We start from the raw sequence: 57,671 nt of genomic DNA on the forward strand, positions 1-57,671 counted from the left end.
ATATTAGTTGCGACCATACGATAGCCGCGCTTGGGCAAAGTTTCGATGATTTTCGGTGCTTTAGGATCATCATTTAGTACTTTTCTTACTCTTGAAATACATCTTGTAAGTGAGTCTTCACTTACTATTTGGCCAGTCCATATAGTTTCCAGTAGTTGTTCTTTGTCGATTACTTGCGGAGCGTTCTTAGCGAGTAACTTAAGCAAATAAACGCCCTTTAGTTCAATCTGCTCAATTGGAGCAAACTGCATACTCTTTTCGAGATCGTCGGTAAACAGCCAAACCTCGCCAGAGGACATATCAATCAACCACTGATTTAATTGTAATTTACGACTGGGCATGGCGCGTGCGTTTGTAATATTTGTTGGGACAGTGTTTTATCAGAAGAATATCAGGGTTTTGTCAGGACATCATGTTTTACCTGAGCGAAGGTTTAAGCTCTCGCTAAAAAGGAAATAATAATGTTTTACAAACTCGTACTCATCTCACTAGCCTGGGCACTATTTGGGCTAAATACTTTAGCCTTTGGGCAAGGCCATTCTACAGATGGAAAGTTTTCAGTAGAGCAGTTGCACGCCGATTTTCATCAACTGTATCAAACTCTACAAACAGCACATATAGACCTTTACGCCAACATAACTAATCGGGAGTATGATCTCGCATTCGCAAACTACTTAGCACAGATAAACTCACCGATGAGCGCGATGCAGGCGCGCTTGCATTTTCAACGCTTTGTGGCGCTGGGCAAAGTAGCGCACGCAAAATTAGATTTACCCATAGCAGAATTTCGCGAGTATCGAGCCCGCGGCGGGGTTATGTTGCCACTATTTGTGAAAATCGATGGAGAAACTGTGTATGTCGATGAAGTAGTTGCACAACAAACAGGTGCCTTCGCTGGCTACAGGTTGACACACCTGAATGGTCAACCCATTGACTTTTGGATATCAGCAATGCGCGCCATGATTTCTGCAGACAATCAGCAGATTGCGAATACCCTGCTTGAAATGCAGTTTCCGTTTTTGCTGTGGTTATTGGATGGTGAACAAAACAACTATACCGTAACGTTGGTTAACGGCAGCGAATCAACCGTCCTTACAATTGCGACGCTGTCACGCAGCCAGCAAGATAGAATCATGGCAGAGCGCGATGTAACTACTACCAATACTTTGCCACGAGAAGCAAAATTGTTGACTGAGAAAATAGCTTATTTAAAGCCAGGTCCCTTTTATAACATTGATGATGCCAGCAGTGATGTTTGGGATAACCGGCCTTTCATCAGTTTCGTCGATAATGCGTTTCAAGAGTTTATCAAGCAGGATGTCAAGGCATTACTAATTGACCTTAGAGATAACCCCGGTGGCACAAATTCCTTCAGCGACCCCATGCTGTCGTGGTTTGCCCATGAGCCTTTTCGTTTTGCATCCGATTTTATTGTTAAAGTTAGTCCACAAGCTATTGCCGCTAATCAAGCCCGTTTGGTCGATACTCAAGGCGATAAATCAACCTCTGAAGAGTTGGCCGAATTTTACCAGAGGCACGCGGTGGGGGATTCCTTTTCACTTGAGTTGCCCCTCGCAACACCGCGCGAAAGAGAACAATTTACAGGGCTTGTTTTTGTGCTAGTCGATCGCTACACCTACTCCAATGCAGTGTCGGTCGCTGCGATTGCGCAAGACTACAGTTTTGCCACAGTGCTTGGCGAAAAAACGGCTGACCTTGCTACTACTTTCGGAGCGATGGAGCACTTCACTCTTGATCATTCTGGTTTTGAAGTTGCTTTTCCTAAAGCACTAATTGTGCGTCCTAACGGAGATAAGCGCCCTGACGGAGTGACTCCTGATATCGAGTTGAGCGCAGTTCTTGAACGTCGTGATCAGGATGTTCTTGCTGAAGCTGTTGAACACATTCAAATGCAGGTGGATAAGTAAAAAGGAAAAGACGCTTTTTGCCGCCAAATAGGTATACTTTACATATAGCTCTATTACAGCGGAACACCATGAACAAAGCGTTTATTCTATTGGCCTTATTGATAACGTTTACAGCAGTCGCCGAAGAGGAGGCTCCACCACCACCTCTTGATCCAAAGTACGAGGGTGATCATCACTTTGTATTGATGTCCAGCGAGTCTGATTTATTCGCTGCGTATATGCCCTCGTACGATGACCCTAGGGACCAACAGTTGGTCTACCTGATAGATGCGAAAGGACCGAATTTGTTTTACCTCGTGCGCGATGCTGATCTGATAACGGCTAAAACCAGTGCGTTTAATTTAGAGCGGCTGATCCGCGGTGAAAGTGTGAAACTCACTTTAAATGCATTTATGGGGGATTTTCGCTTGGGTGCAAGCCAAGTATACAGTGACGTAGAAGTTAATTTTAGTCGTCAGCTCTACTATCGTTCATTGGAAAATATAGAGCCTTCAGGCCTCAGACAGACCTACGACGTGGTTGAGTTTCGTAAGGGCGACCGTTTGATGATCCACAAAGTCAAACATGCGCCTAGTTATCAGCACATAGTGCTGGTTGAAGAGGCGAAGAATTGTGTTACTCAGTTTTTTCTGGATGACCCAGTACCGTCAGAGAATGCACTTTTGATGAAGTTATTGTTCTGTGGATCACTAAAACCCTTGTACTACAACGCGATGGATTTTCAGTAGCAAACCGAACGGCTGAACCTCACAGATTAGCCGATATTCAACGTTTGGCTTTCGCTAGAAATATGACATACTTGCGCGGCAAAATATAAATGGAACTCTAATTCGCGCATTTTGGACAGGTAAATGAGCCGCAGGATAATAACAATAATAAGCCTGACTCTAGGTCTATCAATAGGCTCCGTGCAAGCACAACAAGCTAAACCGAGTGAGCCAGCAAATTCCCCACTTACAATTCCTTATGTCGAAGGTGCGGCAAAATTAGATGGTGTGCTTGACGAGCCGCAGTGGCAACACGCAGCAAAGCAAACACTCGACTATGTTACCGAACCTTTTGAAAGCAATTTACCAGCACCGGTAAAAACCGAGGTTTTTATCTACGAAGACGGCAATTCTTTGTACGTTGCCTTCATCGCCCATGATCCAGACCCTGAAGCCATTCGAGCTTTCTATCGAGACCGAGATTTCATCTTTGGTGGAGATATGGTCGGAGTAAAATTGGATACATTCAATGATAGTCGGCTTGCCTACCAATTCTTTGTTAATCCCTTTGGTGTACAAGCAGATGTTATTGAAAATGAGATGACCAAAATAGAGAGCGAAGCGTGGAATGCCATTTGGGAGTCTGCTGGTCAAATTACTGAGCAAGGGTATGTTGTTGAGATGGCGTTACCTCTGCGCACTATGAATTTTAACGAGGGTGAGCGCACCAAGGTATGGGGTGCAGAATTCTTACGTTTTTACCCTCGAGAAGACTATTTGCGTATTTCCAACATTCCGCGCGATCGCAATAATTCCTGTTTGCTTTGTCAGTTAGAAGACATCCAAGGTTTTGAAACGGCGACTCAAGGTAAAAATTTAGCAGTTATTCCCACCTTTGTTGCGGGCCGCGGACGCACTCGAGATATCTACAGCACGCGCGAGTGGGAATATCAACAGAATCAAGAAGTTGGTCTTGACGTTAACTGGGGAATTACACCAGAAATCACCTTGCAAGCTACCCTCAATCCAGACTTTTCCCAAGTTGAAGCTGATGTCGCGCAACTTAGCATTAACAATACATTCGCGTTGTTCTTCGATGAGCAACGCCCATTTTTTACCGAGAATGCGGATTACTTTTCATCAAATTTAAACCTCGTATACACCCGTAATGTCGGGGCGCCCGACTATGGTGCAAAGATAACCGGAAGAGTCGGCGATCACTCGCTGGGGGTATTTGTTGCGAATGATGACTCAACCACTTTTTTAGTGCCAGGGAACTTGGGTTCTTCGGTTGCAGAGCTTGCTGAGTCATCAAACAATGCAGCAATTCGCTACCGTTTTGATGTTAGTGACAAGCTTTCCATCGGTTATGTCAGTACATTGCGTAAATCCGATAGTTACCATAACTATGTGAATGGGATTGATGTACGTTATCTGATCACCGACAAAGATACGTTGCGAGCTCAATGGGTGGTCTCGGATACGCAATACCCTGATCAATTGTTTCGCGACTTTTGCAGTGAAGACTGTTCTGGCTCCAGCAACTTAAGTGAGGAAGCGCTGCGTTTGCGTCAAACAGACAGCTTCACAGGTCGAGCGTTTAGGGTGAATTATCGTCACGAGGCCAGTGATTGGTATGTATATGCGGATCATTACGCTAACGGTGCAGACTTTCGCGCTGACCTAGGTTTTGTCTCCACGATCGATGACAATAAATCGGTGCTTGGCGGTGGCTATTACTGGTGGAATGATGATAGTTGGTGGAATCGAATTCGCATCAGTGGTGATTGGGACATCACCCATAACGACAACGGTGAGCTGTTAGAGCGAGAAATTGAGGCAAATTTTAGTATTCGTGGCGACTATCAAACTTATTTTGAAATCGGTGCTTTATCGCGGGACCGATCAGGATTACGTTGGGATAATGCAAGCCTTGCGATAGATAACAACACCAATCGTTTTGATGAGCGCCAATGGCATGTATTTGTTGAAACTCAGCCAAATGAAATTCTATACATGAATGCCTACTACAATAGTGGCGATCAAATTGACTTTGCCAACAATCGTCTTGGTGAGCGCGACTTGATAGAGGGTGAAGTGGAGTTGAATATTGGGCAACATCTTTATGTTGGCGCATATTTTTTATATAACGACTTCGAAGCCGACAATAAGCCTTTATTTACCGCTAAAATCTACGATGCACGATTAACTTATCAATTCGATACGCGTCAATTTTTACGCTTGATTTTGGCCTACGCAGATATTCACAGGAACCCTGACAACTATTTACAACCGGTTGATGCAGAATATCAAGATTTAAGCTGGCAATTGCTTTACAGCTACAAAATTAACCCGCTCACCAAGTTCTTTGTGGGTGTATCCGACGCATCATTTAACGACGATAGCCTGTCGCGTTTAACCAGTGCTGAGCAGTCTGTTTTTATGAAATTTAGTTACGCGTGGTTACCCTAACCGGTTGATAACCAAAACGCTCTGCATGAAAAGCCTTGCAATGATAGCTTACGTAGAGGATATTCTTTTTATACGTGCAGGTATCTTGCGGCTAGGTAACAGATGAAGTCCATCAAAGTTATTTCATATCTTCTTATTTCTATCTACCTTGTGCCATCTTCTATTTATGCTGATGAGCTTCGCGTTAGCATTCAACTACAACCTAAACAACGTGACAAGTTTGAACTTTTTCTTCATCGATTCTTTCTGGAGACAGGCATAAAAGTTAAATCAATGGTTGATTCAGATATGGGGTACAAACTTAAAGTGCCGGTTTGGTTGGAAGAGGGAAAAGACACACCAGATGTCATGTTTTGGAGTGCTTCGCAGCGTCTTTATCGGTATGCCGAAATGGGGTTGCTTATGCCCATCACAGACCTTTGGGACGAAGAACAATATGATGAGCAGTTTAAATTAATGAAGCATGGTGTCTCTTATCAAGGAGAAGTTTATGCAGTTCCATTCGCTCATTATCATTGGGGGCTTTATTATCGAAAATCCATGGTTAAGAATTTTGGTGGTTTACCTGAGGATTGGGAGTCTTTTCTCGCGCTATTGGCTCGAATGAAAGAAGCTGGTATTACGCCCCTTGGCATTGGGACAAAGCAAAATTGGCCGGCAGCCGCTTGGTTTGACTATATTGATTTGCGTACTAATGGATTGCAGTTTCATTTGGATTTACTCGGTGGGAAAATCTCCTTTCACCATCCCAGAGTGCAGAGTGTATTGAGTGACTGGAAAAGGTTGATAGACAACAAATATTATAATCGTGATCATATGTCGCACCGCTGGGATGGTTTGCTACCACTGTTTTATCGGAACCAGATTGGTTTTCTATTATTAGGGAGCTTCGTTGCTTCAAGATGGCCTGACAATCAGGAGTTGTACGATGATATTGGATTTTTACCCTTTCCCAAAATGCAAGATGATTTTCCCTACTTTGAGAATGCCCCAACAGATATTTTCGTGATCCCTAAAAATACTAAGCAAGAAAAAGAAGCTAAAGCTTTCATAAAATTTATTGCAAGGCCAGATGTTCAGACTGCACTGAATCATGATCTTGGGTACCTACCTCCCAACTCCAAAAGCACAGTTGGAAACGATAGGTTTGTGCAAGCAGGCTCACAAATGTTTCAACGTGCTGAGGGATTGGCGCAGTTTTTTGACCGAGATGCTCCCCCTGACTTTGAAAAGTTAGCAACGCCTTTGCTCGCGGATTTTATCACCACTGGTGACATACAGTCCCTGACAATAGAGTTAGAAAAGGCTAGATTAGAAGTGTTCGGGCCTCTGCAATAAGGACTTAATGTTTCGTGCAGCTAATTTAGGCTAAAGCTTTTTTGGTTCATGAGCAAAAACCTTTAGCGAACCTTATTCTCAATACTGGGGAATGGTAAGGTACCGTTACAATAACTTATGGAGAATTAAGAAACGTTTGTATCTTGTCATAATATCTTTCAGGCTGCTCCCACCAGATGATATGTCCGGACTTTTCGATAAAATGATACTCAGCGCCAAACAGTTCCGCAAATTCAATCGCTACACCGTATGGGATTGAGTCACATTGACCGTGCAGAATAATTGATGGAACAGGTTGCAATAAGGGGCGTACATCAAGCGCTTTAGGATTGTAATTAGTGGACATATAAGCATAAGCTCCAGAACCGCCTTCTTCGGGTTTTACCGCCGCAGGGTCACACACCATGCCAGCTGTAACTTGGCTGATAAGATTATTGAAAAGCGTATCCATTTCTTCGTCAGAAATCAGCTTGATATCAAACAAAAGCGCTCCGGCTAAAGCAAGCATCGGTTTAGGTTTGAAGACTGCACTGTCGGACGACTCATGGTAGCTCCATGGTTCGATAAAGGTATATTCCTCCGGCACCTCTACTCCATAGCGAATGGGGTTTCCATCTTTGTCATAAGACTCAGGAGTAATACCTCCAGGTGAAGAAAAAACGATTTTGTGGATTAGATGTGGGTGCTTTGCAACAAAATGGGCGGCAATGTCAGCGCCGAAAGAGTGCGCAATTAACGTTACCTGCTTTGCTTTCAAATGCTGAGTGATAATTTCGTGTAGGTCAGCAACATGATTTTGCAGAGTAACATCAGAAAACTTAGCTGGGCGGTCAGAGCGTCCAGAACCAAGTTGATCATAAAAATACAGTTCAAACCCATCATTACTGAGGGGGTATAGAGTTTCAATAATGCTTGAATGAATGTAGCCGCCGGGGCCACCGTGTAAAAAAATGATCGGTGTTTTACTTCTTGAAGCGCGACCATAGTGGCTGAAAGCGATTTTATATCCTCTATTTAACTCCCAATAGCGAGTATCGGCATCTGCCTGGATTAACGAAACCGTCCTAGGTTCAGGTAGATAGGCGAAAATGAAGAAAATCAGGAGTAAAAAGATAAACAAGAGGCAAAAACTTTTAACGAGTATTTTACGCATAGCAGTGTTGTGTGACGATGATGTATAAAATTTACTTGTATTCGAACTTTACACTCGTTGGCAGTCAATGCTTAAATCGTAATCAGATGTGTATAGCGCTAGTTCAATTCTAAATGTATTCTGCACACGCAAAAAGCATCAAAATCAAAAACATAGAAGATTGATTTCCATGAAAATTAATGGAGCAGTTGATTAAGCAATATCACAGCTTCGCAGGGGACAAATGCGCATATTAATTTTAGCCAATAAAGATTTGGCGAGCTTATTGGCGATTAACTTGTTACTTAAATCTGCTGAGCAGCATATATTCTCGATTTTATTGTCTGAAAAAGTGGGGCAGCCTGACTCATCAAGCTCTCCGCTTACGGAACTCAGCTTTTTCGAGCAAACGCTTTTTAACGATATTGTACTGCCACTGAGCGATAAAGCCGGAGAAAATCGAGATCGCTATTTAGATAGCTTTGAGACCATAAAGCGCAACGGAGTTGATTTAGCTGATATTGTTAACATAAACAGTACGGATGGTCTAAACATTGTTTCTGGTATAGCTCCAGACTTAATAGTATCGATTAGATTCGGTCAAATACTGCAACAACCTATCATTGATATACCTGAGCTGGGAGTCATTAACTTACATTCCGGTATACTTCCGAATTATCGCGGTGTTATGGCCACATTTTGGTCAATGCTGCATGGAGAAAGGGAAATTGGAACAACCTTACACTTTATTGATTCCAACAAAATAGATGCGGGTTCCATCATTGCAATTGCAAGATCTGAGATCGATTACGATAAGTCGTATCTGCATAATGTGTTATCGCTTTATCCTCAAGGAGTCAGGCTAATCGTTAGGGCTATCGAGCGACTAGCTCAAGACGAGCGTTTAGCAGCGAAGCCGTTGGATATAAGTTTGGGACGTTATTTCGGTTTACCGGATCGACAAGCATTGAACACATTTGCAGAACAAGGACATCAGTTAATTGATTACTCAGAAATCGTGGGTTTTTCACAATGGTTTTATCAACCCGAGAAAGCATTGAAACCAAGTGGTAAAGCGTAACGACAATGTCAATCGCCTAGTTAAATAAATCGTAGCCATTCCCGCCGGTGTTGCTTTACCCACGCTGCGTCAGTGTTTGACATAAACTCAAAGTCGGCAAAATCAAATCCAGGTGCAACGCTACAGCCTACCAGTGAATAATCGCCCGTACTCTCTGCCGCCTGCCATTGGCCTCCTTCGATCACATGAGCAAAGCGGTTTGCGCTGCCAATAATGACTGACTCACTGGTCGTTTGAGCCTCAGCTGACTGCGATTGGTGATTATGAATGTGCAGCAAACGCAAGGGGGCACCGGCGTAGAAGTTCCAGATTTCATCATGCACGACGCGATGAAAGCGGCTAACCTGCCCAGCCAATAATAGAAAGTATATGTGGGTTAATGCAGGGCGGGGGTGAGAATGAATGGGCGAGTCGATCGTTTGTGCTGAACGGTAGACTTCACTGTAAAAACCGCCTTCGGGATGAGGTTTTAATTTTAAAGCGTCAATCAATTGCTGCATTTTTCTGCTATTCAGGTAATCTATTTGTTGCCAGTTTGCAACATAAGCAAACATAAAGACAATAAAAGGCATTTTGGGGAGTGCAACTGTGTTAGGGGTAACTGAAGATCTGTTAATGATATTCGCCCTGATTGGCATCGCGAGTATCGGTATTGAGTGGCTTGTGTACCGCTTTAATTCTTTGATCTGTTTTTCTATCGGGCTAGGGTTCTTATTCGCTTCAGCATTGTCATCGTTACAGGTTATCGGTAACGACTGGCTGAGTTTATTTGGCTGTCTGCTGATAACGACAGTGTTTTTTCTTGTGGCATTCCGTCCATCGTTTAAGAATATTCGCTCAAACCTCGATGGAACAAGGGCTGCAAGAGATTTGGTCGGCTATCGTTTTTTGCTGGTTAACGACCTTAATGGCGCCCAAAAGTGTGTGCACCACTATTCTGGCCGAGCATGGCGATTGCGTAGCAAAGATGTAATAAAAGCAGGCACTTGGGTCGAAGTTACGCGCGCTGACTTAGGTGAATTCACCATTCGTCCACGTTACGAACCATAGCCTGTCGCCGAACACGGACAGTGCAATCTAAAAATAGCGGCGTAAATGTTGTTGTCGGAGCCGCTCATGACGCTTGCGCTTGTTTGCTTTGCTGATCCGAGTGGTAACATAAATCCCGTACACTACAGCCGCTAAGAAAATGATTTCATTAGAAATTGTACCGTAATGATAAATGCTATAAACGGTAATTGGGGTTCCTACGAACATTAAAAAAAGAACTAAAACGCTGACAATACTCATACTACTCTGCTCGTCATGGGGTAATTTTCATTTGGACCTTTTATAAAGCGAATTCTGTACCAAGTGTTTTGAACTATCAGTAGTGTTAGCGAAATTATAACGAGAATATTTTATGACTGGAGAAATTGCTGCGTTGACTACGGCCTGCTGCTGGGCGGTAGCTGCGCGGATGTTTCAATTACTGGGTGGTTATTTTAATCCCTTAGCGCTGAATTTGTGGAAAGGTGCCCTCGCCGCCATAGTGTTATTGGTGGTAACACTGATCTTTCCATTGCAAGTTGCTTTGAGTAACACCGCTATATTTTGGCTGGTGTTAAGCGGCATCATTGGGATTGGGTTAGGTGATACATTTTTCTTTCGTGCGCTCAACCTGATTGGTGATAGCCAATCAATTTTAGTCGCCGAAACTCTCGCACCAATCTTAACGGCTCTATTTGCAATGGCGTGGATCAACGAATGGCTGACCTGGCAACAATGGCTTGGTATTGCTGTTGTTATTCTGTCGGTCGACGTGATCATAAAAATTCAAAAACGCGACACCACTCGATTGTTTTCACTCACGGGTTATGTTTTCGCAGCTCTAGCTGCAGTCTGTCAGGCTGTAGGAGCAGTTATCAGTCGTGATATTTTGACCAGTACTGGCGTGGATGCAGCAAATGCATCGCTGTTTCGTTTGCTCGGCGGGCTTGCGGCGATTGTGGTGTTGATGCTGCTGATGCGTCGGTCATTTAAGCCCGCCAAACCTTTAGGCAAGCAAGGGCTTAAGTTATTGCTCTGGGCAACTATGCTAGGAACCTTTGCTGCCTTGTTCCTACAAATGATCGCATTCACGCATACCAAGGCTGCTATTGTGCAAACCTTGTTCGCGACGAGCGTAGTACTCTCGTTACTTGTGGCTAAATATTTAGGTGAGCATGTGGATAAACGTACGTTTATTTGGTCGTTGTTTGCTTTGCTGGGCGTTAGTGTGTTGATTTTGTCATAACACCTCTGTATACTCCGCGCCCTTACAGCCAACCAACCCGTTCCTTGTCTCCATGCAGAAGGCTGTACTGCCCGAGACTACAACCGTAAGGAGCAGACATGCGTCATTACGAAATCGTTTTTATGGTTCACCCTGATCAGAGTGAACAGGTCCCTGCGATGATCGAGAAATACTCGACTATCCTTAAGCAGGATGGCGGTCAGATCCACCGTTTAGAAGACTGGGGTCGTCGTCAATTAGCTTATCCAATCGAAAAGCTACACAAAGCACATTACGTGCTAATCAATGCTGAAGCGACTGCCGAAGCAGTTGAAGAACTTGAAACTGCATTCCGTTTCAACGACATCGTGCTACGTAACCTAGTGATGCGTACTAAATCTGCGGTAACCGAAGCGTCACCAATGATGAAAGAAGAGCGTCGTGAGCGTCGCGAAGATGCTCCAGCAAAACCTGCTGCTAGCGCAGACTCAGAATAAGGAGAATTACCATGGCTCGTTTTTTTAGACGTCGTAAATTCTGCCGTTTTTCAGCTGAAGGCGTAGCAGAGATTGATTATAAAGATATCGCTACATTGAAAAACTACATCACTGAAAGCGGTAAAATCGTACCTAGCCGTATCACTGGCACAAGTGCGAAATATCAGCGTCAGTTATCAACTGCTATCAAGCGTGCGCGCTTCCTAGCGTTGTTGCCTTACACTGATTCACATAAGTAATTGGCGAACTAATAGGGGTATTGTAGATGGACATTATTCTACTAGATAAAATCGCCAACTTAGGCGGATTGGGCGACAAAGTGACTGTTAAGTCTGGTTACGCACGTAACTTTTTGTTCCCGCAAGGTAAAGCTGTTCCAGCAACTAAAGCTAACCTAGAAAAGTTTGAACAGCGTCGTGCTGAGCTTGAAGCGAAAATCGCTGATGAGCTAGCTGCTGCACAAGCGCGTGCTGAGAAAGTACAAGCACTAGCTGAAGTAACTATTGCTGCTCCAGCTGGTGACGAAGGTAAACTTTTCGGTTCTGTTGGTACACGTGATATCGCTGAAGCAATTACTGCTGCTGGCGTTGATGTTGCTAAAGCTGAAGTTAAATTGCCTACAGGTACTTTACGTGAAACAGGTGAATTTGAAATTGATTTACAACTTCACTCAGATGTTATGACTTCTATCAAGTTGATCATTATCGCTGAAGCGTAAGACATACTGTCAATTCTAAAAGCCGCCTCGGTGTAATCCGCAGGCGGTTTTTTTATGCGTACAGAAAAGTGCTAGGTCGTTGGGCCGCGCCAATGCGACTGGAGTTTGGATAAGATCTGAGTGAAAGGTGCTGTATCGATGTCTTCTAACTTAGCTAATGCATGGGCGACGGCTTCTAGAGTACTCAAACTGTCTTCACGCGGCGCTTTGCGGATCTTATATTGACTGGGGTGAGCTGGCGTAATAGCGACACATGGGAGTTCATGCAGCCAAGGATTGCTCAACCATAGTTTACGCGCTTTGCGCCATGTGCCATCCAAAACAATGATATGTTGCGGCGTGTCATTGGTTTCTGCCCAAGATTCCAAGGCTTGCGCATGCTCTGTTGGATACAGCACAATGGTGTTTTTTACCCGTCCTGTGTGCGCTTGGACAGCGCTAAAGTCTGTGGGTATCTCACCTACCGTTAGTTCCGCTTTGGGTAGCAACAAAGGTAGTAAGCGAGCGGTATTTTTAGCATGCTTTTGTTCGCTGGGGTGCTGCAAAATGCTGATACGTACCGCAGAATCAAGCAACTGAATGGCGTCACATACGCAAGTGCTAATTGGGTATCGGCAGCTAGAGCATACTGCGCGACTCGTTGCCGTCACAACTTATCCTATAATAGCGCAGCGCGCTTTTGCAGTCGCAGCTGCCACTCAGGATCTAAACCGTCCAGTGCTGCGGCACGTTCGATAGTAGCTTTGCTTGCCGTAGGGTCATTCACGCACTGCATAAATTCACGAATTGACATGCTGCCCGCGTTTCGGTTTTTGATTGAAACGGGGTCTCCAACGGACATGATGCCGGTTTCAAGCACGCGGTAATACCAACCACAAATGTTATGGGTGTTCACAAAGCGATCAAGATTCTTGATCCCAAACCGGTGTGATATTTTATTGCACGGCACGCGTGGCGAGCCTACTTGTAGTACGACCTTTCCCATCTGCACAACATCACCAATCAGGGTATTATCGTCATCCATCCCTTCGATCGATATATTCTCGCCAATACTGCCGGGTACAAACTTTACAGTATGTTCTGGAAAATGCTGCTGAAACAACTTGTAATTAGCGGGTGCGTACTGATGCAGTACCTTTTCTTTACCACCGTGCAGTTTCTTATTGCCTTGCTCATCTTCTTGCGTGCCATCAAATGCGACAGTTAATTGCTGAACGGCACTTTTTATAATGCTACTGGGTGCGCCTCGTGGCCCAAAAGCAACAGGTTTTGCGGCAAATAGTTGATTGATAAACATTATCTTTGATTTTTCGATACTATTGTTAAAGACCAGTGTAAACCATGTGCACACTGAGCAAAAAAAAATTATTCACGGTTTAAACCTTTGCTAGCTGCACAGCGACAAAGCTAGTAACTCTAACCGGTAACACTTGGTGACAGACATGCTTGAACTGGCACCCAAACGGAAACCAAGCAACATGGCAGAACCTCAGGGTAGCGTTGTAGACGCACAAACCACATTTGCCGAGAAGGCAGAGCGCGATGTGATCAGTGCAGCGCAGCAAGGTAGCAAAGAGGCGTATAGGAAGCTGTATGACGCCTATGTCGGGCGCGTCTATGCATTATGCTTGCGCCTAACCGGCGAACGCACAATGGCGGAAGATGCCACGCAAGAAGTGTTCATCCAGTTATGGCGTAAGTTGGAGAACTTTAACGGTCAGAGTAAGTTTTCTACTTGGTTACACAGTGTCACTTCGAATATCACAATTTCGTATATTCGTAAGCAAAAAGGCTGGTGGCAGAGAACCTTCAATATCGAAAGTTCCCCTGTGATGGAAAGCCAAGCAGAGCAATCAGTCGATGAAGTATCGTTAGATAAGTACATTGTTCGATTGCCTGAACGCGCTAGACATGTATTTGTCTTGCATGCACTCGAAGGCTATCGACATGAAGAGATTGCCGACATGTTGGACATGGCGGTGGGCTCAAGCAAAGCGCAGTTTCATCGAGCAAAGCAATTATTAACGGAGTGGATGGGTGATGAATAAGCAACAACATCAACTGCAGCAGGCTATCAATGACCTTCCGCGCGAGAAAATGCCAGAGCGTGATCTGTGGCAAGGAATAGAACTTGGCATAGAACGTCAAGAAGCAGCCACTGAGACTCCAAAAAAGTCGCAGTGGCAGTACTCGGTAGCCGCAAGCGTAGCATTTGTAGCGGTACTTGGGTGGCTTGCATTCGCTCAACTTAAGGTCACCGAAGTGCAAGAAAGTACTCAGCCGACCGCGGCAGAATTAGCAGGCATGCTGGCAACACAGCACAATGCTCAAAAAGAGGCGCTTTTGGTCAGTTTACAGGATCAACCTGCGTTGACTGAGAACTGGCAAGAACAGTTAGACGAATTAGATGCTGCAGCGAATGCAATCAAGGCAGCGTTAAAGCAAGACCCGAATAACACAGCATTACTTAAAATGCTCCAGAATGTGTATCAACAACAGATTGGGCTGATTGAACGAGTCCATGCGCCCAAATGGCGCCAGATTTAACCAGAGGTATTGGATCATGAATATTAATGTAAAAGCGACACGCAACTTATCGAGATTCACGCTGTCTCTGGGCACCTGCTTAATGCTCGCGTCGGCAAGCGCATGGGCTGGGCAGAAAGTTGACGAAAGAATGAGTGTAGACAGCGACAGCTATATCGATATCGAACATATGAATGGTAAAGCGGTTGTTAAAGGCTGGGACAAAGATGAAGTTCATGTACAAGGTGAACTCAGTGAGCGCGCTGAAGAGTTTGTTTTTAAGAAGCGCGGCAACCGCATCGAAATTGAAGTGGAAATGAAGCACTCTTCGCACCGCGAAGGCGGCTGGAAGTATTGGAATAATGACGGCGGAGATGATTTAACCATCTATGTGCCCATGCACAGTCGCGTGCAATATGAGTCAGTAAATGCGAGCTTTGACGCTGAGAATTTACATGGTGGCTTGTCTGTAGAAGTGGTGAATGGACATGTTGATGTGAATGACCTTACTGGCCGCATTCGCTTAGAGTCTGTCAATGGTGATATTAGGGCTCAGAAACTGTCGGGTGACGTACACATTGAAACGGTTAACGGATCGATTGAAGGTAAGCATAGTGGCGAGGGCGACATTACTTTTACCTCGGTCAACGGAAATATTTATATCGCTTCGGATAGCCGTGAAATTTCTACCGAAACGGTTAATGGCGATGTGCAGTTAGAACTGCAAGAAGTTGAAGAACTGGATTTAAGCACCGTCAACGGTAGTGTTGAAGTTTCCATGCACTTGCTCGACAACGGTGATGTGCGGGTCTCAAGTGTTGGTGGCTCAGTAGAGCTGACCTTCCAAGAGAATGTCTCAGCGCGTTTTGATATCGAAGGGCATGCGGGTGGTCGATTTGTTAATCGCTTAACCGACGATAAAATGCAAAAAGATAAGTATGGTCCGCGTCGTTGGTTAGAGTTTAGTACGGGCAGTGGTGAGGCAAAAGTAGAAGTCTCTACAGTGAATGGACGAGTAGAATTATCTCGCCGTTAATCCCGAGCTTTACTTGAAGTATCAAGCGGTTGCTGAAAAGTGACCGCTTTTTTTGTATGTGAAGATAGTGCTAGTGGGCATTTTACTGCATAATAGCTAGCCGTTTTTGAGTCAGTGAATTCGTCAGTGGAAGTCGTTAAGTCGTCAAAAAAAGATAGTACCGTTGAAAAGCTCAAAGTGCCGCCGCACTCGATTGAGGCAGAGCAGTCAGTGCTCGGCAGTATGCTTATCGCGCCAGAATCGTGGGATACGGTTACTGAGATAATCGGCACAGACGACTTCTATAATCGTGCTCACCAAACTATATTCAGTGCGATATTAAATCTTCTCAAGCAAAATCACCCTATTGATCTCATCACAGTGTCAGAGTTTCTCGAGAAGAACGATACATTGGAAGAGAGCGGTGGCTTTGCGTATCTAGCCGAGTTGGCTAAGAATACGCCTAGCGCGGCTAACGTAGCAGCCTATGCCAGTATTATTAAAGAGCGCGCGATTACGCGTGAATTGATTGGGGTTGCCCACCATATTGCTGAAGTCGGCTTCAACCCTGAAGGTCGCAGCAGTATGGAAATTCTCGATCTGGCAGAATCTAAAGTCTTTGAGATTGCGGAAAAACGCACCGGCGAGAATGAAGGCCCGCGAGATGTTGAGAAGGTTCTTGGGAAAACTGTCGACCGTTTAGAAGCTTTGGTTAAATCGGGTAAGGAAGTTACCGGTGTGACTACAGGCTTTCATGATCTGGATAAGAAAACCAGTGGCTTGCAACCCTCAGATTTGATCATTGTCGCAGCACGTCCGTCGATGGGTAAAACCACGTTTGCCATGAACCTTTGTGAGAACGCCATGATGGCGGAAGACAAGCCGGTTTTGGTATTCAGCTTGGAGATGCCTTCTGAACAGTTGATGATGCGTATGCTGGCATCATTAAGCCGAGTTGATCAAACCAAAATTCGTACCGCACAATTGGATGATACGGACTGGTCACGAATTTCTCGCACCATGTCGATGCTAAAAGAAAAAAATAATCTGTTTATCGACGATTCCTCGGGTTTAACGCCGATGGATGTGCGCACTCGGGCACGTAAGATTGCACGTGACAACGGGGGGATCAGCTTGATCATGGTGGATTACCTGCAATTGATGCGCGTTCCCAGCCTGGCCGACAACCGAACCTTGGAAATTGCCGAAATTTCACGCTCGTTGAAAGCGTTGGCCAAGGAGCTTGAGGTGCCAGTGGTTGCCTTGTCACAGCTCAATCGTGGCTTAGAGCAACGAGCTGATAAGCGTCCGGTCAATTCAGACCTGCGTGAATCGGGTTCTATCGAGCAAGACGCCGACTTGATCATGTTTATCTATCGTGATGAGGTGTATCACGAAAACAGCGAATACAAAGGGGTTGCAGAAATCATTATCGGCAAGCAGCGGAACGGTCCTATAGGGACGTCAAGGCTGACTTTCCAAGGCCAGTTCTCCCGCTTTGATAATTACGCAGGCCCAGCAGTCGCTGATGAGTATTAAGCGACCGATATTTTGCTTCACTGCTGACTATTAGCATTTCAATTTTATCCATACGCGAATAGTAAGTGAGTGTACACTCTTCAAAAATGTACTCCCTCGAGCTAGCTTTCGGTGACCTTGTCACCTGTAAGGAGTTAACTGACTTTTTGATTGTTCGAGGATGTTATCCAATCTACATCGATCCTGATTGTCGTTGCTCACGTAAATGAGAGCTCATAATTGGAGATGTTTATGCGGAATTTATTAGTCGGACTTTGCGCACTATTAATAGCAGGCTGTGCCCAATACGATTATTCAAGTAGCGTGGAACTGGGGCAGCCACTGTTAAATTTTGCTGGTGAAAGCTTAGCCGGTGAGCCGGTAACCTTACCGGGTGACTTGCGCGGCCAACCCGCCATACTGCTGTTTGGTTATGTGCACAAATCGCAGTTCGATATCGATCGTTGGCTAATTGGTTTGGATATGCGCGCAAATAAGTTAGCGATTCTTGAAATACCGGCAATAAAAAATCCTTTTGTGCGCTGGTTTAGCTCGCGTATAGACGAGTCTATGCGTGAAGGCATCCCGCGCGAACTATGGAGCAGTGTAGTTACCGTGTACGCGGATGGCGATGCAGTACAACAGTTCACCGGTAATCAAGCGCCAAAAAATGCTCGAGTTATGGTCATTGACCGGGCGGGAAACGTGCAATATTTTTATGACCGAGGTTTTTCGGTCGAGGCCCTAAATCAACTGTTGTCTGTTAGTCAGCGACTATAACTCTGACTATCGAGGTTTTCTTCAACGCACGAGCAGTGTAGCAGTTCGTTTATGCGTAAGTGGGGCCATTTTAGACCTCTAATAAGGTAAAGGTTGAATTTGGTGCGCCTTGCACGAGTACTCGGCATTGCCCCCAAGAGTCAGGGATATCCCATATATGCTCCTCGGCAACGGTGAAAATTTCCCGTCGGGTCTCGCAACGCACTTCAACATGGTTTAGTTCACCTTCGATACTGCTAAAGCTAAACTGGTCACGCACCAACTCATGGAAAACATTACCGTCATCTTCAATGGCTAGTTGAATACCAATAACCTCGTTTGACGCCACATAATCTTTGACTAGTTGCACTGAATCAGCGATTTGCGCATAGCGTTTTTCGCCGCCGGGGTAATTTGCTAGATCGTTGGCCACTGATAACGCATCGGCCAGAAAGTTACGATTGGCATTGAGAATAAATAGGCGCTGATACACATACGCAATATATTCACTACCAAAGGTTGCATAATCTGCACTGTGCGAGTTACTGCTTCTCAAAGTGCGATAAAGACTTTTACGCTCACGCTCAGTATCTTGTAGTTTTGCCGCAAGTTGCGCGTCCATGCCCCATAAAAAAGCATTCTCGTAGCGATTCAAAGAGGATAGATTGCGGAGTTCATTGAGTTTTTGCTCAGCCGTCGCAAAGTCACCTTGATTGACCAGCTCTTCAACTTCTCGGTATTCACGTATAAAGCGGCGAGTCGCTCCTCTTGGCCCTTCAATATTAAAATCATACTGCACCGCTTGGTGACATTGCTGGGTTGGCTTGCCATCTTTCATCGCTGGTTCAAATTGCCAACGAGATATTGCGCGTTTAGCCGCACGCCGAAACTCTTTGCCACCAAAATCATCTTCGATGACGATATCCTGAACATTGCCCTCAGTATCAATCACATAACTCATTTGAACCCAACCTTCACGGCCAGATCGAGCGGCTTCCTTGGGGTAATTGGCGGGCGGGCGATCAATGATTTTTGCTGGAGTAAATGCGGATAACTTTTGTACCGCATCTTCGCTAGCGGCTTCGCCTGCTTGTTGGATTTGATCATCGCAGGGCAAGGTAAACTCTTGGGCATACGCGGAAACACTGAATAAAGTGCTTAGCACGACTGGGGTAATGTATTTGAAGTTCATGAGAAGTCCATTGTCTCGTTGGCAGAACGTAACTCTCTCTGCTATTTGATAACTTGTCAATATGCGGGAAAGGCAAATAAAAAGCCCCACATGAGTGGGGCTTGCTGATAATGTTGCTCGCAGCTAGTTTACTTGCTCAAGCGCTCTTTTACAGTCGCAGAAACCTTTGCTTCAATACGACGGTTGATACGGTGCGCATCAGCAGTGTTGGCTTCATCGAGTAAACGTGTTTCACCGTAACCTTTGGCACTCAAGCGGTTAGCATCGATGCCGTATTGGCTGACTAAAAGATCTTTTACTGCATTCGCTCGACGCTCAGACAACGACATATTGTAGTCAGCTGCGCCTACTGCTGAAGTATGTCCTTCGATGACCGCCGAAGTATTAACATAACGATTTAAGAAGTCTGCAAAGGCTTGGATTTCAGCATCGTTAGGATTTCTGACTTCAGCACTGTTGTTGGCAAACAATACGCGCAGTGCAATCGACAGCTCTTTTTCTTCAAAGATTACACAACCTTCGCTGTCGACTTTATCGCCCGGTAGTGAGTCAGGACATTTATCGTCAGCATCGGCCACGCCGTCGTTATCGCTATCTTTACCTAATGGGCAACCTACCGCATTAACCGCAGTGCCCTTTGGAGTATCAGGACACTGGTCAAGCGAATTGACGACACCATCACCATCAAGATCGTTATTACAGCCGGTGGCATCAACTGCTTGACCTGGAGGTGTCATCGGGCATAAATCACGGCTGTCCATTACGCCATCGCCATCACTATCTTTATCGGCTTTGCGCGTTGGAGTTACATCACCGAACGCATAGGCCAACCCTATTTTGACGGCATGGTCGTTAAAGCCTTCACCAAACTCACGAAAAGCCATGGCTTCAGTGATCACCATAAAACGGTCGCTGATCGACCAGTGTTTACCGATCCCAGCTGCCGCCATACGATAGTTTTGATCAAGGTTTTGTTGACGTAGACCGCCAAATAAATAGGCGACATCATTTTCAAGGAAATACATAACGTCGACGCCAAGGCTCTTACCTTCTTGCTCAACTCCGAATGGACGGTTTGGATCAACGTCGATTTCTTGATGAGCTGCTTCAAAGCGCGCTGCCCACGATTGATCAAAACGAAAACCAATTTCAAAACCCAAGCCATGACCTTCGTCTAGGTATCCATTGGGCTCCGGCTTTTCGCTGTCAGCGTTGTAGTATTGTACAAAGCCGCCAAGCCAACCTTCATAGGGTGGTGTGTCGTCAGCAAACGCAACCGAAGAAATTGCGGTTGCTAAGATAGCTGAACTTAATAGAGTACGTTTCAACATAGTTTATCCCTTTAGTACGTCCAAGTGAGTTGTGTTTATTGTTATGTAATTGTAGACCCCAAAACTATAGGCATTCGAGTTTCAATTACGCATTTTTTCCCATAATAGTCAGATGAATTGAGCGGCGTCCACCATGGTCGCGATGCTCGCCTAAATAAATTCCCTGCCATGTGCCCAAAACTAACTTTCCTAGCTCGATGGAAAGCGTTAACTGCGAGCCAAGAAGTGATGACTTTACGTGAGCGGGCATATCATCTTCACCTTCATAGGTGTGGGTAAAGTAAGTAGTGCCGTCGGGTACAATATGATCAAAAAAAGCATCCATATCTTTACGAACCGAGGGGTCAGCATTTTCGTTGATGGTTAGACTGGCACTAGTATGCAACAGGCTCAGCTGTATTATCCCATGAGTTAATTCGCGAATTTCTGGCACTGCATCTTGGATTTTATCCGTGATCAAATGAAAACCTCTGGGGTATGCCGGCAGTGAGATGCGCTTACTGAACCATTCCAAAGGTGATTACTCCTGTTGACATTCAGTGCATAACCCATGGGCTTCGATGGTTTGCTTGGATATCAGAAACCCACGCGCTTTGGCTTGATCATTTAACTTGTCTTCAATACCTTCAGACTGGATCTCAGCAACATCGCCGCAACTATCACAAATCAAAAACTGCACAGGGTGACTGCAGCCAAAATGATGGCAGGCGACAAAGCTATTGGTAGATTCTAATTTATGGATCAAATCGAAATCGAGTAGGAAGTCGAGCGCGCGGTAAACCGTTGCTGGTTTTGCGCTATCCTCTGTTTCTCGCAATGTGTCGAGCAATTCGTAGGCGCCCATCGGACGACTTTTCAGCAGCAAGATTTGATAGACTTTTTCCCGCAGAGGAGTAAATCGAGCCCCTTTTTGTTCACAAAAAGCGCGCGCTTGCGAGACCAGTGTTGCAGTGTTCTTCATGTGTAATACGATACATATGCTTAGCGGCTAATGCCCAAGATCGTTGTATACCTGTTGTGCATTTACCGACATTAATTTATGAGTTTGAGAATAACATATTTTTAACTCAGTGAATCAACTTCTATGGGCATAAATCGTTCAGCGAGATGCTGAATAATCCGGTCTTCAAGTTCAAACCGAACCGCAAGCGTTTCACCAAGTCTTGCGACAGCGCGTTCGAACATTGCGGGATTAATGATTTCCTCTACTCCGCCATAAGCGTCGTTGAATTCAAGAGCCTGATCAGTCGTTTTTAATAGTTGTGGGTAAAGTGATTCTCGCAACGCTTCACCATTTGGGTCCTCGCTGGCCAAGATATCAAAAATTTCGAAATGACCGGCAGACACGTAATCCATCATGAGCTCGCAAAAGCTGGCTAGCTGACGATTACTCGGTAACGGGCTAGATTCTGACGACTTATTTGCGGTAAGTCCGGCTATACTGCAATAATCTACCCATAATTGCTGGCGCTCATTTAACCAATTATTGAGCACAACACTCACTTCGTAACCTCGACTGGTTTTATGTTCGGTAGTACTCAACATGTGTTACCGTATCCATTAAAGTGGTGGATCAGACCACCAGTATAGCACTGTGCAAAATGTGAACAACTTTATTGGTTTTAGGTAGGTATTTGGCTCATGATAATCGATGTGACTCCCTCAACTCAGGCGTATTGGCTAATCGTGAGTCACGATCGATTTGTGCGTGATGATAGTGATAAAATTCTGGTTTTTGATAGTTGGTCAGCACTTACATACCTTCATCATTACAAGGATAGTGCGATTCAGATTGGAGAGTACAATGAGCATCCGGTTGTTCTCATCGATCTCCAACGCGAAACACTAGACACAGAATTAGCCACATCAAGCCTACGCAGCGCACTTATGTATGCTGACAATGAGCAATTTGGTCTGATTGCCAAAGCTTGGCAATATGCGGTGTTTTTGCGCACACACAGATACTGCGGACAATGCGGAAATACTATGCAGCAGGTCAATTGGGAAATGGCAATGCATTGCTACCAATGTCAGCATCGCAGTTACCCACGGATCTCCCCTTGTATTATTGTTGCTATTTACCGTGATGATGAATTGCTCCTCGCCATGGGGTCGCGGCACAAGGATACCGGTATGTATTCTACGCTTGCCGGTTTTGTGGAGAGTGGAGAAAGTTTAGAACAAGCTTTGCACCGTGAAGTTATGGAAGAAGTTGGTGTGCAGGTTAAGAATGTTGAGTACTTTGGTAGTCAACCATGGCCATTTCCACACTCGCTGATGGTCGGCTATATCGCAGAGTACGCAGAGGGTGACATTACCATTGATGACGACGAAATATGTGCCGCAGATTGGTTTAGCATTGATAACTTACCGAAAGTGCCACCTAAACTGTCAATCGCTGGACAGCTTATAGAAACCACTGTGCAACGGATCCGGCAGCAACAAAAAAGCCCGACCAAAGGTTCGGGCTGAATCTACTAGCGCGGTCTCGTTAACGAGCTTCTCTTTATTTTATGACTTATACGTATAGCAAACGCTTACTTATTGCGCAAGTTTTAAGCAATCAAAGTTGCTTTTATTGGGTTTGGTAGACAACAAACGCTGAAAAGGGATTAAATTATTGCTATATTGCGCCCGCTTATTTACCGCCACAGCTTAAGAGACAGAACCACATGGCCTTAAAAAACGATCGTTATTTACGCGCATTATTGAAACAACCGGTTGATATGACTCCTGTTTGGATGATGCGCCAAGCCGGTCGTTATTTGCCAGAATACAAGGCTACGCGGGCCCAAGCCGGTGATTTTATGGCGTTGTGCAAGAATGCAGAATTGGCTTGTGAAGTCACTCTACAACCATTGCGACGTTTTGATCTTGATGCAGCCATATTGTTTTCGGATATCTTGACAATCCCTGATGCTATGGGGCTCGGTTTATATTTCGAAACCGGTGAAGGGCCTAAGTTTGAACGTGTCATAGACAGTGCGGCGATGGTTGAAAAGCTACCCATACCAGATCCTGAAGATGAACTCGGCTATGTCATGAATGCTGTGCGCACTATACGCAAGGCGTTAAACGGTGATGTACCATTAATTGGCTTTTCAGGCAGCCCTTGGACACTAGCGACCTATATGGTAGAGGGCGGCTCCAGCAAAGCATTTACTAAAATCAAAAAAATGATGTATGCCGAGCCGCAGACCCTACATGCGTTACTCGACAAGCTGGCGGATTCGGTCATTCTATATTTGAATGCTCAAATTAAAGCAGGCGCACAGTCGGTGATGGTATTTGATACGTGGGGCGGCGTGCTCACGCCACGCGATTACAAAGATTTCTCACTCCAATACATGCATAAAATTGTTGACGGCTTGATCCGCGAAAATGATGGACGTCGAGTACCAGTCACCTTGTTTACTAAAAATGGTGGCATGTGGTTAGAGTCTATCGCTGCGACTGGCTGTGATGCGGTTGGGTTAGATTGGACCATTGATATCCAAGCTGCGCGCGCGCGAGTCGGCGACAAAGTTGCCTTACAGGGTAATATGGACCCATCGATGTTGTATGCCCCTGCAGCAAGGATTGAAGAAGAAGTTGACCTAATTTTACGTGGCTATGGCGACGGCACAGGCCATGTGTTCAATCTTGGGCACGGCATTCATCTTGATGTGCCACCTGAAAATGCAAAAGTGTTTGTTGATGCTGTGCATCGCTTAAGCCAACCTTATCATCAAGGCTAGGCATCACGCGGTAAGCCTTTTTCTATGGAACGGACTAGCCGGGCCTGTTGGCGATTTGGCGCTGGAGCTTCAAGTTGGCGCCGTTTTTGTTGTTCGATAGCCCACTCAATATGAATTTTGGCGATCTCCTCGGCGTGTTGCTTTGCGGTGTTTAATGCACGTAAATTACTCTCTGCAAAGGGGGCGTTACCTATCGCTGTTGCCACATTGCGCAGCCATTGCTGATGGCCAATGCGGCGGATGGGTGAACCCTCAGTGAAGCGCAGAAATTGTTCCTCTGTCCACCCGATCAGCTCATGCAAAGGGCGACCAAACAATTGGCTGCGTGGATTGAAATCCGCCTCTTCGGTGAGTGGCGCTTCTTTATTGTAAGGGCATACCAACTGACAATCGTCACAGCCATAAATTCGGTTGCCCATCAAGGGGCGCAATGACTCGTCAATAACACCAGAAAATTCAATGGTTAAATAACTGATACAACGGCGGGCATCCACCTTGTATGGAGCCACAATGGCGTTGGTTGGGCAAATGGTTATACAAGCATTACAGCTTCCGCAGCCACTTTCTACCGGTTGATCAACCGGAAGGGGAATATTGACCAATAACTCTCCCAAGAAAAACCAAGAACCAGCTTCTTTGTGCAGAGTCAGTGAGTGTTTTCCAGTCCATCCAATGCCCGCCTTCTCAGCCAGTGCATGCTCGAGGATAGGAGCTGAATCAACGAAAGGTCGAAATTCAGTCTTGGCAAATGCCGCTACGATTTTCTCGCCTAATTTTTTTAATCGGTTGCGCATGACCTTATGGTAGTCCCGACCCAGCGCATAGCGGCTAACATAACCAATTGCAGGATCACTGAGCTGTTTCGCGAATGCCGCGTTTTCCGGCAGGTAGTCCATTCTCACACTAATTGCACGCAATGAACCTGGGACTAAATCGGCAGGCCGCGCGCGCAACAAACCATGGCGCTGCATATAGTCCATATCTCCATGAAACCCAGCATCCAGCCATTGTTGGAGATATTTTTCATGTTGCGATAGATCAAGATCACAGATACCAACGTGCTGAAACCCTAGCGCCTTGCCCCAAGCCTTGATATTGTCTGCTAACTGATTTAAATCGATAGAATCTATGGTGGTCATAGCACTATGTTAGATACAGAATTGGCGCAAAGCTTAGCACACAAACTTTATCGCGCCGACCAGATCCGCGATAACGAAGAGGCAGCTGCAGAACAATCTGGCTGTGACATGTATACCTTAATGCAACGAGCAGGCAAGAGCGTGTTTAGTAATTGTCAGTTGCACTTGCCTAACAGCGAAAAGTATTTAGTTCTCGTTGGCCATGGCAATAACGCCGGTGATGGCTATGTGGTCGCTGTAGAGGCGAAGCAAGCGGGCAAGCAAGTCGCCGTTTGTGCGGTCGAACCTGAGCGCGAGTTACAAGGAGATGCACTACGGGCACAACAAGAATGGCTCGCTGCTGGCGGTGAAGTTAGCTCATTCGATCGATCACTTGTGGATAGCAGTGATGTAATCGTTGATGCCCTATTGGGAACCGGCACAAATAGCTTAATGCGCGCGGAATATGCGGATATTATTGATTGCGTCAATGCCAGCCAGACCCCTGTAGTAAGTATTGATATTCCTTCTGGTCTTGAGCCCAATACTGGGCAATCTATGGGGCGTTGTATTCAAGCCGACTACACCGTCACTTTCGTAGGTATAAAGCCGGGTTTGAGCACAGGCGCTGGGAAACAATCATGCGGGCAGTTGGTGTTTGATGATCTCGGCATTGGTAAAGCGTTTATCGCACGCGCGAAATCTTTTGCGACGGTCATTGAACTGGAAAATTTTGCGCAAATGGCACCGCGCGAGATCCATAGTCACAAAGGTACTTATGGGCGTTTATTGTGCGTGGGCGGGAACAAAGGCACTGCTGGAGCTATTCGCTTGGCTGGAGAAGCAGCGCTGCGCAGTGGCACAGGGCTGGTAAAAGTCTACGCGCATGAAGATTCGAAAATCCAGATCAACGCGGGGCGACCAGAGCTTATGGTCATCACCGATAACTTCGAGCAGGCCTTAGAATGGGCGACGTGTGTCGTTATTGGCCCCGGTTTGGGGCAGGATGATTGGAGTCAAAATGCCTTCGATAAAACGCTGCAATACTGCCATTCAAAAAACAAACCTATCGTTATTGATGCTGACGCGCTCAATTTGCTATCACGTTATTCAGGCACATTTAATATGCGAGAGTGTGTCCTCACTCCGCATGCAGGCGAGGCCGCTAGACTGCTAAATGTGAGTGTTGATGAAGTTGAAGGCGATCGATTCAACGCCGCAAGACAGCTTGCCCAGCGCTATCATGCAACATGTATTCTCAAAGGTGCGGGGAGTATTGTCGACAACGAACAGCATGCGTGGGTATGTCGTCATGGTAATCCTGGCATGGCGACAGCGGGTATGGGTGATGTTCTTAGTGGTGTACTTGGCGCGCTGTTAGCACAAACATTGAGTCCTGAAGTTGCGTGTAAATTTGGTGTCTGTTTGCACGCCCGAGCGGGTGATGTGTTAGCGGAACAATATGGGCAACGCGGACTGCTAGCCAGTGATTTATTTGACGCTGTACGTGCGTTGATTAATAACCGAATGAGTTAAGCGCGCAAATGGTACAGAAGCTAACCATTCATATTGCCGATGAGCAGCATACCGAGCAACTCGGGCAAATATTGGCTGCGTTGTTACAACGAGCCCGGTTGCCACTCGTCATCTATTTACGTGGTGACTTAGGCGCTGGCAAAACCACTTTTAGCCGTAGTTTGATCCAAGGGCTTGGACATACAGGGCGGGTAAAAAGTCCAACGTACACGTTGGTAGAGCCATACGAGCTTGAAGAGTTAAATATTTATCATTTTGATTTATATCGACTGGCTGACCCCGAAGAGTTGGAATTCATGGGGATTCGTGATTATCTAGAGAGTGCAGCAATATGCCTGTTTGAGTGGCCGGATAAAGGCGCGCAACACTTGGCAGCACCTGACTTAAGCATTAGTATAGAAACGCTACCGGCTGAACCTGATGCGCGGCGATTTGTTTTCACTAGCGATTCGTCGCAAGCAACTGCGCTACTGACCGCATTATCAGGAACTTATCCAGAGAATTAAAATCTCAGTAGCAACTCATTTATGTGCAACTGCGATGGCAATTAATTTTGATGTATGAGCGAGTGACTAAAGGGTTTTATCGACAGCGAACATTTAGTCGTATGGTTTGCTGGTTGTTCCTCGCTCTTGCGCCGCTTAGTGCGATTGCACAGAATGCGATTGAAGGCGTGCGAGTGTGGCCATCACCCAACAATACGCGTGTTGTCTTTGATGTCTCAGCACAGCCAACTTTCACATATTTCACCTTAAAAAATCCTGACCGCTTAGTCATTGATTTTGCAGATACTGAACTCGGTACTGGTTTAGATGCGCCAGAGAATAGTAACGAGATTTTACAGCGGATCCGCACCAGTACGGCGAAAAATGCTCAATCGACTCGGATAGTATTGGATTTATCTGCTCCAGTAACTGCCAATTTATTCGCTATGCCACCCACTGAACCATACGGACATCGACTGGTCGTTGATTTACCGTATGTTATCCAATCACCGCAGGCTACTGTGGTAAAGAGTAGTGACCAGAGTGATCGTGACCGCGACATTATTATTGCGATTGATGCAGGACACGGGGGAGAAGACCCTGGTTCTATTGGGCCATCGGGTACGTATGAAAAAAACATTGTTTTGAGTATTGCGAAAAAGCTTGAAGCACTGATTAATCGAGAGCGCGGTATGCGCGCAATCATGACGCGCACCGGAGACTATTACATTACGCCAAATCAACGCCCAGAAATTGCACGACGCAACAAGGCTGATTTATTGATTTCAATTCACGCCGATGCTTTCACCACGCCGCAACCCAGAGGAGGCTCAGTATGGGTCTTAAGCACTGGGCGCGCAGATACCGAACTGGGCCGCTGGATGGAAAGAACCGAACGGCACTCAGAACTGTTGGGGGGCGCCGCGGAAGTGATCAATGATGCCGCCAGTGAACGCTATTTAGCTGAGACTATTCTTGGTTTATCTATGGACCATTCGCGAGCAACTAGCCATGATTTAAGTGAAAAGGTGATTCAGGAAATGCGCAAGATCACCAAAATGCACAAAACCCGTCCACAAGCGGCAAGCTTGGCTGTTTTAACGTCTCCCGATATCCCGTCCATTTTAGTTGAAGTCGGCTTTATCTCGAATCCGCAGGAAGAAAAAAATCTCAATTGGGCCAAGCATCGCGAACGCCTCGCAGAGTCGATATTTACTGCAGCTAAACGCTATTTCAAAACGGTTCCGCCCGACGGTACTCTTTGGGCCTCTCTCAAAGACAGCGTTCGCACTCACAAAGTTCGCAGTGGTGAGTCCCTATCGTTGTTAGCTCAACGTTACAATGTTAAAGTAAGTAGTATTAAACGAGCCAATAATCTGACTAATGACGTCGTTCGCATTGGTCAGGTGCTAACGATACCCGCATCCTGAAAGGTTTTTAGTGTCAATCCAATTACTGCCAGCTGAATTGGCTAACCAAATCGCTGCTGGTGAGGTCGTAGAGCGACCAGCATCTGTCGTTAAAGAATTAGTTGAAAACAGTATTGATGCTGGTGCCACTAAAATTGAAGTAGACATTGAGCAAGGCGGTCACAAACGTATTTTAGTGCGTGACAATGGTAACGGTATCGTAAAGCAAGAACTGACTCTGGCTCTGAGTCGTCATGCTACGAGTAAAATAACGTCTCTTGCCGATTTAGAAGCGATTCAAAGTATGGGTTTTCGCGGAGAAGCGTTAGCCAGTATCAGCTCTGTGAGTCGCCTTACCTTGACATCTAAACCCGCAAATCAAAATGAAGCTTGGCAAGCGCACACGGAAGGGCGCGAAATGCAGGTGAACATCCAACCTGCAGCTCACCCCAATGGGACCAGTATTGACGTGCTTGATTTGTTCTTTAATACCCCAGCAAGACGACGGTTTTTGCGTACGGCGAAAACCGAATTTGCCCATATAGAACAAATAATGACTCGTATCGCATTGGCTAACCCGACCATTGAATTTGTGTTAAAGCACAATGATCGTCGACATAAGCAGTGGAAGGCGACAGAGAACCTGACCAAGCGTATCGAAGATGTGTTAGGTAAAGGCACAACTCAACGATTGTTATCGGTCGACGCTGAGTGCGAAGGTGTGAGACTTGAGGGTTTCATTGTTGCACCGACTGAACAAACGGTGCCTAACGACTGGCAGTATAGCTTTGTGAATGGACGTCCGATGCGAGACAAATTGATCAACCACGCCATAAAACAGGCGTTTGTATTGACCGAGGTGCCGATAGACGCACCACAATATGTCCTTTTTGTGCACGTTGACCCAGCGGAAATTGACGTTAACGTACATCCAGCGAAGCATGAAGTTAGGTTTCACCATGCGCGTTTAGTGCACGATTTTATTGTTAGCCAAGTAAAGCAAGTATTGCTGACAGCAATGGGAGACGCAGCCATGGAGTCTCCATTAACGCTGGTGGCAGAAGCCACCCATGGCTATCAAGTTCCTGATCAACTGCGAAATCAAACCCGGCAACCAGTCCAATCGACAATACGTTCGCATAATGCGACAAGTGCTTCTATTGGCACCAAGCTGGCTGAAAACAACTACGCAAATTTGATGCGTACCCCAGCAAGTACACTACAGACGAATTGCCAGTTGATGCAGTTAAAAGATCGAGTATTGGTTGGTTATCAGGAAAGTAATCTGTGTTTCGTGATCGAAAAACAGCAATTATTGAGTGCATACTTGAAACACCAGTTAGGCAATGTTGAAGTGGCGCAACCGTTATTGATGCCTGTGGCGATTCCTGACAGTGCAGCCTGGGATGAATCACGCAGGCAAGCATTTGCCCAGTTACAATTGCACATCGATAAGGTTGCCTCTAAACGCGTCCTCAAGCAAGTGCCTGCTGGCTGGCGCGCTATGCCATGGTCTATTTTATTTAACTCTTTTGCCGAATTAGATTTAACTGATCTCGCGACGTCACTTGCGACCATGATGGCGAGTACGTTGACCCGCCACGATTATCCGCTGGACAATGTGCAAGCTTGGTTTATAAGCCTACCACAAGAGTACCAGCGAGAGCTGTTACAGCAAACGGGTCAGCCGTTGGCTGTGGATGAGTTGTAATGGGAATGACACCAATTATTTGTCTTATGGGCCCTACCGCTTCTGGTAAAACTGGGCTCTCATTGGAGTTAGCTGAACAAATCGGGGGAGAGATAGTTTCTGTTGATTCAGCATTGATTTATCGCGGTATGGATATCGGTACTGCAAAGCCTACTCCAGCGGAACAACAGCGAGCACCGCACTGGTTGATGGATATCCGAGATCCCGCTGACAGTTATTCAGTGGCTGATTTTTGTCGTGATGCTAAGCAACACATAGAGAGCATTCAACAGCGTGGACATATACCCATGCTGGTGGGTGGAACCATGATGTATTTTAACGCACTCATCAATGGCATTTCGGCAATCCCAGAGGCTGATGCAGCCATTCGCGAGCAAATCCAGCAAGAGGCGGCAGCCCATGGGTGGTCGAAAATGCACGCAAGTCTTGCAGCCGTCGATCCGATTGTCGCACAGCGCGTTCACCCAAATGATCCGCAGCGTATAGGGCGAGCGTTGGAAGTCTTTCACAGTTCTGGAAAGCCGCTGAGTTACTGGCAGCAACAAAAAACACCTGGATTGAAGGATGATCAGGCGCAGGTTGTCCATCAATTTGCAATTGCACCAACCGATCGAAAAGTACTGCATCAACGTATACAGCAACGTTTCGATGAAATGCTGCTCATGGGTTTTATTGAAGAGGTCGAAGCACTGCGTCAGCGCGGTGATTTGCATCTTGATATGCCATCCATGCGTTGTGTCGGTTACCGCCAAGTGTGGCAGTACCTAGATGGCGAATTTAGTTATGCCGACATGGTTGAAAAAGGCGTCGCGGCAACGCGCCAGTTGGCCAAACGTCAGCACACTTGGCTGCGCGGTTGGGACGAATTGCATTGGTTAAATACATTTGCGACTGATAATTCGGCTGTTATAACAAAAATGGTTACTAAATAACCAGCTTACATGCTATACAATATAAGGGTGGCTGGTGTATCCTTTCACTTAGAACAATGATAATAATTAAGGAAGTCAGATGGCTAAAGGGCAATCACTACAAGACCCATTCTTGAACGCGCTACGTAAAGAGCGGATCCCCGTATCTATTTACTTGGTCAATGGCATTAAATTGCAAGGTCAAGTTGAATCATTTGACCAATTCGTGATTTTGTTGAAAAACACGGTTAGCCAGATGGTATACAAGCACGCCATCTCTACCGTCGTTCCATCCAGAGCAATTCAAATGCCGACCGGAGATGATGCCAATTCTTCTGATTAATCTAAGCGGAGTGTCTCTTGTTTGACCGCTATGCATCAGGCGAGCGAGCCGTTCTGGTGCATGTTGAATTCACCGACGAAGCAAGTAAAGAAGCCTTATCCGAGTTAGAAATGTTAGTGTCATCCGCAGGGGTTTCTGCGGTTGACGTGGTCACTACATCGCGCAATGCGCCGAGTGCAAAACTGTTTATTGGTTCTGGCAAAGCCGATGAAATAGCCGACATCGTGCGTACTCTTGAAGCGGATGTAGTCATTTTCAACCATGCGCTCTCGCCTTCACAAGAACGAAATCTTGAAAAAGTGTTTAAATGTCGCGTGATAGACCGAACGGGTCTAATCCTGGATATATTCGCCCAACGTGCACGCACTCATGAAGGAAAGTTGCAGGTTGAGCTTGCGCAACTTAAGCACATATCAACCCGCTTAATCCGCGGCTGGACCCACCTTGAACGGCAAAAAGGTGGAATTGGATTGCGTGGTCCTGGTGAAACCCAGTTGGAAACCGACCGACGATTGTTACGTGGCAGGATTAAAGCGATTTTACGTCGGCTAGAGAAAGTAGCCAAGCAACGTGAGCAAGGTAGACGTTCCCGGAAGCGCGCAGAAATACCTACGGTCTCGTTGGTGGGTTATACCAATGCCGGCAAATCTACATTATTCAACACGTTAACAGAATCAGCAGTCTACGCCGCCGATCAGCTGTTTGCGACGCTTGACCCCACATTGCGAAAGCTTGAATTGCAAGATGTTGGGCCAATCATTGTAGCCGATACGGTGGGCTTTATTCGTCATCTTCCACATGACTTGGTGGCGGCATTCAAAGCCACCCTGCAGGAAACTCAAGAAGCGGATTTGCTTTTGCACGTGGTCGATTATGCTGACGATAAATACCAAGAAAATACAGACCAGGTGCAAGCGGTACTGGAAGAAATAGACGCGGACGAAGTACCACAATTGATGGTTTGTAACAAAATAGATCGTCTTGAGGGGATGCAACCGCGGATTGATCGTGATGAAATGGACCAACCGATTCGAGTATGGGTATCGGCACAACAAGGATTAGGGATTGAATTATTGCATCAAGCCCTCATTGAAAGGCTATCGAAGTCGATTGTGGTGCGACGATTGTGTATCCCGCCAAGCGCTAGTCACTTGCGCGGTATTCTTTATGAATTAAATTGTATCGCTGCACAAGAGTATAACGAGCGTGGGGATTGGGTCGTCGATGTGAGAATGCCAAGTGCTGATTGGCAGCGTTTGTTAAAGCGCGAAAAAGGCGCGCTGGACGACCTCGTAATAACGCCAGAATAAGTTTAAAGTAACTGCATTCAAACTGAATTGCGTGCGGTTACGTATCAGAATTTAATTGAAGTTTACGGAGTATGCTTATGGCCTGGAATCAGCCGGGTGGAAATAACAACGACCCTTGGAAAAACAAGGGGGGACGTGACCAAGGTCCACCGGATTTAGATGATGTGTTCAAGAACTTATTTGGTAAGTTTGCGAAAAATGGTGGCTCGAGCGGAGGCTCGGGTAAAAGTTTTGGTGGTATCGGCGCAGGCATTATCGCTGGTCTGCTAATCGTTGTATGGGTGATTAGCGGTTTCTACACCATCCGCGAAGCAGAGCGGGGCGTGGTCTTGCGCTTTGGCGAGTATTATTCTCAAGTTGAGCCAGGTCTCCGTTGGAAGCCTACATTTGTGGACACGGTAATCCCTGTCGACATCCAATCGATTCGTGATCAGTCGTCCTCAGGTTCTATGCTTACCGAAGACGAAAACCTTGTCAGAGTGCAAATGGAAATGCAATTCCGCGTCGTTGACCCTTATCGCTGGACTTTCGCAGTGGTTGAACCTGAAGTGAGCCTAAGCCAAGCGTTGGATAGTGCAATCCGCTATGTGGTAGGCCACTCTAGAATGGATGACGTTTTGACTGATGGGCGTGAAGTGACGCGTCAGCGTGTCTGGGAAGAACTCCAAGCGATCATTGAGCCGTACAACATGGGTGTACAAATTGTCGATATGAACTTCCGCGACGCGCGTCCACCTGAAGAAGTAAAAGATGCTTTTGATGATGCAATTGCGGCGCAAGAAGATGAGCAGCGCTTTATTCGTGAAGCGGAAGCGTATGCGCGTGAAATTGAACCGCGAGCGCGTGGTCAAGTGAACCGCATGAACGAAGAAGCTCAAGCGTATAAAGAACGTGTCATCTTGCAAGCTCAGGGTGAAGTTGCTCGTTTTGAAGAGCTACTACCGCAATACGAAGCTGCACCAGTGGTAACTCGTCAGCGTATTTACATTGAGACCATGGAACATGTCTTTAGTAACACCTCTAAAATCATGATCGATAACGAAGGTGGTGGTAACAATATTATGTACCTGCCACTGGACAAAATGATGGAGCGTCAAGGAGCGGTGCCGTTTTCTCAAGACGTCTCGCGCAATGCGTTAGATTCATTACGTAACGCAGCAACGCCAGACCAACAGACGAATACATCACCACGCACGTCGTCACGCACTGATCGCTTTAATCGCGGAGGGAGGGATTAATGATGAAAAATTTAGGTATAGTGATTCTAGCCCTATTTGTGGTGCTTGGATTTAGTTCTTTGTTCGTGGTTAAAGAAGGTAATAAAGCCATCGTTATCCAGTTTGGTAAAATCCAAAAAGACAGCGAGACGGGAGCTACCAAAGTCTTTTCTCCAGGGTTGCACTTTAAGCTTCCCTTTATCGATTCTGTTCGCACTTTGGATGCTCGCGTACAGACCTTGGACGATGCGCCTGATCGTTTTGTAACATCAGAGAAGAAGGACTTGATAGTCGATTCTTACGTGAAATGGCGTATTAATGACTTCGAGCGTTATTATCTGTCGACAGGCGGGAACAAGTTGCAAGCCGAAGCGTTATTGAAGCAAAAGGTCAATAACGGTCTACGTTCAGAGTTCGGTGCCCGCACGATCTCTCAGATTGTATCGGGAGAGCGTTCGGCATTGATGGACCAAGCGATGGAGCAAGCCTCAAGCAGTTCTGACGAGTTAGGTATTGCCATCGTGGATGTGCGCGTTAAGCAAATCAACTTACCGACTGAAGTTAGTGCTTCGATCTTCCAGCGCATGCGTGCAGAGCGAGCAGGTGTAGCGAGAGAGCACCGCTCAGAAGGTCAAGAACAGGCAGAAGTATTACGCGCTGATATTGATGCTAAAGTTGAAGTTATGCTTGCAGATGCCGAGCGTAATGCGCGTCAGCTACGTGGTGAAGGGGACGCCTTGGCAGCCCAAATTTACGCTTCTACCTACTCCAAAAACCCGGAGTTCTATAGCTTCTTGCGGAGTATGGATGCCTATCGCGCGAGCTTTAATAGCAAACAAGATATTATGGTTGTTGAGCCAAGCAACGACTTCTTCCGTTATTTGAATCAACAATCAGGGCAGCAGAGCAAGTAACTTTCTGCGCTTGTTTATCAATTAAAAAAACGCCTCTATGTGAGGCGTTTTTTATTGCTGGTCCTTTTTAGAGAGCTCTGCATCACATCAACATTTTGAGGGAGCTAATGACTGCTTTTCTGAGTTGCTAGGAACTGGTAAAAATCCTCTAGAGACATAGGTTTAGCATACAAATACCCCTGCGCAGAAGTACATAGGTGCTCCTTTAAAAACTGTTGTTGAGCAACCGTTTCGACGCCTTCTGCAATAACGGTTAATTTGAGTTGGCTAGCCATCGCTAAAATAGCGAGTACAATTGCGCGGTCGTCATCATCCTGGTCTAAATCACTAATGAATGAGCGGTCAATTTTTAGATGATCGATGGGGAGGTGTTTGAGATACGCAAGAGAACTATAGCCCGTGCCAAAATCATCCACTGATATTGTGACTCCCATATCACGCAATGACTTTAATAACTTTTGCGCTTTCTGGTAATTGTCGACTAAAACGCCTTCGGTGAGCTCTAATTCAAGTTTCTGTGCATCTACACCTAAACGTTCAGCTGTCGCTTTAATGAACTCAAAAAGATGCCGTTCACTGACCTGTCTGGGGCTTACATTCATCGCCAATTTAATATTGATATTACGTGCTTTAAAACCAGCAAGGATTTTGCACACTTCGGTAATTACCCATTTCCCTAGCGGATAAATTAAGCCGGTTTGCTCTGCTACTGGTATGAAGACATCAGGAGCTATTGCTTCACCGTCCGTTTGAAACCAGCGCAATAAGGCTTCAGCTTTAACAATTTGGCCAGACGATAAATCAACGATAGGTTGTAAGTACACCTCTAATTCTTCATTAGTAATCGCATCGCGTAATTTGGTTTCGAGGCGCAAGCGTGCGTCAGAACTCTCTTTTAAATCATTCGAATAGAGCTGAATGGGGTCCTGAGCAAATAACTTAGCCGCTTGGAGTGCTAAATCAGCAGCTTTCATGAGTGATTCCGCTTGCACAGCATCGCTGGGATGGTGAGCTATACCGACTCTAAAAGGCAGATTGCAGCGTTCATCACGATCTGTGTAATGTGGCGAGAGCGAGTCATTGCGCAGATCGGCAGCTAGGGATATAACGCGCTCTATTTCATCAACGACCTCTTCACCTCGGTGAATCTCTTCTAATTGTTGCTGAGATGATGCTTCCGGTATCACTATGGCAAATTCATCCGCGCCTATGCGCGCCAAAAAATGCTCTTTCTGAAGACGTTTCTTCAACCGTTTTGACGCTGAGATCAACATCGAATCACCCACTGAATGACCATGTAACTCATTAACTTGTTTAAACTTTTCGATATCAAGATAGAGCACAAAAAAACGTTGTTTAGATTCAATAGACTGTTCAACCCTTTGCCAGAAATACTGGCGGTTGGGCAATCCTGTTAGCGAGTCATGCAATGCCAAGTCTTCATTGACTTGCAGCAAATATTTTATCCGGGTGATATCGCTTAATGTGGTAACCCAGTGTTTTGTTTGTTGCTTTTCATCATTGATAGGGTGCAATTCGCACTGGATCCATTTGTGATAATTGGGAGGACTGTGCCAATATAATTCACCGCTCCAGTCAGAGCGATAGTTAAGGATCCGTTCATATTCAGGATACTGCTTTTCGAGCATTCGCTGCACGATCCGTAGGGGTGAGGTATCCGCCTTTTGCGGGTCGAGTGCGAATAGTTGCCAAGCGGCTGGGTTGATAGTAAATGTTTGCCAATGGCTGTCGGTAATAATAACGGCCAAAGAGGCATGTTCAATAGCTTGCTGGATCGGCAGAGAGAGTTCAAGCAGGCTAGCATTTTGGCCAAGTACTTGAGCCAGTCTATCTTGCATATATTGATGCTGAGACTGCAACTTATCGTTTGATAGCAATAACTCTCTGGCAACTTGTAAGGTTTGCTGTTGTTCCTGATATTCGTGCTGCATGTTATTGATAACAATAAACTGCTCGCCTCCTGCAAACGCAGCAATTGCCTCCAAATGTAATAGCTGCTTACCGCATTGCTCACTCCAAATTCCTGAATGTATCTGGCCAGTAGCATGCTTTTGCCAAAACTCTTCTGCCTCGACCAAGAAATCACTTAAAAACGGCGAGTTGTCACTAAGTTTGAAGGGACTTGAGTTTTTGCTCTCGGGTAACAGCAATTCACTCCAATCAGCTTTACTAAAGATAACTTCAAAATAATGTTTGCCCAGATGCCGTAAGATGGTGCAATCAATGATCCCTAATGCTTGAAATAATGAGGCATTCATTTCAGTTCAGACTCAGTTCGGCAATTTTTTCAAACATGGCTTCAACGTTTTCACCAGTCTTGGCGCTGGTGTAATAGGTTGCTGCAAATCGCTCGGCTTGTAAATTTACATGATCTGTATCCCAATGCCATGCCTCAGATAAGTCACACTTGTTGATCACCATAATTGCAGGGATATCGGTATGCTCGCGCACCATCTCAAGAATTTCCATCCCCTCCACAAGTGATTGGGCCCTGGAGCGGTCCATAACGATGAAAATCGCGCTGGCACCGCGCAAATAACGAGGTTTAAAGCCGCAATACCGGTCAATACCTTCCAGATCCCATAGCATCAGCTGCACATCAGTGCTGTTGACACGGATTTGCTTTTTATCGATTTTGACGCCTATTGTGGTTAAGTACTTTTCCGAGAAAAAGCCTTCAACGAATTGGCGAATAAGGCTGGTCTTGCCGACGCCCGTGGCGCCTAACATACAGACCTTTTTTTGGAACATAACCCTCCGTGGCTTACGATGCAGATTTATTATCTGCGTACATTAAATTGAACATTACGCGGCGAGTCGCCACGGCATTGTCTGACAGGTTGATTTCACCAATACCCGTTGCATATAACTGGCTTACCGGGATGCCTTGATTGATCAATGCCGCTTTTACAGCATTAGCGCGCGCTAAACTGAGACGTAGATTAGTGCTTGAAGCACCGGAAGAATCGCTCGCTCCGATAATAATTAGATTAGCACTTAAGTTTAAATTTTGCGCAGTTTTAAGTGCGTCTTTAAGAATTTTCGTCAATGCAATAATGTTATCCATAGCGACAGGGTTCAGCTCGGCATCGCCGCTATCAAACTCAATATTAACGCGTGAAATTTCCCCTACTAGTTGTTCAAAGAGCTGACGTTGAATGGCCGGCTGGTCGCTAGCTTGCAAACTCACTTCAATAAGTTGCAGTTGGCTGCGGTCAATCTGCAACACATTAACTCCAGGTAAAGCTGCTAGAGCGGCATTAAATTGCTGCATATCCTGCCAATTTAAATCGCCCGAAAGGGTAATCTTTAGATCGTCTATAACATCTATTTGCGGGTAACGATTTAACAATTTCAAAAGTTTGCGTTTAACAATCTCAGGCTCAACTGAAATAAAAGATTGCTCGCGAAACATCACATCATTGGTGCTCAATCCATGGCTGGCTACCCAATCTTGCAGACTTTCGCTTTCAGCATCTCGCAACACTGTTACTTCAAACTTACCATCTGACCCATCAATTATTTTAGTGATCAGTACACCGGGTTCTTGATTTAAAGTTAACAGGGATTGATAAATTTGCTGAGACTGCCATGCAGAGTTACCCCAAAAAGCCAGAGCAAATAAAATGGCGCAAAAAGCTGCCCAGCCAAACCATGGAATTTTGTTCTTTTTTTCATATTCAGGTTTGACTTGCGCGGCGAGGTTTTCTCTCAACTGAATATCTGTGACCTCAAAAGGCAAAGTATCCCCGTTAAAGTTCTGCAAGTCTTCGCGGTGAACGCTGTGAATACTATCTAACAGTTCTTGTAAGCGGGCGCGCACATCATGAGGCACGATACCAGTTACTGCAGCGACGAGCAGGGCATGTGGACTGGAGGATATTAAAAGGGTGAAATCATCCGTTTTCACTTCATCAAGTTGCCTCTCTGAATTCTCTTTTGAAAAGGAATCTGCGACGAATTCATTAATGGCCGAGAGCATTGAAGAGACTAAATCGGCATCGGCATCGCCTTCAACGTTGGCAGATACCGATTTTAGTAAGAGTCCAGTTTCACGATGGATCAGTAGCAACTGCTCAATCTTATAGACATAGGTTTGTCCGGCAACAAATTGGGAATACTTGACGCCAGCTTGCCATGCCTGAAAGCGCCATTTCAGACCTTTAGGTGATAACGCATTTTCAATTATATCGTTGGTGCGCTCGATAAATTGTGACAAGAACGCACTAACGGACTTACGTACTAAACTCCCGACCAAAGGATACAAAATACTGATAAATTGCTCGCTATGATTCGCCACTGATTTTTCAACGGTCTTTTCAACCATCGGAGCAACAACATGTTGTATTGAGTTGTCCTTTTTCTGTCTGTCGTGCAGGGCTTGAACCAGTACATCTCCTACGAGCTTCCTAGTATGTGGCTCCAAAGCAGAAAGTAAGTGCTTACCATCTTTTCCAAGTATAATCTGACGGAGTCGCGTTAGTTCGTCACTGTCGCGAGTTGAAGACGTTTGATCAGATTGCGATTCCAACGACATGTAAGACTACTCGTCGCCTTCGTCTGTCTCTAGGTTAATTGCCATAGTAGCCAATAGTTTCGCCAAGGTTTTGCGGTCAGTTTTTGACGTCGTCAACTCTTGGGTTACCTGCGCTAACTTAGACATGGCTTCTTCATACTGACTGTTAAAATGTTCTGTGAGCTTACGCACTTCTTTGTCGAGCCGGTCATGCAGTTGGTCTGCATCCTCTTTCGCAGAAGTTTCTGCCATCTCTAGTTCAGAAGATAAGCGATCAGCATAGGTATTAAGCTCATCGCTTTTTTGCTGATGGCTTTGATCGACACTTGAAAGTTGTTGCTGCATCTCAGCGGCCGTTTTTTCGATAGTGGCGTGCAGTGCTTTAACATGCTCAGACATTGAGTGCTGTAATTCAGCAAAAGAATTCTGCATATTGCGATCGAGGTTGGCGATTTTATCTTCAATCTCGCGCCGAGCGGAGCCGAAAACAATCTCACGAAGCTGACCTAGCTCATCATTAGTTCCCTGTGGTTCTACTTTCGCTACCTTTTTGGATTTTTCAGCCACGTACTTTTCCTTCTTGAAAGCGCAATCACCTGACTGAAATATATACTTTTTATTAACATTTGGATACTTTTTATACAGCAACTGGGCGTAGGGTGGGATTAAGTCTGCACTTCTTGCGGGAAATTAGGTAAACTCACGCTTATACCAAATAATTATTATAAAGCTGTAACCGATACCCTTTTCGGTTCATTGCGACAGAAAGAGGACTGCGTTTGAATTCTCACAATGTATCGCAAACTACCACGCCAAAGAATGGTGGGTGGTTTAACCGCTTTTTGGCTACCGTTGAATGGTTAGGAAATTTATTACCTCACCCGATTACGCTGTTTGCCTTGCTAGCGTGTTTTATTGTTTTATTAAGTGGATTGCTTGGCTTCATTGACTATGGGGTTGCTGATCCGCGTCCGTTAGGCGCTGCTGGCCGTGATCCTGACGGTGTAATAGAGGTTATTTCGTTACTGAATGCAGAAGGGCTGCAGCGTATTGTTATGAACTTGGTGACAAACTTCACCGGTTTTGCACCATTAGGCACAGTATTAGTCGCTTTGCTCGGCGTATCCGTTGCCGAGCACAGTGGTTTACTCTCTACTGCTATGCGCGCCCTCGTTATGAATGCCTCTAAGCGCGCAGTCACAGTGACTATCGTGTTCGCCGGCATTATTTCGAATACCGCGTCAGAACTCGGCTATGTAGTGCTTATTCCATTGGCAGCCATGATTTTTCATTCTCTTGGTCGCCATCCACTAGCAGGACTAGCTGCTGCATTTGCTGGGGTTTCTGGAGGATACAGTGCGAACTTATTGCTCGGTACAGTCGACCCGTTACTATCGGGGATAACCGAAGCTGCCTCACACATGCTTGACCCAAGTTATGTTGTCGGACCTGAAGTCAATTGGTACTTCATGTTCATTAGTACCTTTGCCGTTGCGTTTATGGGCGCCTTTGTTACCGAAAAAATCGTCGAGCCTCGCTTGGGCAAATACGACCCGACGGAAGCCTCGATTGATTTAGGCGAACAGAAAATGGAAGCGCCTACCGAGCAGGAGCGAAAAGCACTGCGTTGGGCTGGAGTTTCCTTTATTTTATTGTGTGGACTGTTGGCATTAACGATTGTCCCTGAGAACGGTATTTTACGTAACCCTGAAACCGGTGAAGTTGCAGGTTCTCCGTTTTTGCGCGGGATAGTTGCGTTTATATTCATCACCTTTGCCGTGCCAGGGTTTGTTTATGGTCGGGTTGCAGGCACCATGAAAAATGATAAAGACATCATCAATGCGATGTCTAAAAGTATGGGCTCAATGGGCCTATACATCACCCTAGTTTTCTTTGCTGCGCAATTTGTTGCTTTCTTCAAGTGGACTAACTTGGGTACGGTGTTGGCGGTAAAAGGGGCAACCTTGTTGCAAACCCTCGGCTTAGATGGGCCTGAGGTGTTTATCTTATTTATCATCATGTGTGGCATCGTAAACTTATCCTTGGGTAGCGCATCTGCTCAGTGGGCGGTTACTGCTCCTATCTTCGTGCCGATGCTAATGTTGATAGGATTTGCGCCTGAAGTGATCCAAGCGGCTTATCGGATTGGTGATTCGGTGACTAACGTTATTTCACCCATGATGAGTTATTTTGGTTTGATCCTTGCGATCGCGGCGCGCTATAAGAAAGACTTAGGCATGGGTACGTTAATCGCTACGATGCTTCCGTATTCAATGGTGTTCATTGTGGGTTGGACACTACTCTTTTACCTTTGGGTATTCATATTCGGCATGCCTGTCGGTCCTGGGGCTGCTACCTATTACACCCCGTAACAAATTGTCACTTGCGATTGCGAGTTTGATAAGTCTAAATTAGGGTTAGCTGCGTACTGTGGTTAACCCTTTTTATTAAGTTGCATTATGAAGTATCAATCGAATTCCGGATTTTCTCATCGCCAACCCGATAAGATAGGTGTTTTGATCACCAATCTTGGCACCCCAGAAGCACCGACTAAACAGGCTTTACGCCCTTACTTAAAAGAGTTCTTATCAGATCCTCGCGTGGTTGAAGTGCCGCGTTTGATTTGGTGGTTTGTGCTTAATGGCATCATACTCAATATTCGCCCAAAGCGTTCGGCGCATGCATACAGTACGGTTTGGTCTGAGCAGGGCTCACCCTTAATGGTTCACACCAAGGATCAATGCGAAGCGATTAGCCAACGCTGTAGAGAAGTGTATGGTGAGGATGTTGTGGTTGATTTCGCGATGCGCTATGGACAGCCCGGCATTAGCCAAACTATCACCCGGATGCAGGCACAGGGTGTGCGCAAGCTTTTAGTTTTACCCCTCTATCCCCAATATTGTGCGTCTACTACGGGCTCGACGTTTGACGCGATTGCTGATTGCTTTAAGCAAAGTCGATGGTTGCCAGATTTTCGTTTTATTAGTCATTACCACGATGATACGCGCTATATTGCTGCACTGGCTGACAAAATCAAAGCGCATTGGCAGGAGCATGGGCGCGCAGATAAGCTGATCATGTCTTATCACGGGATCCCAAAACGATACTTACTCAACGGTGATCCCTATCACTGTGAATGTCACAAAACATCGCGTTTAATAGCCGCACACTTAGGGCTAGAAAAAAGTGAATATATGACGACGTTTCAATCACGCTTTGGTCGCGAGGAATGGTTAAAGCCTTACACTGATCATACGCTTCAGGATTTACCTAGCGAGGGGGTAAAATCAGTTCAGGTGGTTTGTCCGGGATTCTCGTCAGATTGTTTAGAGACCATTGAGGAAATTGGTGTTGAGAACCGCGATTATTTCCTGGAAGCTGGCGGCGAACGCTACGAGTACATTGCCGCACTTAACAGTGATCCGGGTCACATTGATGTGTTATTTTCGATGATACAGGAGAATTTGCACGCCTGGCAGGTTGGTGACGATTATGCATTGCGTGCGAAATTGGCGGCAGAATTAGGGGCAGAACGCTAATGGATAATCAGCAATTAACACCCAAGGCAGAAGATAATCCGCAGGGGATGGCGCCCAAGGAGCTGCGCAAGGCGCAGGATATTGCGAATTTACTCGATACTGCAGTAAAAATACCTGTCATCGGAATTCCAGTTGGTCTGGATTTTCTTATTGGGTTAATACCGGGTGTAGGCGACGCAACCATGGTGTTGGCAGCCCTGCGGATAGTCCATTTAGGGCGCAAGTTAGGCGCACCAGAGCATATTCAGAGTAAGATGTTACGCAACGTCCTAGTGGACTTTGGCCTCGGTTTTATTCCGGTCGTTGGGGATGTTGTAGACCTCTTCTATAAAGCTAATCGAAAAAACGTACAATTGCTTGAACGCTGGTGGATTGAATCTCATAAATCAGAAGTCGATAGTTACACAGCAAAGAAACTGGCGGAATGGGAAAAGAAAATGGAAGAACTGGGCAAGTAAGTGCTTACTAATCATATCTTGCATCAAACGCTTGAGGCTATTTATAAAGACGTAAGTGAGAAAATGGGTAGTTTGGAAGGGAATGTTGCCAATTATATCCCTGCTCTAGCCAATGCTCCCGCCGACGCATTCGGTATGTCGGTATGTACTATCAATGGCGAACGATTTAATGTCGGCCAATGTGATAAGCGATTCACTATCCAATCGATTTCCAAAATTATGACCTTAACCCTGGCATTGCAGCGTTATGGTGATGACCTTTGGCAGCGCGTCGGTAAGGAGCCTTCAGGTACAGCTTTTAATTCTCTAACCCAGTTAGAGTTTGAGCAGGGCAAGCCACGCAATCCATTCATTAATGCCGGTGCTATTGTTACTTGTGATGCATTGTATTCACGTTTGTCCGCGCCCATCCACCACATGCTAGAAACTCTGCGGGAGTTATCAGGTAATCCAAAATTAGTTATTGATCTGGTAGTTGCGCGCAGTGAATATGAGCACCGCTATCGCAATGCTGCCATGGCCAATTTAATGAAGTCTTTCGGTAACTTTGAAAATTCTGTCGACGATGTACTAAAAACCTATTTTTCCTTTTGCGCCATTGAAATGAATACTGCTGAATTGGCTACTGCCTTTAGTTTTCTAGCCAATAAAGGTAAAGATGCACTGAAGCAGCGTGAGGTGGTGTCAGCAAAACAGAATGCACAATTAAACTCTCTGCTTTTCACCAGTGGTCTTTACGACGCCAGCGGTGACTTCGCCTATCGGGTAGGAATGCCCGGCAAGTCCGGCGTTGGAGGTGCCATTGTTGCATTCGTACCAAATCAATTCAGCATCGCTGTGTGGTCACCCAAACTAAACAGTTATGGCAACTCAAGTGCAGGGATTTATGCATTGGAGCAATTTGCTAGTCGCTTATCTTTGCAATTGTTTTAAATTCAGAGACGGTTTCAATTTTTTGCTCGTTTAGACGTCGGATCTAAATGATCTTTATATCCTCAATATTGCTAGTAAATCTTACTAATACTTTAATATTCCGAATAAAATTGCTCGTTGTGAGGGTTTAGCTGCTAGGGTTTATTACATCGAAAATTTTTAAGCCGTATTCACGTATGGTTCGGATAAAATTGCCAGGGAGTATGAATGAAAGCATCTGATTTGTTTGTCAAAGCGCTTGAAGCAGAGGGGGTTGAATACGTTTTCGGGATCCCCGGAGAAGAAAACCTAGATTTACTTGAATCGCTTCGCCACTCATCCATCAAACTTATCCTTACTCGACATGAGCAGGGCGCTGGTTTTATGGCAGCAACCTATGGGCGTTTAACTGGCAAGGTTGGGGTTTGTTTATCGACACTGGGTCCTGGTGCAACCAACCTGGTTACTCCAGCCGCGTACGCTCAACTCGGAGCTATGCCAATATTGATGATCACTGGGCAAAAGCCGATTAAAACGAGCAAGCAAGGGCGCTTTCAGGTGATCGATGTGGTTGACATGATGCGCCCAATCACCAAATACACCACCCAGGTGGTTAGTGGTGACCGAATTCCTTCTGTGGTCCGCGAAGCGTTCAGGTTAGCTCATGAAGAGCGCCCCGGCGCTGTGCATATCGAGTTGCCTGAAGACATCGCTGCAGAGACTACTCAAGCGCAGCTAATTAAACCTAGCGTGGCCCGTCGACCAATTGCCGAATACAAAGCGATTACCAAAGCGGTCGAAATGATTGAGCAAGCGACTTCTCCGGTACTAATGATTGGCGCTGGCGCTAATCGTAAGTTGACCTCTAAAATGCTGCGGGAATTTGTCTCGAAAACCGGTATTCCGTTTATCACAACGCAAATGGGTAAAGGGGTAATTGATGAAACCGACCCGCTGTTTATGGGCAATACCGCGCTGTCTGACGGCGATTTTGTCCATCGAGTGATCAATCGCGCCGATCTCATTATCAATGTGGGCCATGATGTGGTCGAGAAGCCACCGTTTTTCATGCACGATGATGGCAAGCAAGTGATCCACATTAATTTTGATTCGGCGGCTGTTGATCCGGTGTACTTCCCACAGTTGGAAGTGATTGGTGACATTGCTAATAGTATTTGGCAAATCAAAGAGGGGATAACCCCACAAAACAGTTGGAAATTGGATTTTTATCGCGATGTACACGATGCCTATGTGAGTCATCGCCAAGAAAGTGAAAAAGACGACCGTTTTCCAATTTTACCAGAGCGCTTTGTCAAAATTGTGCGTGAAGCCATGCCCAAAGATGGCATTGTTACCCTTGATAATGGGGTCTATAAAATTTGGTTTGCGCGTAATTATCCTGCTCGTTTTCCAAATACCCTGCTACTCGATAACGCTTTGGCGACCATGGGGGCGGGATTACCGTCAGCGATGGCAGCTAAAATGGTGCATCCTGATAAGCCGGTAATTACAGTGTGCGGTGATGGCGGCTTTATGATGAATAGCCAAGAGCTGGAAACTGCCGTGCGATTGAAATTGCATATTGTGGTAATAATCTTGCGTGATGATGCCTACGGCATGATCAAATGGAAGCAAGCACATATGAGTTTTGATGAGTTTGGCTTGGATTACGGTAATCCAGACTTCGTTAAATACGTTGAGTCCTATGGCGGCAAAGGCTGGCGCATAGAAAGCTCGGAGGAGCTTGGCCCTCTTCTGACGCGTTGTTTAAACGAGCCCGCAGTGCATTTAATTGATGTGCCGGTTGATTATAGCCTGAATGACCAAACCCTGAATAAAACCATCAAAGAATTGAGCAAAGAATTATAAGGAGTGTCTATGTCTAGTCTGCAAAAAGCCTATCCGTATTATTTGGCCAGTAAACCGGTGTTTGCCAATCAGGATTTGAAAGTCACCAATAAATATACCGGAGAGGTCGCAACGACAGTAGCTATGGCTGACGCTAAGATCATTGATGAAGCCATTGCTGCTGCAGAAAAAGCGCAAGAAGCAATGACCGCAATGCGCCCCTACGAGCGGCAACAAGTGCTCAATCATTGTGTCCAACGATTTACTGAAAGGGCCGAAGAACTCGCCTATGCACTATGCATTGAGGCTGGCAAACCCATTAAGGATTCCAGAGGCGAAGTCACCCGTTTGATCGATACTTTTCGTATTGCTGCAGAGGAAGCTGTGCGCATCAATGGTGAAGTAACCAACTTAGAAATTACCGAGCGAGCAAAGGGTTACACCGGCATGTACAAGCACGTACCGATTGGCCCTTGTTCATTTATATCGCCCTTTAATTTTCCGTTGAACTTAGCCGCACATAAGGTGGCACCCGCTATCGCTGCCGGCTGCACTTTCGTGCTTAAACCCGCATCGCGCACACCTTTAGGGGCAATCATAATGGGCGAAGTATTGGCTGAAACTGCGCTTCCAGAGGGCGCGTTTTCGATTTTGCCCTGTTCGCGAGATGGAGCTGATTTATTTACTACAGATGATCGCTTTAAGTTACTTAGTTTTACCGGTTCGCCGGATGTTGGCTGGGATCTAAAAGCGCGTGCAGGCAAGAAGCCCGTAGTACTTGAATTGGGTGGGAATGCAGCCTGTGTGGTGGATGCTGATGCCGACCTTGATGATGCCATTGAGCGGATTGTATTTGGGGCTTACTATCAGTCTGGACAAAGTTGTATCAGCGTACAGCGTATTCTTATTCACGACAGTATATATGCTGATTTTAAAGCGCGCTACGTCGATAAAGTGGCTAACCTAGTGCACGGTGATCCATTAGAAGAGTCGACGTTTATTGGCCCTATGATTGCGGAATCAGAGGCTGAACGTTTAGAGCAATGGATCAAGCAAGCAGTGGATGCTGGGGCGAACTTGTTGTGCGGTGGCAAGCGCGAGGGTGCAATGCTAGAAGCAACCATTCTTGAGGACGCGCCGCGTGATGCTAAAGTGAATGCTGAGGAAGCGTTTGGCCCAGTATCAATCATCAGTCGGTTCAGCGATTATGATGAAGCTTTAGAGCGGGTCAATGACAGCCAATTTGGTTTACAAGCGGGTGTGTTTACCCGGGATATTTATAAAGCGCATAAAGCATGGGATAAGCTGCATGTTGGCGGTGTGGTTATCGGTGACGTGCCGAGCTGGCGGGTCGATAATATGCCGTATGGTGGAGTAAAAGAGTCCGGCCTTGGGCGTGAAGGTATCCGCTATGCCATTGCGGATATGACAGAAATTCGCTTGATGGTTTTGCGTAATCCCAATCCATAAGGGTCTTAGGGGCTGCTGAATGGGCAGCCCGACTATGAGGGCATCACATTGCACTGTAGGTTACATAGGCCAGTATACCGTAGCGCGCGGTTTTGCCGATAGCGACCAACAACAGAAATACACCAAATCGGACTCTCAGCATACCCGCAAGCAGGGTGATAGGATCCCCTATTATTGGCACCCAGGCGAAACACAGAGCAATCAAGCCGTAGCGGTCAAAACGTCGTTGGGCGTTGGCGATAGCTGCATCATCCAGTCGCAACCATCGTTTGGCTGCACGATCACTCAGCCAGCGACCAATCGTATAATTAATCGCCGATCCTAGGGTATTGCCAATAGACGCAATAATAATGACTGTAAGGTACGGTGTCTTAGTAAGCAGTAAGCTAATAAATATGGCTTCACTGCCGAAAGGCAAAATGGTTGCCGCGAGCAGTGCACTGAGGAATAAACCCGGTAGGCCTAGTTGAGCGAGAAGTTCTGTCATTTCAAACAACGCTTCAACTTCAACCTACCTTGCGTTGAGTGATGGCTATTTGGGGCGATGCAACGCACAAATCTTGTTGCCTGAGGGGTCCCGCAGGTAAGCTAAGTACAGTGATAGTTTACCATTGCTGCGCAGTCCCGGCGGATCTTCACAAGCAGTCCCACCATTTTCGAGGCCAACCTCATGCCACTTTTCTACCAGCTCTGGCGAACTCGCTGCAAAGCCAAGGGTACTACCATTACCGTGACAAGCGGGTTCGCCATTAATAGGCTTGGTAAGAACAAATACACCTTTATCGGTCATATAAAAGCAACGTCCCAACTCATCCATAACACCAGGTTTGATATCTAACTCGCCCAAAATCGCATCATAAAAGCGTTTGGACTCTTCAACATTATTGGCGCCGAGCATGACATGGCTAAACATATAGATCTCCTAAAAATAATCGTTAGCTAATGTAGCGCTGATAGTGCACAAGGTTAACTGATTATTGCGAATAGATAAGTATTCCTCAGTTAGATAATTTAAGCTTGATGGGCATACTGACGCAGAGTCTGTAATGGAATGATATCTAGCGCTTTTTGATTCACCGCGGCAAGCACAACGGGAGGGGCAACGCCGGCTGATTCAGCCTCTAACCAACGGGAGGCACATAAACACCATTTATCACCGGCTTTCAGGCCTGGAAAGCTATACTGTGGATTCGGCGTGAGCAAGTCGTTTCCCCGTTGCAATGAGAATTGTAAAAACTCATCTGTCATCACGGCACAGACGCTGTGGTTACCGAAGTCACTGTCAGGTACGTAACAAAATCCCTCACGAGTAAAACCAGTATTGCCGCAACATAATTGCAACGGTTTGCCCAGTACATTACGTGCATTTGCCATAAATTAAACTTCCTTTGCAGTCACGCGTATAAGCATGACGTATTTATAATCACTTGTTAACTGATTTTATGCTGGATAAAAGTCAACTCAGTGCACCGCTGTCAAAAAGCTCCACCTTATCTGCTGCAGAGGTCGCTAAATTTGACGCGATGGCGCGTGAATGGTGGGACCCTCAGGGCAAATTTAAGACTGCACTTGAGTTTAATCGCGCGCGCCTGGAGTGGTTCGTTGCACAAATACAGGCCCATTTCTCGTGCGATCCGAAACATTCTGACAGCCTCAACGGGCTTAACATTCTGGATGTTGGTTGTGGTGGCGGCTTGGTTTCTGAAGCGTTGGCCAAGTTAGGAGCGAATGTCACCGGCATCGATGCCAGTGCGGTAAGTATTGAAGTCGCGCGCAGCCACGCTCGACAATCCGAGATAACTATCGATTATCGGCACCAGTTAAGCAGTGATCTGGTAGCGCAAAACGCGCAGTTTGATGTGGTGATTAATGCTGAAGTTGTCGAACATGTGCCAGACCAAAAACAATTGATCAGTGAATGTTGCCAACTAGTCAAACCGGGAGGGCTACTTATTCTGGCTACGCTTAATCGTACAATCAAAAGCTTCGTGATAGCGATTCTTGGGGCTGAGTACGTTATGCGCTATTTGCCGCGCGGCACCCATGATTGGCGCTGGTTTGTTAAGCCAAAGGAACTTCGGGAGATGACCGTTTCGGCAGGTCTGCAATTAACGGCTCAAACCGGCATGAGCTATCGATTGCTTGCCAAGCAATGGGTGGAAAGCAATAGCTTGGCGGTGAATTACGCTCAGGCATACGGTAAACCTGAGCGCTAAATTTTTCGCTTATTGAATGCCAAACAGTAAACGGGTAACTCGAAAGCGCTTGGCGATCTCAAAACTCAACCAACATCCCAGTACTGTCGCAAGCAGTATTATTGAGAAGTCTAACGGTACGGGTAATGCATAAGGTTGGAGCCAAGCGGCAATCACGACAATTAGAGTTTGATGCATCAGATACCACGCTAGCACAGCGCGATTGGCATAGCGCAGCATTGGCGCGTCTTGTCGCAAATAGCGACCAGCATAACCTAATATCGTTAGTATCCAGCACCAATGATTGCCGGTCACGATAATCGCATAAAGCGCACGCACGGCTAGTGAGGTTTCAAACTGTTCTGCGAGGTAACTTAAAGCGTCGTGGCGGTCTGCGATTAACAATGCATAACCACAAAGCGCCAAAAACAACAGTCCGCGCCGGTGGTCTATAATCCGTTGCCAAAGGTGCGGCATAAAAGCCGTTACATAACCCGCGATAAATACGAGGAAGTACTTGCCATGGCTGTACCAATCATTAATTAAATCGTGGGTGACTGGGAAAGTGCGCCGCATGGTTAACCAAATCACAGACATCACAATGATTAAAATCAGCACAAACTGCCAGAGCGTTAATTTCTCCTCAATGATACGCGCAAGCTTTTGGCAAACGCGATGAAATGCCAGCAAAAGTACCGTATAACAAAATAAGTAAGGTAAGAACCACAGGTGGTTCCACGTTAGATTAATGTGAGAGAGAGCAGATTCTGGCAGTGAACTCGGCAACCCATAGTAAGCAGCCAAGTAGCCTAAATAGTCGGCTTGCAACAGACCGCCATCGACAAGTTCAATATACTGTTGGGGTGGGACGATCACCAACATGCCGAAAATTAGAGGAATAAGTAAGCGCTTACTACGTACTTTTATTAGGCCATTGAGAGAATATTTTTGCTGGAACAGTCCAAGCGACAAGGCAGAAATGAAAAATAGCAATGACATCCGCCACTGATTAGACAGGATCATAACATCCTGCAGCCAGACAAACTGTGTGGCACTTTTGATGTGCCAGCCCCAGTCGAATACATAGTACATGCCGATGTGATAGCCAATTAACAATAGAAAGGCCAGGGTCCTTAGCCAATCGATATCGTAACGCCGTTGTAGAGTTGTGTTCACAAACTTTCTCCATTACCGTGATGAAGTAACAACACTGGTTTAAACGGCAGAATGAAAAAAGTACAGAATGGCCAAGCGGAGGCGCCTGAGGGACAAGCGGCGGATAATCGGGATGAAGTTTCCAGTTGGACGCAGTGGTATTTACGCATAGCCGCGCAGCGCCCGACACGATTCTTTTTCTTGCTGTTGGTCGTTTATGTTTTCATCAACAATACGATTACCGCCAGTTCCGTATGGATGGAAGCAACCCGAGGCGATACACCTTCAATTGCGTTATGGGAGCCGTTTGTATGGGAATACACCAGTATGTTGGCCAATTTAATGTTGGTCCCGGTTTTGTTGTGGTTTTGGCAGCGTTATCCTTTACGATTCAGCAAACCTACACATCAGATCCTGATGCATTTGGGATTGAGTTTAGCGTACGCGATTTTACATGTATGCGGCATGGTATTATTGCGCGAGGGAGCCTATTGGTTTGCGGGTGGTAATTATGACTTTGGTCCTTGGGTACGAGAGTTTATCTATGAATACCGCAAAGATGTGTGGGGGTATTTATTTGTGCTGCTGCTCTATCATGTCTTTATGGCGCTTTATCGGCGTATGTTAGGCGAAGCCAATTTCATTAATGAGTCACAAAACGATAGCCCGAAAGATGTACCTCAACATTTGCTCGTGAGAAAGCTGGATAAAGAGTTTTTAGTTAAAGTCGAGGATGTCAGCTGGCTTGAAGCGTCAGGAAATTACGTGAACCTGCACGCCAATGGAAGGATATATCCGTTACGTACCACACTTGCTGAAATTGTCACCCGACTGAGTCACCAGTTTGTGCGTGTACATCGATCTAAAGCAGTCAATCTTGCCCATATTGAGCATATTACTTACACGCCTAGTGGCGACGGTGAGATCGTAACTAAGAGAGGAGACCAACTCCCTTTATCGCGACGTTATAAAGACGCTTTTAAACAGCGGCTATCGCTGTAAATATTGATTTTACTGGCCTTCACGTAAATTTTAAAACGCAAAGGTGCACCAATATCGATGCTATATTCGTAAAATCTGCTCATATGCAGAATATTATTCGAAAAAAATATCTTAATCAGTAACATCATGATTTAAATATTGTTTTTTGAGAATTTTCCACAGTTATAGCGAATATTTCTAATGTCACTTATCTTTCATTATTGTCATTTCGTCGCACCTGGCGTAGAGTCCTCTGGTCGCTTTATAAACAAAGTGAATGAAAAATTATAATAATAATCGATGTTGGACGGAAGAAATGGAACTTCTGTAGTCTGTTCATAAACAACAAGAAGTTAGGATCCCTCCTATGAAAAATTTAAAATTAAAGCCACTCGTGTCAGCAACCTTGCTTGCACTATCAGCGACCGCAGTACAGGCCAGTGAGCGTGTCGTCATTCAAGTGGATAATCCAGGTAAAGGCATTGTTAAAAATCTAGCGAGGAAAGCTGGTGGTGAATTAAAAGTCGAAGGTAACGGCTTCATCGCAGTTGAATTTGCTGGCAAAAGTCTTGCTGAAATCAAAGGTGTATTAAATAACCCTCACGTTAAGCTTGTGGAAGTTGACCAAGTTCGTCGTCCAATGGCGTTGTTCAATGACGACCTAGGCGATCCTATGGCGCAACAAATCACGCCGTATGGTTACTACCAAGCGCAAGCTGACCAAGTAAACTTTGATGCCAACGCAGGCATGAAAGTTTGCGTTATCGACTCAGGTCTAGACGCATCTAACCCTGATTTCCTTTGGGATCGGGTAACTGGTGACAACGATTCAGGCACCGGCAACTGGTTTGAAGCGGGTGGCGAGCATGGTACTCACGTAGCAGGTACTATTGGTGCTGCAGATAACACTTATGGTGTGATCGGTATGGCGCCAGGTGTTGACATGCACATCATCAAAGTATTCAACGCAGCTGGATGGGGGTATTCTTCTGACCTTGCTCGCGCAGCTGAACTTTGTTCTGCAGCCGGCGCTAACATCATTAACATGAGCTTAGGTGGCGGCGGTGCGAATAGCACTGAAGAAAATGCGTTTGAAGCGTTCCGTGCAGCGGGCGGTTTAGTGGTAGCAGCAGCAGGTAATGATGGCAACTCAGTTGCTTCTTACCCCGCAGCATACCCAGCCGTTATGATGATTGGAGCGAATGACGCAGATAACAATATCGCAACGTTTTCACAATTCCCAAGCTGTACTGTAGGTCGTGGTAAGCGCGCTTCTACCGATGAAACTGTGTGTGTTGAAGTTACCGCAGGTGGTGTTGATACCTTATCAACCTTCCCAGCCGGTCTTGCAACTTCATCAGGCCTAACTGCTGACGGCGCAGCATTTGCTTCTTCAGCAATGGAAAACGCAGGTAATGCAACGGGTCAAACTTACTTCATGGGCACCGCTGAGTCAGTCGACGCCAATGCGAACGGAAAAATCTGTGTGATTGATCGTGGTGTTATCTCGTTCTACGACAAAGTGAACAACTGTGAACAGTCAGGTGGTGTTGGCGCGGTTATTATTAATAACGAAGCGGGTATGCTTTTCGGTACATTGGGAGACACCAATGACACCTCTATTCCTGCCGTTGGTGCTGCGCTAGAAGACCGTTCTGGTTTATTAGCAGCAGGCAGCATGGATATCTCGATTAGTGCAAGTGATTATGGCTTCCTCAGCGGAACTTCAATGGCTACTCCAACTGTTGCAGGTATTGCAGCGTTAGTATGGTCAAATCACCCAAGCTGTTCAGGTGAAGAGATCCGTAATGTATTGAAGCAAACGGCGCTTGATTCAGGTGCGGCAGGTAAAGACGTTTACTTCGGGTACGGTATTGTCCAAGCAGCAGATGCTGATGCTTACCTAACGGCTAATCCATGTGGTGGTACCGAGCCACCTCCGCCTCCACCACCAAGTGGTGACTTCACTCTTGATGCCTCAGGTTATAAAAACAAAGGCTCTCAAGTGGTTGACTTAAGCTGGCAAGGTGCGACGACTGCAAATGTTGACGTTTACCGTGACGGTCAGTTGATTGCGACAACGGCGAACGATGGTGCATATACCGATGCATTGAATCGCAAAGGTGGTGGCATATATCTTTACCAAGTCTGTGAAGAAGCTTCAAGCACATGTTCTGCAACTGCGCAGGTCGTGTTCTAAGCAAGACGCTCAAGTATAAAACCCGAAGCGCGAAAGCCCTTCGGGTTTTTTATTACTCAAATTTTCGTGATGATAGTTGTCGTCTGTGATTTGCCGTTGGGTGTTGTACTAGTTAGTGTTGAGTCTGCTGCTTAGTTAGCTACAGCAGAGTTCTCCCAACTAAACGGCCCATAAGTTGGAAACTGGATATTTTCATTTAGACTTAAATCATTAGCCAGCGCATACAATCGATGATAGTCCTCTTGTAACTGCATACGAAACGCGTACACCTCCTCTGAAAGTGCCGTTAATTCAGTAAAATCATTCAATTCGTCATTAAAGGCGAGGTCCATCATCGGGCCTAAGCGGGCAAATCCAGCAAACAGGCGTGCGGTATTCTGGGCTGCAAACCCTTGTACGTGCTGTAACAATTCACGCTGCTTGTTGGATATTTCAGGTCTGGAGTTTTCGGCGTTGGCGTAATGAGTGAAGTATTCTAAATAGGTTTCTTGCTTAACATTGTCGGCGGTATTCCATAGCACCATATTATCGCGATTGAGTAATTGTTTGCTGACAGGTTCGATAACCATCACGGTTGGGGTCGCAAAATAACCCGGATAATTATAGCGCTCGGTTAGCCAGCGCAAGTCACGGTAGGTTGCTACATCGATAAATACAGGCACATAAAATTGCTTTATCAGCACATCAACGTTTGGTTGGGAAAGTTGTTGGGCAAAGCCGCGGCTGTCATGACACCACTGAGCCCCAAACACGAGCATAAGGTTTTTCTTCTGCTGTATCGCCAATGCACTGGCATCGGCGATGCGTTGTTCGAGGTTCGCTGAATACTGGTAAGTATAATCAGCAAGTACTGGCGCGTTTTCGTCAGCAGCCTTCGCAGTGGTTCCGACGAGGGCAACTATGGCAATTAAAATCAATGAACGATACATAATTTTCCTGTGTATGAGCGGTAAACAGAGTGTTGGCCTCAACGCTGCCAAGGATTGCCATTTATACGTGAATTCCGTCCTTTCGAAAAGGGTAGGATATTCCCGAATAATCTCAATTAAGAGAGGGGGGGCTTTTGCTGGTTGGTTTTAGCTGATTCTCAAGGTGATAGTCTGTGTGCATATAACTTCTGTCGTTATTGAGAGTCGCCTTCATCCCGTTTTTTAGTTCAAGACTATCAAAAATGAAAAGTTGCTTTTCTCAACTAAAGTGTGGTTTGTTTGACGAATAAGACGAAGCGTTGCTTAGGAGCTAGCATGTTACTTTATGATACTAAAACAGCCCCAACCCCTCGACGGGTAAGGATCTTTCTTGCCGAAAAAGGCATCGAGGTTCCGACCAAACAAATTGATTTGCAGAAAGGTGAAAATTTATCGCCTGAAATGCGCGCAAAAAATCCATTGGGTAAAATCCCGGTGCTAGAGCTAGATGATGGTACCTGTATTAGTGAGTCAGACGCTATATGTACATATTTTGAGGCTTTGCATCCAGAGCCGCCTTTGATGGGCTCAACTGCGCTCGAAAAAGCGCAAATTATGCAATGGAATAGGCAAGTCGAGTTTGGCTTATTCATGCAGGTCGGGATGTGTTTTCAGCACTCTACGGGGTATTTTAAGGATCGTATGAATCCGGTGCCAGAGTTTGGCAAAGAGGCCGGAATCAACGCTGCTAAATTTCTAAAACTGTTGGAAAAGCGTTTGGCTGTGTCTGAGTATATTGCCGGTGATTCATTTACTATCGCCGATATAACAGCGCTGTGTGCAATCGACTTCGCGCGGGTTGTGGATATACGTATTAAGCCTGAGTATACGGCTTTAACAGCGTGGTATGAGCGGGTCAGTAAGCGCCCAAGTGCTGCTGCTTGAGGGCCTAATAAGGGATGCTATGAATTACAACACTAACCGATCAGCTGTTGCACTGTTGCTAGGGTGTCAGCCTCATCCGCTGGTTTATCCCAGCGGATCCGACTGATCCTTGGGAAGCGCAACGCAACGCCTGATTTGTGCCGGTTAGATGGGTGTACAGAGTCAAAAGCGATTTCCAAGACTAAGGCTTTCTTGACTTCTTTAACCGGACCAAAGCGTCCGACGGTATTTTGCCGAACCCAGCGATCTAAGCGCTTCAGCTCCGCATCAGTAAAACCAGAATAAGCTTTACCTATGGGGACGATGGTGTCTTGCAGCCACACGCCAAAAGTAAAGTCTGAATAGTAAGAAGAACGTTTACCATGCCCGCGTTGCGCATACATCATGATGGCATCGACTTGCAACGGATCACGCTTCCATTTCAACCAATGATTGGCCGGTCGTCCTGAAACGTAGCAACTATCTAAGCGCTTTAGCATCAGACCTTCAATAGCATTGTGCTGGTTGTCTGTGGCGGTTTCTCTGAGCTGTTTTAAGGCTGCAATCGAATCGACCGATAAACGTTCGGATAAATAAAAACAGGCGCGTGTTTGCTGCGCAAACCAATGCTCTATGTACTGTCTTCGTGACCTTAGTGGCTGTTCAGTCAGTTTATCATCACCAATAGAAAGCGCGTCGTAGACCATAATTCCTACTGGTAATCGTGTTTGCAATTTCAAGCTTGGTTTCTTTTTATTTAGACGCTGCTGCAATTCATTGAAACTGCCAACTTTACCCGCCTCGATGATCAGGAGTTCACCATCAAAAATGGCATGGAAATCCACTTGGACTAGAAGATCGGGGAAACTATGGCTAATGTCGTCGCCGGTGCGAGTAAATAGTGCTTTGCCATTTGGCGTGCTGACCAGCTGAACACGGATGCCGTCATATTTCCATTCCACTTGCCAGTCCGCAATGGTGAGATAATCGCTATCGGCGTCGGCTAGTTTTGTTTCATCGAGTGGTTGCGCAAGCAGCACTGGGTTAAATGTTACGCGATCAGAGACATCCGGTTTTTCTGCGTCGCCATCTAACCATTGTAGGAGCTCCGTATAGGGAGGTTCCACACCATGCCAAAGCGATTCAATTTCATTTAGCGGTTGGTTACCGTAGTCGGCGAGAATACGCTTTACTGAACGCCCTGAAACGCCGACTCTCATTCCGCGAGTACCCAATTTGAGTAGCGCCCAGCGTTGTGCGGGGTTCATCGTATTAAGCAAATAGATCAGGAAGGTTCGTATCTGGTCTTTATCAGCACTACGGAAAGTTTCGACTACGGTGGATAAACTTGGAAGTGGCTTCGTATGCGATACAGGAGCTGCAGT

57 protein-coding genes (2 of these 57 only partly in view) are annotated in these 57,671 nt (G+C 45.9%); 36 read left to right on the forward strand and 21 right to left on the reverse strand.

Annotated features, from left to right (window positions below):
* On the reverse strand, positions 1-341 hold the 5' end (the start) of the coding sequence (locus CSH92_RS11380; RefSeq protein WP_100657755.1) for a winged helix-turn-helix domain-containing protein. 970 nt of this gene lie to the left of the window's left edge; 341 of the gene's 1,311 nt are visible here — the first part of the coding sequence; it begins with the start codon at positions 339-341; its stop codon lies beyond the left edge, outside the window.
* 120 nt (positions 342-461) lie between these two features.
* On the opposite strand from CSH92_RS11380, the gene CSH92_RS11385 reads away from it, so the two are divergent.
* From CSH92_RS11385 to CSH92_RS11400, 4 genes are all read left to right on the forward strand, one after another.
* Positions 462-1,928, forward strand: coding sequence for a S41 family peptidase (locus CSH92_RS11385; RefSeq protein WP_100657756.1), 1,467 nt, complete (start codon positions 462-464; stop codon positions 1,926-1,928).
* Positions 1,929-1,996: 68 nt separating this feature from the next.
* Positions 1,997-2,656 carry a hypothetical protein gene (locus tag CSH92_RS11390; RefSeq protein WP_100657757.1) on the forward strand — a complete coding sequence of 220 codons (660 nt, stop codon included), beginning with the start codon at positions 1,997-1,999 and terminating at the stop codon, positions 2,654-2,656.
* A gap of 180 nt (positions 2,657-2,836) precedes the next feature.
* Entirely contained in the window at positions 2,837-5,107 is a 2,271-nt protein-coding gene (locus CSH92_RS11395) for a carbohydrate binding family 9 domain-containing protein (RefSeq protein WP_164084724.1), read from the forward strand.
* Positions 5,108-5,209: 102 nt separating this feature from the next.
* Positions 5,210-6,445 (forward strand): ABC transporter substrate-binding protein, encoded by a 1,236-nt coding sequence (locus CSH92_RS11400; protein WP_100657759.1) that lies wholly within the window; start codon positions 5,210-5,212, stop codon positions 6,443-6,445.
* 115 nt (positions 6,446-6,560) lie between these two features.
* On the opposite strand, the gene CSH92_RS11405 is transcribed toward CSH92_RS11400, so the two are convergent.
* On the reverse strand, positions 6,561-7,598 hold the full coding sequence (locus tag CSH92_RS11405) for an alpha/beta fold hydrolase (protein ID WP_100657760.1): 1,038 nt from the start codon (positions 7,596-7,598) through the stop codon (positions 6,561-6,563).
* 223 nt (positions 7,599-7,821) lie between these two features.
* On the opposite strand from CSH92_RS11405, the gene CSH92_RS11410 reads away from it, so the two are divergent.
* Positions 7,822-8,658: a formyl transferase gene (locus CSH92_RS11410; protein ID WP_100657761.1), complete on the forward strand. Its 837-nt coding sequence runs from the start codon at positions 7,822-7,824 to the stop codon at positions 8,656-8,658.
* 20 nt (positions 8,659-8,678) lie between these two features.
* Here CSH92_RS11410 and CSH92_RS11415 read toward each other — a convergent pair whose 3' ends face one another.
* Positions 8,679-9,158 carry a cupin domain-containing protein gene (locus CSH92_RS11415; RefSeq protein WP_100657875.1) on the reverse strand — a complete coding sequence of 160 codons (480 nt, stop codon included), beginning with the start codon at positions 9,156-9,158 and terminating at the stop codon, positions 8,679-8,681.
* A gap of 88 nt (positions 9,159-9,246) precedes the next feature.
* Between CSH92_RS11415 and CSH92_RS11420 the strand changes: the two genes are divergently transcribed.
* From CSH92_RS11420 to rplI, 5 genes are all read left to right on the forward strand, one after another.
* On the forward strand, positions 9,247-9,708 hold the full coding sequence (locus CSH92_RS11420) for an NfeD family protein (protein WP_124916951.1): 462 nt from the start codon (positions 9,247-9,249) through the stop codon (positions 9,706-9,708).
* A gap of 352 nt (positions 9,709-10,060) precedes the next feature.
* Complete coding sequence (locus CSH92_RS11430; RefSeq protein ID WP_100657764.1) at positions 10,061-10,933, forward strand: DMT family transporter; 873 nt, start codon at positions 10,061-10,063, stop codon at positions 10,931-10,933.
* Between the two features lie 98 nt (positions 10,934-11,031).
* Positions 11,032-11,409, forward strand: a complete 378-nt coding sequence (gene rpsF, locus CSH92_RS11435; protein WP_100657765.1) for a 30S ribosomal protein S6 — start codon at positions 11,032-11,034, stop codon at positions 11,407-11,409.
* Positions 11,410-11,420: 11 nt separating this feature from the next.
* Positions 11,421-11,648: a 30S ribosomal protein S18 gene (gene rpsR / locus CSH92_RS11440; RefSeq protein WP_100643580.1), complete on the forward strand. Its 228-nt coding sequence runs from the start codon at positions 11,421-11,423 to the stop codon at positions 11,646-11,648.
* Between the two features lie 26 nt (positions 11,649-11,674).
* Positions 11,675-12,127 (forward strand): 50S ribosomal protein L9, encoded by a 453-nt coding sequence (rplI, locus tag CSH92_RS11445; RefSeq protein ID WP_100657766.1) that lies wholly within the window; start codon positions 11,675-11,677, stop codon positions 12,125-12,127.
* Positions 12,128-12,198: 71 nt separating this feature from the next.
* Here the strand turns inward: rplI and CSH92_RS11450 are convergent, their stop codons facing one another.
* Positions 12,199-12,777, reverse strand: coding sequence for a tRNA-uridine aminocarboxypropyltransferase (locus CSH92_RS11450; RefSeq protein ID WP_100657767.1), 579 nt, complete (start codon positions 12,775-12,777; stop codon positions 12,199-12,201).
* 8 nt (positions 12,778-12,785) lie between these two features.
* Positions 12,786-13,424, reverse strand: coding sequence for an MOSC domain-containing protein (locus CSH92_RS11455; protein ID WP_100657876.1), 639 nt, complete (start codon positions 13,422-13,424; stop codon positions 12,786-12,788).
* Between the two features lie 181 nt (positions 13,425-13,605).
* Between CSH92_RS11455 and CSH92_RS11460 the strand changes: the two genes are divergently transcribed.
* From CSH92_RS11460 to CSH92_RS11480, 5 genes are all read left to right on the forward strand, one after another.
* Entirely contained in the window at positions 13,606-14,175 is a 570-nt protein-coding gene (locus CSH92_RS11460) for an RNA polymerase sigma factor (protein ID WP_100657877.1), read from the forward strand.
* Complete coding sequence (locus CSH92_RS11465; protein ID WP_100657768.1) at positions 14,168-14,674, forward strand: hypothetical protein; 507 nt, start codon at positions 14,168-14,170, stop codon at positions 14,672-14,674. The genes CSH92_RS11460 and CSH92_RS11465 overlap by 8 nt, the downstream gene beginning before the upstream one ends.
* 16 nt (positions 14,675-14,690) lie before the next feature.
* Positions 14,691-15,689, forward strand: a complete 999-nt coding sequence (locus CSH92_RS11470) for a DUF4097 family beta strand repeat-containing protein (protein ID WP_100657769.1) — start codon at positions 14,691-14,693, stop codon at positions 15,687-15,689.
* A 114-nt stretch (positions 15,690-15,803) separates the two neighbouring features.
* Positions 15,804-17,207, forward strand: coding sequence for a replicative DNA helicase (gene dnaB, locus CSH92_RS11475; RefSeq protein ID WP_420807509.1), 1,404 nt, complete (start codon positions 15,804-15,806; stop codon positions 17,205-17,207).
* A gap of 231 nt (positions 17,208-17,438) precedes the next feature.
* Positions 17,439-17,966 (forward strand): hypothetical protein, encoded by a 528-nt coding sequence (locus CSH92_RS11480; RefSeq protein ID WP_100657771.1) that lies wholly within the window; start codon positions 17,439-17,441, stop codon positions 17,964-17,966.
* A 70-nt stretch (positions 17,967-18,036) separates the two neighbouring features.
* Here the strand turns inward: CSH92_RS11480 and CSH92_RS11485 are convergent, their stop codons facing one another.
* The 5 genes from CSH92_RS11485 to CSH92_RS11505 form a co-directional block, all read right to left on the reverse strand.
* Entirely contained in the window at positions 18,037-19,137 is a 1,101-nt protein-coding gene (locus tag CSH92_RS11485; RefSeq protein ID WP_100657772.1) for an energy transducer TonB, read from the reverse strand.
* Between the two features lie 128 nt (positions 19,138-19,265).
* A complete protein-coding gene (locus CSH92_RS11490; protein ID WP_100657773.1) occupies positions 19,266-20,468 on the reverse strand; it encodes an OmpA family protein in 1,203 nt (400 codons plus the stop codon).
* Positions 20,469-20,553: 85 nt separating this feature from the next.
* Positions 20,554-20,982: a secondary thiamine-phosphate synthase enzyme YjbQ gene (locus CSH92_RS11495; protein ID WP_100657774.1), complete on the reverse strand. Its 429-nt coding sequence runs from the start codon at positions 20,980-20,982 to the stop codon at positions 20,554-20,556.
* A gap of 6 nt (positions 20,983-20,988) precedes the next feature.
* Entirely contained in the window at positions 20,989-21,429 is a 441-nt protein-coding gene (locus CSH92_RS11500) for a transcriptional repressor (RefSeq protein WP_100657775.1), read from the reverse strand.
* Between the two features lie 101 nt (positions 21,430-21,530).
* Positions 21,531-22,013, reverse strand: coding sequence for an Rsd/AlgQ family anti-sigma factor (locus tag CSH92_RS11505; protein ID WP_100657776.1), 483 nt, complete (start codon positions 22,011-22,013; stop codon positions 21,531-21,533).
* A gap of 96 nt (positions 22,014-22,109) precedes the next feature.
* Between CSH92_RS11505 and nudC the strand changes: the two genes are divergently transcribed.
* Positions 22,110-22,940 carry an NAD(+) diphosphatase gene (gene nudC / locus CSH92_RS11510; protein ID WP_100657777.1) on the forward strand — a complete coding sequence of 277 codons (831 nt, stop codon included), beginning with the start codon at positions 22,110-22,112 and terminating at the stop codon, positions 22,938-22,940.
* A 200-nt stretch (positions 22,941-23,140) separates the two neighbouring features.
* The gene (gene hemE / locus CSH92_RS11515; protein WP_100657778.1) at positions 23,141-24,205 is read left to right on the forward strand and encodes a uroporphyrinogen decarboxylase; all 1,065 of its coding nucleotides are present in this window, start codon (positions 23,141-23,143) and stop codon (positions 24,203-24,205) included.
* On the opposite strand, the gene queG is transcribed toward hemE, so the two are convergent.
* Positions 24,202-25,344, reverse strand: coding sequence for a tRNA epoxyqueuosine(34) reductase QueG (gene queG, locus CSH92_RS11520; protein WP_100657779.1), 1,143 nt, complete (start codon positions 25,342-25,344; stop codon positions 24,202-24,204). The genes hemE and queG overlap by 4 nt on opposite strands.
* Before the next feature lie 6 nt (positions 25,345-25,350).
* Here queG and CSH92_RS11525 point away from each other — a divergent pair, with 6 nt between their 5' ends.
* The 9 genes from CSH92_RS11525 (at position 25,351) to hflC (ending at position 35,159) form a co-directional block, all read left to right on the forward strand.
* A complete protein-coding gene (locus CSH92_RS11525; protein ID WP_100657780.1) occupies positions 25,351-26,859 on the forward strand; it encodes an NAD(P)H-hydrate dehydratase in 1,509 nt (502 codons plus the stop codon).
* 8 nt (positions 26,860-26,867) lie between these two features.
* Positions 26,868-27,365 (forward strand): tRNA (adenosine(37)-N6)-threonylcarbamoyltransferase complex ATPase subunit type 1 TsaE, encoded by a 498-nt coding sequence (tsaE, locus tag CSH92_RS11530; protein WP_100657781.1) that lies wholly within the window; start codon positions 26,868-26,870, stop codon positions 27,363-27,365.
* 101 nt (positions 27,366-27,466) lie between these two features.
* Positions 27,467-28,774 (forward strand): N-acetylmuramoyl-L-alanine amidase, encoded by a 1,308-nt coding sequence (locus CSH92_RS11535; RefSeq protein ID WP_100657878.1) that lies wholly within the window; start codon positions 27,467-27,469, stop codon positions 28,772-28,774.
* A gap of 10 nt (positions 28,775-28,784) precedes the next feature.
* Complete coding sequence (gene mutL, locus CSH92_RS11540; RefSeq protein WP_100657782.1) at positions 28,785-30,464, forward strand: DNA mismatch repair endonuclease MutL; 1,680 nt, start codon at positions 28,785-28,787, stop codon at positions 30,462-30,464.
* Entirely contained in the window at positions 30,464-31,396 is a 933-nt protein-coding gene (gene miaA, locus CSH92_RS11545) for a tRNA (adenosine(37)-N6)-dimethylallyltransferase MiaA (RefSeq protein ID WP_100657783.1), read from the forward strand. The genes mutL and miaA overlap by 1 nt, the downstream gene beginning before the upstream one ends.
* 79 nt (positions 31,397-31,475) lie before the next feature.
* Positions 31,476-31,718: an RNA chaperone Hfq gene (gene hfq, locus CSH92_RS11550; protein WP_100657784.1), complete on the forward strand. Its 243-nt coding sequence runs from the start codon at positions 31,476-31,478 to the stop codon at positions 31,716-31,718.
* Between the two features lie 17 nt (positions 31,719-31,735).
* Positions 31,736-33,028, forward strand: a complete 1,293-nt coding sequence (gene hflX / locus CSH92_RS11555) for a ribosome rescue GTPase HflX (RefSeq protein ID WP_100657785.1) — start codon at positions 31,736-31,738, stop codon at positions 33,026-33,028.
* Positions 33,029-33,105: 77 nt separating this feature from the next.
* Positions 33,106-34,266 carry an FtsH protease activity modulator HflK gene (gene hflK / locus CSH92_RS11560; RefSeq protein ID WP_100657786.1) on the forward strand — a complete coding sequence of 387 codons (1,161 nt, stop codon included), beginning with the start codon at positions 33,106-33,108 and terminating at the stop codon, positions 34,264-34,266.
* Between the two features lie 2 nt (positions 34,267-34,268).
* A complete protein-coding gene (gene hflC / locus CSH92_RS11565; RefSeq protein ID WP_100657787.1) occupies positions 34,269-35,159 on the forward strand; it encodes a protease modulator HflC in 891 nt (296 codons plus the stop codon).
* A 104-nt stretch (positions 35,160-35,263) separates the two neighbouring features.
* On the opposite strand, the gene CSH92_RS11570 is transcribed toward hflC, so the two are convergent.
* From CSH92_RS11570 to CSH92_RS11585, 4 genes are read right to left on the reverse strand one after another with little or no spacing between them, the layout of a single operon-like run.
* Positions 35,264-37,438, reverse strand: a complete 2,175-nt coding sequence (locus CSH92_RS11570; protein ID WP_100657788.1) for a putative bifunctional diguanylate cyclase/phosphodiesterase — start codon at positions 37,436-37,438, stop codon at positions 35,264-35,266.
* A 1-nt stretch (position 37,439) separates the two neighbouring features.
* Entirely contained in the window at positions 37,440-37,931 is a 492-nt protein-coding gene (locus CSH92_RS11575) for a Rab family GTPase (RefSeq protein ID WP_100657789.1), read from the reverse strand.
* 13 nt (positions 37,932-37,944) lie between these two features.
* The gene (locus CSH92_RS11580; protein WP_100657790.1) at positions 37,945-39,717 is read right to left on the reverse strand and encodes an OmpA family protein; all 1,773 of its coding nucleotides are present in this window, start codon (positions 39,715-39,717) and stop codon (positions 37,945-37,947) included.
* Positions 39,718-39,723: 6 nt separating this feature from the next.
* Positions 39,724-40,263, reverse strand: coding sequence for a hypothetical protein (locus tag CSH92_RS11585; RefSeq protein WP_100657791.1), 540 nt, complete (start codon positions 40,261-40,263; stop codon positions 39,724-39,726).
* A gap of 212 nt (positions 40,264-40,475) precedes the next feature.
* Between CSH92_RS11585 and CSH92_RS11590 the strand changes: the two genes are divergently transcribed.
* The 6 genes from CSH92_RS11590 (at position 40,476) to CSH92_RS11615 (ending at position 47,923) form a co-directional block, all read left to right on the forward strand.
* The gene (locus tag CSH92_RS11590) at positions 40,476-42,068 is read left to right on the forward strand and encodes an AbgT family transporter (protein WP_205662168.1); all 1,593 of its coding nucleotides are present in this window, start codon (positions 40,476-40,478) and stop codon (positions 42,066-42,068) included.
* A gap of 87 nt (positions 42,069-42,155) precedes the next feature.
* On the forward strand, positions 42,156-43,235 hold the full coding sequence (gene hemH, locus CSH92_RS11595; RefSeq protein WP_100657793.1) for a ferrochelatase: 1,080 nt from the start codon (positions 42,156-42,158) through the stop codon (positions 43,233-43,235).
* A complete protein-coding gene (locus tag CSH92_RS11600) occupies positions 43,235-43,693 on the forward strand; it encodes a DUF4112 domain-containing protein (protein ID WP_100657794.1) in 459 nt (152 codons plus the stop codon). Before hemH ends, CSH92_RS11600 begins: the two co-directional genes overlap by 1 nt.
* A 15-nt stretch (positions 43,694-43,708) precedes the next feature.
* Positions 43,709-44,626: a glutaminase B gene (gene glsB / locus CSH92_RS11605; protein WP_276307870.1), complete on the forward strand. Its 918-nt coding sequence runs from the start codon at positions 43,709-43,711 to the stop codon at positions 44,624-44,626.
* Between the two features lie 207 nt (positions 44,627-44,833).
* A complete protein-coding gene (locus tag CSH92_RS11610) occupies positions 44,834-46,474 on the forward strand; it encodes an acetolactate synthase large subunit (protein WP_100657796.1) in 1,641 nt (546 codons plus the stop codon).
* Between the two features lie 9 nt (positions 46,475-46,483).
* Positions 46,484-47,923, forward strand: a complete 1,440-nt coding sequence (locus tag CSH92_RS11615; RefSeq protein WP_100657797.1) for an aldehyde dehydrogenase family protein — start codon at positions 46,484-46,486, stop codon at positions 47,921-47,923.
* A 43-nt stretch (positions 47,924-47,966) separates the two neighbouring features.
* Here CSH92_RS11615 and CSH92_RS11620 read toward each other — a convergent pair whose 3' ends face one another.
* The 3 genes from CSH92_RS11620 to CSH92_RS11630 all read right to left on the reverse strand — a co-directional run bounded on the left by CSH92_RS11620 (position 47,967) and on the right by CSH92_RS11630 (position 49,297).
* The gene (locus CSH92_RS11620) at positions 47,967-48,410 is read right to left on the reverse strand and encodes a YqaA family protein (protein ID WP_100657798.1); all 444 of its coding nucleotides are present in this window, start codon (positions 48,408-48,410) and stop codon (positions 47,967-47,969) included.
* 45 nt (positions 48,411-48,455) lie between these two features.
* The gene (locus tag CSH92_RS11625; protein ID WP_100657799.1) at positions 48,456-48,836 is read right to left on the reverse strand and encodes a VOC family protein; all 381 of its coding nucleotides are present in this window, start codon (positions 48,834-48,836) and stop codon (positions 48,456-48,458) included.
* 98 nt (positions 48,837-48,934) lie between these two features.
* Complete coding sequence (locus CSH92_RS11630; RefSeq protein WP_100657800.1) at positions 48,935-49,297, reverse strand: DUF2237 family protein; 363 nt, start codon at positions 49,295-49,297, stop codon at positions 48,935-48,937.
* 68 nt (positions 49,298-49,365) lie between these two features.
* Between CSH92_RS11630 and ubiG the strand changes: the two genes are divergently transcribed.
* Positions 49,366-50,139: a bifunctional 2-polyprenyl-6-hydroxyphenol methylase/3-demethylubiquinol 3-O-methyltransferase UbiG gene (gene ubiG, locus CSH92_RS11635; protein WP_100657801.1), complete on the forward strand. Its 774-nt coding sequence runs from the start codon at positions 49,366-49,368 to the stop codon at positions 50,137-50,139.
* Between the two features lie 9 nt (positions 50,140-50,148).
* Here the strand turns inward: ubiG and CSH92_RS11640 are convergent, their stop codons facing one another.
* Positions 50,149-51,294 carry an acyltransferase family protein gene (locus tag CSH92_RS11640; protein WP_100657802.1) on the reverse strand — a complete coding sequence of 382 codons (1,146 nt, stop codon included), beginning with the start codon at positions 51,292-51,294 and terminating at the stop codon, positions 50,149-50,151.
* 51 nt (positions 51,295-51,345) lie between these two features.
* Here CSH92_RS11640 and CSH92_RS11645 point away from each other — a divergent pair, with 51 nt between their 5' ends.
* Together CSH92_RS11645 and CSH92_RS11650 are read left to right on the forward strand one after the other, a co-directional pair.
* Positions 51,346-52,275: a LytR/AlgR family response regulator transcription factor gene (locus tag CSH92_RS11645; protein WP_100657803.1), complete on the forward strand. Its 930-nt coding sequence runs from the start codon at positions 51,346-51,348 to the stop codon at positions 52,273-52,275.
* 346 nt (positions 52,276-52,621) lie between these two features.
* The gene (locus CSH92_RS11650; protein WP_100657804.1) at positions 52,622-54,454 is read left to right on the forward strand and encodes a S8 family serine peptidase; all 1,833 of its coding nucleotides are present in this window, start codon (positions 52,622-52,624) and stop codon (positions 54,452-54,454) included.
* Positions 54,455-54,585: 131 nt separating this feature from the next.
* On the opposite strand, the gene CSH92_RS11655 is transcribed toward CSH92_RS11650, so the two are convergent.
* Entirely contained in the window at positions 54,586-55,383 is a 798-nt protein-coding gene (locus tag CSH92_RS11655) for a thioredoxin family protein (protein ID WP_100657805.1), read from the reverse strand.
* Positions 55,384-55,698: 315 nt separating this feature from the next.
* On the opposite strand from CSH92_RS11655, the gene CSH92_RS11660 reads away from it, so the two are divergent.
* Entirely contained in the window at positions 55,699-56,307 is a 609-nt protein-coding gene (locus tag CSH92_RS11660; RefSeq protein ID WP_100657806.1) for a glutathione S-transferase family protein, read from the forward strand.
* Positions 56,308-56,339: 32 nt separating this feature from the next.
* On the opposite strand, the gene CSH92_RS11665 is transcribed toward CSH92_RS11660, so the two are convergent.
* Positions 56,340-57,671 carry the 3' portion of a cisplatin damage response ATP-dependent DNA ligase gene (locus CSH92_RS11665; RefSeq protein ID WP_100657807.1) on the reverse strand. 267 nt of this gene lie beyond the right edge of the window, so 1,332 of the gene's 1,599 nt are visible here — the last part of the coding sequence; its start codon lies beyond the right edge, outside the window — the gene reads right to left on this strand; the stop codon is at positions 56,340-56,342.

Source organism: Neoalteromonas flava, assembly GCF_002807685.1.
GTDB classification, from domain to species: domain Bacteria; phylum Pseudomonadota; class Gammaproteobacteria; order Enterobacterales; family Alteromonadaceae; genus Alteromonas_E; species Alteromonas_E flava.

What these genes read in the sequence shown, in the direction of transcription:
- CSH92_RS11385 (WP_100657756.1), top strand. Translation starts at nt 462, where the DNA reads ATGTTTTACAAACTCGTACTCATCTCACTAGCCTGGGCACTATTTGGG.
- CSH92_RS11390 (WP_100657757.1), top strand. Translation starts at nt 1,997, where the DNA reads ATGAACAAAGCGTTTATTCTATTGGCCTTATTGATAACGTTTACAGCA.
- CSH92_RS11400 (WP_100657759.1), top strand. Translation starts at nt 5,210, where the DNA reads ATGAAGTCCATCAAAGTTATTTCATATCTTCTTATTTCTATCTACCTT.
- CSH92_RS11405 (WP_100657760.1), bottom strand. Translation starts at nt 7,598, where the DNA reads ATGCGTAAAATACTCGTTAAAAGTTTTTGCCTCTTGTTTATCTTTTTA.
- CSH92_RS11410 (WP_100657761.1), top strand. Translation starts at nt 7,822, where the DNA reads ATGCGCATATTAATTTTAGCCAATAAAGATTTGGCGAGCTTATTGGCG.
- CSH92_RS11415 (WP_100657875.1), bottom strand. Translation starts at nt 9,158, where the DNA reads ATGCAGCAATTGATTGACGCTTTAAAATTAAAACCTCATCCCGAAGGC.
- CSH92_RS11430 (WP_100657764.1), top strand. Translation starts at nt 10,061, where the DNA reads ATGACTGGAGAAATTGCTGCGTTGACTACGGCCTGCTGCTGGGCGGTA.
- rpsF (WP_100657765.1), top strand. Translation starts at nt 11,032, where the DNA reads ATGCGTCATTACGAAATCGTTTTTATGGTTCACCCTGATCAGAGTGAA.
- rpsR (WP_100643580.1), top strand. Translation starts at nt 11,421, where the DNA reads ATGGCTCGTTTTTTTAGACGTCGTAAATTCTGCCGTTTTTCAGCTGAA.
- rplI (WP_100657766.1), top strand. Translation starts at nt 11,675, where the DNA reads ATGGACATTATTCTACTAGATAAAATCGCCAACTTAGGCGGATTGGGC.
- CSH92_RS11455 (WP_100657876.1), bottom strand. Translation starts at nt 13,424, where the DNA reads ATGTTTATCAATCAACTATTTGCCGCAAAACCTGTTGCTTTTGGGCCA.
- CSH92_RS11460 (WP_100657877.1), top strand. Translation starts at nt 13,606, where the DNA reads ATGGCAGAACCTCAGGGTAGCGTTGTAGACGCACAAACCACATTTGCC.
- CSH92_RS11465 (WP_100657768.1), top strand. Translation starts at nt 14,168, where the DNA reads ATGAATAAGCAACAACATCAACTGCAGCAGGCTATCAATGACCTTCCG.
- CSH92_RS11470 (WP_100657769.1), top strand. Translation starts at nt 14,691, where the DNA reads ATGAATATTAATGTAAAAGCGACACGCAACTTATCGAGATTCACGCTG.
- CSH92_RS11480 (WP_100657771.1), top strand. Translation starts at nt 17,439, where the DNA reads ATGCGGAATTTATTAGTCGGACTTTGCGCACTATTAATAGCAGGCTGT.
- CSH92_RS11485 (WP_100657772.1), bottom strand. Translation starts at nt 19,137, where the DNA reads ATGAACTTCAAATACATTACCCCAGTCGTGCTAAGCACTTTATTCAGT.
- CSH92_RS11490 (WP_100657773.1), bottom strand. Translation starts at nt 20,468, where the DNA reads ATGTTGAAACGTACTCTATTAAGTTCAGCTATCTTAGCAACCGCAATT.
- CSH92_RS11500 (WP_100657775.1), bottom strand. Translation starts at nt 21,429, where the DNA reads ATGAAGAACACTGCAACACTGGTCTCGCAAGCGCGCGCTTTTTGTGAA.
- CSH92_RS11505 (WP_100657776.1), bottom strand. Translation starts at nt 22,013, where the DNA reads ATGTTGAGTACTACCGAACATAAAACCAGTCGAGGTTACGAAGTGAGT.
- nudC (WP_100657777.1), top strand. Translation starts at nt 22,110, where the DNA reads ATGATAATCGATGTGACTCCCTCAACTCAGGCGTATTGGCTAATCGTG.
- hemE (WP_100657778.1), top strand. Translation starts at nt 23,141, where the DNA reads ATGGCCTTAAAAAACGATCGTTATTTACGCGCATTATTGAAACAACCG.
- queG (WP_100657779.1), bottom strand. Translation starts at nt 25,344, where the DNA reads ATGACCACCATAGATTCTATCGATTTAAATCAGTTAGCAGACAATATC.
- CSH92_RS11525 (WP_100657780.1), top strand. Translation starts at nt 25,351, where the DNA reads ATGTTAGATACAGAATTGGCGCAAAGCTTAGCACACAAACTTTATCGC.
- tsaE (WP_100657781.1), top strand. Translation starts at nt 26,868, where the DNA reads ATGGTACAGAAGCTAACCATTCATATTGCCGATGAGCAGCATACCGAG.
- CSH92_RS11535 (WP_100657878.1), top strand. Translation starts at nt 27,467, where the DNA reads ATGGTTTGCTGGTTGTTCCTCGCTCTTGCGCCGCTTAGTGCGATTGCA.
- miaA (WP_100657783.1), top strand. Translation starts at nt 30,464, where the DNA reads ATGGGAATGACACCAATTATTTGTCTTATGGGCCCTACCGCTTCTGGT.
- hfq (WP_100657784.1), top strand. Translation starts at nt 31,476, where the DNA reads ATGGCTAAAGGGCAATCACTACAAGACCCATTCTTGAACGCGCTACGT.
- hflK (WP_100657786.1), top strand. Translation starts at nt 33,106, where the DNA reads ATGGCCTGGAATCAGCCGGGTGGAAATAACAACGACCCTTGGAAAAAC.
- hflC (WP_100657787.1), top strand. Translation starts at nt 34,269, where the DNA reads ATGAAAAATTTAGGTATAGTGATTCTAGCCCTATTTGTGGTGCTTGGA.
- CSH92_RS11570 (WP_100657788.1), bottom strand. Translation starts at nt 37,438, where the DNA reads ATGAATGCCTCATTATTTCAAGCATTAGGGATCATTGATTGCACCATC.
- CSH92_RS11575 (WP_100657789.1), bottom strand. Translation starts at nt 37,931, where the DNA reads ATGTTCCAAAAAAAGGTCTGTATGTTAGGCGCCACGGGCGTCGGCAAG.
- CSH92_RS11580 (WP_100657790.1), bottom strand. Translation starts at nt 39,717, where the DNA reads ATGTCGTTGGAATCGCAATCTGATCAAACGTCTTCAACTCGCGACAGT.
- hemH (WP_100657793.1), top strand. Translation starts at nt 42,156, where the DNA reads ATGAAGTATCAATCGAATTCCGGATTTTCTCATCGCCAACCCGATAAG.
- CSH92_RS11600 (WP_100657794.1), top strand. Translation starts at nt 43,235, where the DNA reads ATGGATAATCAGCAATTAACACCCAAGGCAGAAGATAATCCGCAGGGG.
- CSH92_RS11610 (WP_100657796.1), top strand. Translation starts at nt 44,834, where the DNA reads ATGAAAGCATCTGATTTGTTTGTCAAAGCGCTTGAAGCAGAGGGGGTT.
- CSH92_RS11615 (WP_100657797.1), top strand. Translation starts at nt 46,484, where the DNA reads ATGTCTAGTCTGCAAAAAGCCTATCCGTATTATTTGGCCAGTAAACCG.
- CSH92_RS11620 (WP_100657798.1), bottom strand. Translation starts at nt 48,410, where the DNA reads ATGACAGAACTTCTCGCTCAACTAGGCCTACCGGGTTTATTCCTCAGT.
- CSH92_RS11625 (WP_100657799.1), bottom strand. Translation starts at nt 48,836, where the DNA reads ATGTTTAGCCATGTCATGCTCGGCGCCAATAATGTTGAAGAGTCCAAA.
- CSH92_RS11630 (WP_100657800.1), bottom strand. Translation starts at nt 49,297, where the DNA reads ATGGCAAATGCACGTAATGTACTGGGCAAACCGTTGCAATTATGTTGC.
- ubiG (WP_100657801.1), top strand. Translation starts at nt 49,366, where the DNA reads ATGCTGGATAAAAGTCAACTCAGTGCACCGCTGTCAAAAAGCTCCACC.
- CSH92_RS11645 (WP_100657803.1), top strand. Translation starts at nt 51,346, where the DNA reads ATGAAAAAAGTACAGAATGGCCAAGCGGAGGCGCCTGAGGGACAAGCG.
- CSH92_RS11650 (WP_100657804.1), top strand. Translation starts at nt 52,622, where the DNA reads ATGAAAAATTTAAAATTAAAGCCACTCGTGTCAGCAACCTTGCTTGCA.
- CSH92_RS11655 (WP_100657805.1), bottom strand. Translation starts at nt 55,383, where the DNA reads ATGTATCGTTCATTGATTTTAATTGCCATAGTTGCCCTCGTCGGAACC.
- CSH92_RS11660 (WP_100657806.1), top strand. Translation starts at nt 55,699, where the DNA reads ATGTTACTTTATGATACTAAAACAGCCCCAACCCCTCGACGGGTAAGG.